Source organism: Thauera butanivorans NBRC 103042, from assembly GCF_001591165.1.
Lineage (GTDB): Bacteria > Pseudomonadota > Gammaproteobacteria > Burkholderiales > Rhodocyclaceae > Thauera > Thauera butanivorans.
Genome location: NZ_BCUG01000018.1, coordinates 53,998 through 108,883 on the forward strand (window position 1 = coordinate 53,998; position 54,886 = coordinate 108,883).

The 54,886-nt window shown below is 66.6% G+C and carries 54 protein-coding genes and 1 pseudogene (1 of these 55 cut by a window edge); 40 read left to right on the top strand and 15 right to left on the bottom strand.

Translation table 11 applies throughout. The annotated features are described in order from the left end of the window. Together TBU01S_RS08775 and TBU01S_RS08780 are read right to left on the bottom strand one after the other, a co-directional pair. Window positions 1-1,185: the 5' portion of a TonB-dependent receptor domain-containing protein gene (locus tag TBU01S_RS08775; RefSeq protein ID WP_068636264.1), read on the bottom strand. 951 nt of this gene lie to the left of the window's left edge; 1,185 of the gene's 2,136 nt are visible here — the first part of the coding sequence; it begins with the start codon at window positions 1,183-1,185; its stop codon lies beyond the left edge, outside the window. A 158-nt stretch (window positions 1,186-1,343) separates the two neighbouring features. Further along, window positions 1,344-1,685, bottom strand: coding sequence for a hypothetical protein (locus TBU01S_RS08780; protein WP_068636265.1), 342 nt, complete (start codon window positions 1,683-1,685; stop codon window positions 1,344-1,346). 241 nt (window positions 1,686-1,926) lie between these two features. Between TBU01S_RS08780 and argS the strand changes: the two genes are divergently transcribed. The 5 genes from argS to TBU01S_RS08805 all read left to right on the top strand — a co-directional run bounded on the left by argS (window position 1,927) and on the right by TBU01S_RS08805 (window position 6,368). Continuing rightward, a complete protein-coding gene (argS, locus tag TBU01S_RS08785; RefSeq protein ID WP_068636266.1) occupies window positions 1,927-3,690 on the top strand; it encodes an arginine--tRNA ligase in 1,764 nt (587 codons plus the stop codon). A 15-nt stretch (window positions 3,691-3,705) separates the two neighbouring features. Then, window positions 3,706-4,335 (top strand): SPOR domain-containing protein, encoded by a 630-nt coding sequence (locus tag TBU01S_RS08790; protein ID WP_068636267.1) that lies wholly within the window; start codon window positions 3,706-3,708, stop codon window positions 4,333-4,335. Window positions 4,336-4,417: 82 nt separating this feature from the next. Then, entirely contained in the window at window positions 4,418-5,053 is a 636-nt protein-coding gene (locus TBU01S_RS08795) for a thiol:disulfide interchange protein DsbA/DsbL (RefSeq protein ID WP_068636268.1), read from the top strand. Next, a complete protein-coding gene (locus TBU01S_RS08800; protein WP_068636269.1) occupies window positions 5,050-5,475 on the top strand; it encodes a hypothetical protein in 426 nt (141 codons plus the stop codon). The genes TBU01S_RS08795 and TBU01S_RS08800 overlap by 4 nt, the downstream gene beginning before the upstream one ends. A gap of 11 nt (window positions 5,476-5,486) precedes the next feature. Continuing rightward, entirely contained in the window at window positions 5,487-6,368 is an 882-nt protein-coding gene (locus TBU01S_RS08805; protein WP_083953524.1) for a helical backbone metal receptor, read from the top strand. Here TBU01S_RS08805 and TBU01S_RS08810 read toward each other — a convergent pair. The 3 genes from TBU01S_RS08810 to TBU01S_RS08820 all read right to left on the bottom strand — a co-directional run bounded on the left by TBU01S_RS08810 (window position 6,299) and on the right by TBU01S_RS08820 (window position 9,735). Continuing rightward, window positions 6,299-6,757 (bottom strand): putative toxin-antitoxin system toxin component, PIN family, encoded by a 459-nt coding sequence (locus TBU01S_RS08810; RefSeq protein ID WP_088178855.1) that lies wholly within the window; start codon window positions 6,755-6,757, stop codon window positions 6,299-6,301. The two genes, TBU01S_RS08805 and TBU01S_RS08810, sit on opposite strands and share 70 nt — an antisense overlap. Window positions 6,758-6,835: 78 nt before the next feature. Continuing rightward, window positions 6,836-8,662 carry a class I poly(R)-hydroxyalkanoic acid synthase gene (gene phaC / locus TBU01S_RS08815; protein ID WP_068636270.1) on the bottom strand — a complete coding sequence of 609 codons (1,827 nt, stop codon included), beginning with the start codon at window positions 8,660-8,662 and terminating at the stop codon, window positions 6,836-6,838. A 50-nt stretch (window positions 8,663-8,712) separates the two neighbouring features. Then, window positions 8,713-9,735 carry an MBL fold metallo-hydrolase gene (locus TBU01S_RS08820; protein ID WP_068636271.1) on the bottom strand — a complete coding sequence of 341 codons (1,023 nt, stop codon included), beginning with the start codon at window positions 9,733-9,735 and terminating at the stop codon, window positions 8,713-8,715. Window positions 9,736-9,909: 174 nt separating this feature from the next. On the opposite strand from TBU01S_RS08820, the gene TBU01S_RS08825 reads away from it, so the two are divergent. The 20 genes and pseudogenes from TBU01S_RS08825 to TBU01S_RS08915 all read left to right on the top strand — a co-directional run bounded on the left by TBU01S_RS08825 (window position 9,910) and on the right by TBU01S_RS08915 (window position 26,521). Next, window positions 9,910-10,368 carry a MerR family transcriptional regulator gene (locus TBU01S_RS08825; RefSeq protein WP_068636272.1) on the top strand — a complete coding sequence of 153 codons (459 nt, stop codon included), beginning with the start codon at window positions 9,910-9,912 and terminating at the stop codon, window positions 10,366-10,368. A 122-nt stretch (window positions 10,369-10,490) separates the two neighbouring features. Continuing rightward, window positions 10,491-10,958 carry a PaaI family thioesterase gene (locus tag TBU01S_RS08830; protein WP_068636273.1) on the top strand — a complete coding sequence of 156 codons (468 nt, stop codon included), beginning with the start codon at window positions 10,491-10,493 and terminating at the stop codon, window positions 10,956-10,958. 39 nt (window positions 10,959-10,997) lie between these two features. After that, a complete protein-coding gene (can, locus tag TBU01S_RS08835; protein WP_068636274.1) occupies window positions 10,998-12,140 on the top strand; it encodes a carbonate dehydratase in 1,143 nt (380 codons plus the stop codon). A 38-nt stretch (window positions 12,141-12,178) separates the two neighbouring features. Further along, window positions 12,179-13,390 carry an acetyl-CoA C-acetyltransferase gene (locus TBU01S_RS08840; RefSeq protein ID WP_068636275.1) on the top strand — a complete coding sequence of 404 codons (1,212 nt, stop codon included), beginning with the start codon at window positions 12,179-12,181 and terminating at the stop codon, window positions 13,388-13,390. A 223-nt stretch (window positions 13,391-13,613) separates the two neighbouring features. Continuing rightward, window positions 13,614-14,747 (top strand): acyl-CoA dehydrogenase, encoded by a 1,134-nt coding sequence (locus TBU01S_RS08845; protein WP_068636276.1) that lies wholly within the window; start codon window positions 13,614-13,616, stop codon window positions 14,745-14,747. Between the two features lie 375 nt (window positions 14,748-15,122). Further along, window positions 15,123-16,823, top strand: a complete 1,701-nt coding sequence (lldP, locus tag TBU01S_RS08850) for an L-lactate permease (protein ID WP_068636277.1) — start codon at window positions 15,123-15,125, stop codon at window positions 16,821-16,823. Between the two features lie 19 nt (window positions 16,824-16,842). Next, the gene (lldR, locus tag TBU01S_RS08855) at window positions 16,843-17,628 is read left to right on the top strand and encodes a transcriptional regulator LldR (protein ID WP_068636278.1); all 786 of its coding nucleotides are present in this window, start codon (window positions 16,843-16,845) and stop codon (window positions 17,626-17,628) included. Window positions 17,629-17,669: 41 nt separating this feature from the next. After that, window positions 17,670-18,809: an FMN-dependent L-lactate dehydrogenase LldD gene (lldD, locus tag TBU01S_RS08860; protein ID WP_068636279.1), complete on the top strand. Its 1,140-nt coding sequence runs from the start codon at window positions 17,670-17,672 to the stop codon at window positions 18,807-18,809. 244 nt (window positions 18,810-19,053) lie between these two features. Then, entirely contained in the window at window positions 19,054-19,341 is a 288-nt protein-coding gene (locus tag TBU01S_RS08865; protein WP_068636280.1) for a hypothetical protein, read from the top strand. A 47-nt stretch (window positions 19,342-19,388) separates the two neighbouring features. Further along, on the top strand, window positions 19,389-20,027 hold the full coding sequence (gene acuR, locus TBU01S_RS08870; RefSeq protein ID WP_174524522.1) for an acrylate utilization transcriptional regulator AcuR: 639 nt from the start codon (window positions 19,389-19,391) through the stop codon (window positions 20,025-20,027). Between the two features lie 47 nt (window positions 20,028-20,074). Then, window positions 20,075-21,058, top strand: coding sequence for an acrylyl-CoA reductase (NADPH) (gene acuI, locus TBU01S_RS08875; RefSeq protein ID WP_068636281.1), 984 nt, complete (start codon window positions 20,075-20,077; stop codon window positions 21,056-21,058). Between the two features lie 47 nt (window positions 21,059-21,105). Beyond that, on the top strand, window positions 21,106-21,684 hold the full coding sequence (locus TBU01S_RS08880) for a peroxidase-related enzyme (protein ID WP_068636282.1): 579 nt from the start codon (window positions 21,106-21,108) through the stop codon (window positions 21,682-21,684). 84 nt (window positions 21,685-21,768) lie between these two features. After that, window positions 21,769-22,680, top strand: coding sequence for an AEC family transporter (locus tag TBU01S_RS08885; RefSeq protein ID WP_068636327.1), 912 nt, complete (start codon window positions 21,769-21,771; stop codon window positions 22,678-22,680). A gap of 10 nt (window positions 22,681-22,690) precedes the next feature. Continuing rightward, window positions 22,691-23,149, top strand: coding sequence for a PaaI family thioesterase (locus TBU01S_RS08890; RefSeq protein WP_068636283.1), 459 nt, complete (start codon window positions 22,691-22,693; stop codon window positions 23,147-23,149). A gap of 136 nt (window positions 23,150-23,285) precedes the next feature. Further along, window positions 23,286-23,393, top strand: coding sequence for a BrnT family toxin (locus tag TBU01S_RS24470; RefSeq protein ID WP_217999585.1), 108 nt, complete (start codon window positions 23,286-23,288; stop codon window positions 23,391-23,393). A 15-nt stretch (window positions 23,394-23,408) separates the two neighbouring features. Next, window positions 23,409-23,555 (top strand): annotated as a pseudogene (locus tag TBU01S_RS25085) (BrnT family toxin); the annotation flags it as partial. A gap of 3 nt (window positions 23,556-23,558) precedes the next feature. Next, window positions 23,559-23,807, top strand: a complete 249-nt coding sequence (locus TBU01S_RS08900) for a BrnA antitoxin family protein (RefSeq protein WP_068636284.1) — start codon at window positions 23,559-23,561, stop codon at window positions 23,805-23,807. Window positions 23,808-23,935: 128 nt separating this feature from the next. Further along, window positions 23,936-24,796 (top strand): hypothetical protein, encoded by an 861-nt coding sequence (locus tag TBU01S_RS08905; RefSeq protein ID WP_157659115.1) that lies wholly within the window; start codon window positions 23,936-23,938, stop codon window positions 24,794-24,796. Between the two features lie 148 nt (window positions 24,797-24,944). Next, window positions 24,945-25,268, top strand: a complete 324-nt coding sequence (locus TBU01S_RS08910) for a thioesterase (protein ID WP_068636286.1) — start codon at window positions 24,945-24,947, stop codon at window positions 25,266-25,268. Beyond that, window positions 25,265-26,521: a YbfB/YjiJ family MFS transporter gene (locus TBU01S_RS08915; protein ID WP_068636287.1), complete on the top strand. Its 1,257-nt coding sequence runs from the start codon at window positions 25,265-25,267 to the stop codon at window positions 26,519-26,521. Before TBU01S_RS08910 ends, TBU01S_RS08915 begins: the two co-directional genes overlap by 4 nt. On the opposite strand, the gene TBU01S_RS08920 is transcribed toward TBU01S_RS08915, so the two are convergent. Continuing rightward, entirely contained in the window at window positions 26,470-27,207 is a 738-nt protein-coding gene (locus TBU01S_RS08920; RefSeq protein ID WP_068636288.1) for a sulfite exporter TauE/SafE family protein, read from the bottom strand. The genes TBU01S_RS08915 and TBU01S_RS08920 overlap by 52 nt on opposite strands. Before the next feature lie 83 nt (window positions 27,208-27,290). Here TBU01S_RS08920 and TBU01S_RS08925 point away from each other — a divergent pair, with 83 nt between their 5' ends. Continuing rightward, on the top strand, window positions 27,291-28,205 hold the full coding sequence (locus TBU01S_RS08925; protein ID WP_245650877.1) for a LysR family transcriptional regulator: 915 nt from the start codon (window positions 27,291-27,293) through the stop codon (window positions 28,203-28,205). A gap of 24 nt (window positions 28,206-28,229) precedes the next feature. Here TBU01S_RS08925 and TBU01S_RS08930 read toward each other — a convergent pair whose 3' ends face one another. Continuing rightward, complete coding sequence (locus TBU01S_RS08930) at window positions 28,230-28,856, bottom strand: DUF5610 domain-containing protein (RefSeq protein ID WP_068636290.1); 627 nt, start codon at window positions 28,854-28,856, stop codon at window positions 28,230-28,232. Between the two features lie 190 nt (window positions 28,857-29,046). On the opposite strand from TBU01S_RS08930, the gene TBU01S_RS08935 reads away from it, so the two are divergent. Genes TBU01S_RS08935 through TBU01S_RS08945 form a run of 3 tightly spaced genes read left to right on the top strand, consistent with a single transcriptional unit; the run spans window position 29,047 to window position 34,265 of the window. Beyond that, a complete protein-coding gene (locus tag TBU01S_RS08935; RefSeq protein ID WP_068636291.1) occupies window positions 29,047-30,162 on the top strand; it encodes a patatin-like phospholipase family protein in 1,116 nt (371 codons plus the stop codon). Window positions 30,163-30,172: 10 nt separating this feature from the next. Further along, window positions 30,173-33,142: a hypothetical protein gene (locus tag TBU01S_RS08940; protein WP_068636292.1), complete on the top strand. Its 2,970-nt coding sequence runs from the start codon at window positions 30,173-30,175 to the stop codon at window positions 33,140-33,142. A gap of 13 nt (window positions 33,143-33,155) precedes the next feature. Further along, the gene (locus TBU01S_RS08945) at window positions 33,156-34,265 is read left to right on the top strand and encodes a ComEC/Rec2 family competence protein (RefSeq protein ID WP_068636293.1); all 1,110 of its coding nucleotides are present in this window, start codon (window positions 33,156-33,158) and stop codon (window positions 34,263-34,265) included. Between the two features lie 129 nt (window positions 34,266-34,394). On the opposite strand, the gene TBU01S_RS08950 is transcribed toward TBU01S_RS08945, so the two are convergent. Next, window positions 34,395-35,456, bottom strand: a complete 1,062-nt coding sequence (locus TBU01S_RS08950) for an AraC family transcriptional regulator (RefSeq protein WP_068636294.1) — start codon at window positions 35,454-35,456, stop codon at window positions 34,395-34,397. Window positions 35,457-35,614: 158 nt separating this feature from the next. Here TBU01S_RS08950 and TBU01S_RS08955 point away from each other — a divergent pair, with 158 nt between their 5' ends. Together TBU01S_RS08955 and TBU01S_RS08960 are read left to right on the top strand one after the other, a co-directional pair. Continuing rightward, the gene (locus TBU01S_RS08955) at window positions 35,615-36,796 is read left to right on the top strand and encodes an isovaleryl-CoA dehydrogenase (RefSeq protein WP_068636295.1); all 1,182 of its coding nucleotides are present in this window, start codon (window positions 35,615-35,617) and stop codon (window positions 36,794-36,796) included. A 457-nt stretch (window positions 36,797-37,253) separates the two neighbouring features. After that, entirely contained in the window at window positions 37,254-37,856 is a 603-nt protein-coding gene (locus TBU01S_RS08960) for a 2-hydroxychromene-2-carboxylate isomerase (protein ID WP_068636296.1), read from the top strand. A gap of 3 nt (window positions 37,857-37,859) precedes the next feature. Here TBU01S_RS08960 and TBU01S_RS08965 read toward each other — a convergent pair whose 3' ends face one another. The 6 genes from TBU01S_RS08965 to TBU01S_RS08990 form a co-directional block, all read right to left on the bottom strand. Further along, window positions 37,860-38,636, bottom strand: coding sequence for an SDR family NAD(P)-dependent oxidoreductase (locus TBU01S_RS08965; RefSeq protein ID WP_068636328.1), 777 nt, complete (start codon window positions 38,634-38,636; stop codon window positions 37,860-37,862). Between the two features lie 19 nt (window positions 38,637-38,655). Then, window positions 38,656-39,972, bottom strand: coding sequence for a TRAP transporter large permease (locus TBU01S_RS08970; protein ID WP_068636297.1), 1,317 nt, complete (start codon window positions 39,970-39,972; stop codon window positions 38,656-38,658). A 79-nt stretch (window positions 39,973-40,051) separates the two neighbouring features. After that, on the bottom strand, window positions 40,052-40,576 hold the full coding sequence (locus TBU01S_RS08975; RefSeq protein ID WP_068636298.1) for a TRAP transporter small permease: 525 nt from the start codon (window positions 40,574-40,576) through the stop codon (window positions 40,052-40,054). 2 nt (window positions 40,577-40,578) lie between these two features. Further along, on the bottom strand, window positions 40,579-41,661 hold the full coding sequence (dctP, locus tag TBU01S_RS08980; protein ID WP_068636299.1) for a TRAP transporter substrate-binding protein DctP: 1,083 nt from the start codon (window positions 41,659-41,661) through the stop codon (window positions 40,579-40,581). Between the two features lie 48 nt (window positions 41,662-41,709). Then, on the bottom strand, window positions 41,710-43,215 hold the full coding sequence (locus TBU01S_RS08985; protein ID WP_068636300.1) for a class I adenylate-forming enzyme family protein: 1,506 nt from the start codon (window positions 43,213-43,215) through the stop codon (window positions 41,710-41,712). Between the two features lie 7 nt (window positions 43,216-43,222). After that, window positions 43,223-44,395: a thiolase domain-containing protein gene (locus TBU01S_RS08990; RefSeq protein WP_068636301.1), complete on the bottom strand. Its 1,173-nt coding sequence runs from the start codon at window positions 44,393-44,395 to the stop codon at window positions 43,223-43,225. Between the two features lie 107 nt (window positions 44,396-44,502). Between TBU01S_RS08990 and TBU01S_RS08995 the strand changes: the two genes are divergently transcribed. The 8 genes from TBU01S_RS08995 (at window position 44,503) to TBU01S_RS09030 (ending at window position 53,283) form a co-directional block, all read left to right on the top strand. Beyond that, window positions 44,503-45,069, top strand: a complete 567-nt coding sequence (locus TBU01S_RS08995; protein WP_068636302.1) for a LuxR C-terminal-related transcriptional regulator — start codon at window positions 44,503-44,505, stop codon at window positions 45,067-45,069. Window positions 45,070-45,331: 262 nt separating this feature from the next. After that, entirely contained in the window at window positions 45,332-46,939 is a 1,608-nt protein-coding gene (locus TBU01S_RS09000) for a carboxyl transferase domain-containing protein (RefSeq protein WP_068636303.1), read from the top strand. A 55-nt stretch (window positions 46,940-46,994) separates the two neighbouring features. Continuing rightward, on the top strand, window positions 46,995-47,366 hold the full coding sequence (locus tag TBU01S_RS09005) for a type II toxin-antitoxin system Phd/YefM family antitoxin (protein WP_068636304.1): 372 nt from the start codon (window positions 46,995-46,997) through the stop codon (window positions 47,364-47,366). After that, window positions 47,363-47,791, top strand: a complete 429-nt coding sequence (locus tag TBU01S_RS09010) for a PIN domain-containing protein (RefSeq protein WP_068636305.1) — start codon at window positions 47,363-47,365, stop codon at window positions 47,789-47,791. Before TBU01S_RS09005 ends, TBU01S_RS09010 begins: the two co-directional genes overlap by 4 nt. 39 nt (window positions 47,792-47,830) lie before the next feature. Beyond that, window positions 47,831-48,628 (top strand): enoyl-CoA hydratase/isomerase family protein, encoded by a 798-nt coding sequence (locus tag TBU01S_RS09015; RefSeq protein ID WP_068636306.1) that lies wholly within the window; start codon window positions 47,831-47,833, stop codon window positions 48,626-48,628. Window positions 48,629-48,649: 21 nt separating this feature from the next. Next, a complete protein-coding gene (locus TBU01S_RS09020; RefSeq protein WP_217999587.1) occupies window positions 48,650-49,315 on the top strand; it encodes a DUF4126 domain-containing protein in 666 nt (221 codons plus the stop codon). A 157-nt stretch (window positions 49,316-49,472) separates the two neighbouring features. Continuing rightward, entirely contained in the window at window positions 49,473-51,506 is a 2,034-nt protein-coding gene (locus TBU01S_RS09025; RefSeq protein WP_068636307.1) for an acetyl/propionyl/methylcrotonyl-CoA carboxylase subunit alpha, read from the top strand. An 82-nt stretch (window positions 51,507-51,588) separates the two neighbouring features. After that, window positions 51,589-53,283, top strand: a complete 1,695-nt coding sequence (locus TBU01S_RS09030; RefSeq protein ID WP_068636308.1) for an AMP-binding protein — start codon at window positions 51,589-51,591, stop codon at window positions 53,281-53,283. An 89-nt stretch (window positions 53,284-53,372) separates the two neighbouring features. Here the strand turns inward: TBU01S_RS09030 and TBU01S_RS09035 are convergent, their stop codons facing one another. Continuing rightward, window positions 53,373-53,759, bottom strand: a complete 387-nt coding sequence (locus TBU01S_RS09035; protein ID WP_068636309.1) for a hypothetical protein — start codon at window positions 53,757-53,759, stop codon at window positions 53,373-53,375. Between the two features lie 110 nt (window positions 53,760-53,869). Here TBU01S_RS09035 and TBU01S_RS09040 point away from each other — a divergent pair, with 110 nt between their 5' ends. After that, window positions 53,870-54,799: a hydroxymethylglutaryl-CoA lyase gene (locus TBU01S_RS09040; RefSeq protein ID WP_068636310.1), complete on the top strand. Its 930-nt coding sequence runs from the start codon at window positions 53,870-53,872 to the stop codon at window positions 54,797-54,799. Window positions 54,800-54,886: the final 87 nt, after the last annotated feature.

A 54,886-nucleotide genomic window follows, 5' to 3' on the forward strand; every position in this document is an offset into this window, starting at 1 on the left:
CCAGCCGGCGAGCGGGGCGTGCTCGAGCTCGAGGCGGCCGTCGTGGGCCTTGCTGCGGAAGCGGGTGGAGATGTGGCGCTCGCCGTCTTCCTTCTCGATCTCGTCATGCACGTAGTCGGTGTGCGCGGCGCGCAGGCGCAGCCGGGTGAAGCCGGGCAGCGGGTCGAGCAGTTCGCCGCGCAGGTCCCAGCGCTTGCTGTCGAGTTCGACGTAGGGAATGCCGTGCGCGTGCCCATGATCGTGATCGTGGTCATCGTGGTCATCGTGATCGCCGTGTCCATGGCCGTGATCGTCGTGGCCGCCGCAGTGCAGGTGGTCGCCGTGCGGGTGGCAGTCCTCGTATTCGTGGCTGTGGCCGGGCAGGCCGTATTCGTTGCGCTGGCGGCTCCAGGCGACGCCGAGGTAGCCGCGCTCGCCGACCCAGGACAGGCCCAGGCTGCCGCTGTCGGTGGTGTTGTAGCTGCCGTCGACGCGGCGGCCGTCGTGCCAGCCGTCGCCGACGCGGTATTCGTTGGCATCGCGCTTCAGGCCCTCGGCGTGGACGGCGACGTTGCCCGATCCGGCGGTGATCGCGAAGGCGCCGGCGCCCTCGCGGGCAGCGCTGCCGGCACGCAGCTCGATGCTGCCTTCGACGCCTTTTTCCGGCACCGCGGTCGGCACCCGGTCGTCGAGCACATTGACCACGCCGCCGATGGCGCCACCGCCGTAGGCGAGCGCCGACGGGCCGCGCAGCACCTCGATCTGGCGGCTCAGCATCGGCTCCAGCGCGACGGCATGATCGGGGCTGATGCTGGAGGCATCCATGATCTCGGCGCCGTCGGACAGCATCTTGACGCGCGGGCCGTCCATGCCGCGGATGATCGGCCGGCTGGCGCCGGCGCCGAAGTGGCTGGCGGCGATGCCGGGTTCGCTGGCCAGGGTGTCGCCCAGCGTGGCGCCGCGGCGCAGGATGAGTGCGTCGCCTTCGAGCACGCTGGCCGGCGTGCTCATGGCATCGGTGCCGAGCGTGAGCGCGCTGGCGGACACGGTGATCGGTGCGAGCGTGGTGCCGCCGTCGCTCGCCTCGTCGGCGAAGGCCGGTGCCTGGGCGAAGGCGAGCAGCAGGCCGGCGGCGAGAGGGCGGCGGGCGAGCGGGTGCAGAGCGGGGAAGGCGGAGCGAGGCTTGGGATGAAGCATGGTGGACATCGGAGTTCCCTTGTTGCTTTCAGTCCGGATGGGGTGTGCGCAGGTGCCGGACGAGTCCGGCGGGCCGCAGCAAGCCCCACCGGCCGGCGGTGCCGGCAATGGAAATGCCGCGGCCAGGCGAAGTGCGGGCGCGGCGGGCGTTCAAGCGGAGTGGCGGTTCAAGCCAGCAGGACGGACAGGGAAGGCAGGGGCGGGGCGCGGCAGCGCGGCCGGAGCGGGGGCGCGTCAGGGGCGGGAAGAGTCGCGGCCGCCGGTGGCCGCGGCAAGGTCGCGTGATGGGTGCGGGCGGGAGAAAGGCCGCCCAGCGGCAAGTCGACGCCGGTCAGCGCCAGGCATTCGAGGCAGGCGCCGGCAAGGTGCTCGCCATCGCCTTCGGCCCGGTCGGTAGCGCTCCCGCCTTGCAGCAGCTCCCCGGCATGGCCGACGAGGTGGGTCCTGGCCTCGCCCTGCACCGCAAGCAGGGCCAGCGCCAATGCCAGTGCCCACATCAGCCGGGCCATGGTCGTGCCCGCGCGGGCACGCGAAGCGGTACGGCGGAGCTGTGTGGCGGCGCGGCGGGGGTGGGATGGTGTGGCCGGGGCGGAAGGCATGACCGGATTCTATGGGGCTTGTTCTTTATTCGCAACATTGTTGCGATAGAGGGGCTGCTTTCGGCGCGCTGTAATTCGCGCTCACATGCCAGCCGCGGAGCGTGGAAGGCGATCCGCTATAATCCGACGTTTAGATTTCCAGCCGAGTGCCATGAGCGCCGACCCCAAAGCCCTGCTGACCGACCTGCTGAAAACCGCGCTGAAGAGCGTGGCACCGGATCATGCCGATACCCCCGTCCTGCTCGAGCGCCCGAAACAGGCGAGCCACGGCGACTTCGCCACCAATCTCGCGCTGCAGCTCGCCAAGCCGCTGAAGCGCAACCCGCGCGAGCTGGCGGCGATGCTGCTGGCCGAACTGCCGGCGTCGAAGCTGGTGGCCAAGGCCGAAGTGGCGGGCGCGGGCTTCATCAACTTCGCGCTGGCCGCCGATGCCAAGACCGCGATCGTCGCCGACGTGCTGGCGAGGGGCGCGGACTTCGGCCGCGGCGCGGCCAAGGGCGTGAAGGTGCTGGTGGAATTCGTCTCCGCCAACCCGACCGGGCCGCTGCACGTCGGCCACGGCCGCGGCGCGGCCTACGGCGCTTCGCTGTCGGACGTGCTGGCCTTCGCCGGCTTCGACGTCACGCGCGAGTACTACGTCAATGACGCCGGCCGCCAGATGGACATCCTGGCGCTGTCGACCTGGCTGCGCTACCTGGCGCAGTTCGGCATCGAGATCGCCTTCCCGCCCAATGCCTACCAGGGCGACTACGTCACCGAAATGGGCCGCGACATGCGCGATGCCCATCAGGACCGCTTCGCCCGCGTCACTGCCGGGCAGGTGCTGGCCGGCACGCCGGGCCTGCCGCCCGCCGAGCGCAACGACGACGAAGCCAGGCAGCAGCGCGAGGAGCACCTCGACGCGCTGATCGCCAACACCAAGCGCCTGCTCGGCGACGACTACGCCTGGGTGCATGGTTTCGCGCTGAACGAACAGCTCGGCGACGGCCGCGACGACCTCGGCGAGTTCGGCGTGCGCTTCGACAAGTGGTTCTCCGAGCAGAGCCTGTTCGACACCGGCCTGGTCGAGCGCGCAGTCAAGCAGCTCGAGAAGCAGGGCCACATCTACGTCCAGGACGGCGCCAAGTGGTTCCGCTCCAGCGCCTTCGGCGACGAGAAGGACCGCGTCGTGCAGCGCGAGAACGGGCTGTACACCTATTTCGCCTCCGACATCGCCTACCACCTGAACAAGTACGAGCGTGGCTTCGACCGTATCATCGACATCTGGGGCGCCGACCATCACGGCTACATCCCGCGCGTGAAGGGCGCCATCGCCGCGCTCGGCCTGCCGCCGGAAAGGCTGGAAGTCGCACTGGTGCAGTTCGCGGTGCTGTACCGCAACGGCCAGAAGACCTCGATGTCGACCCGCTCGGGCGAGTTCGTCACGCTGCGCGAGCTGCGCCAGGAAGTCGGCAACGACGCCTGCCGCTTCTTCTACGTGCTGCGCAAGTCGGACCAGCATCTGGACTTCGATCTCGACCTGGCCAAGAGCCAGAGCAACGAGAATCCGGTCTATTACGTGCAGTACGCCCACGCCCGCGTGTGCTCGGTGCTGAACCAATGGGGCGGCGAAGCGTCCGAGCTGGCAGGTGCCGACCTCGGCCTGCTGCAGCACGAACGCGAGCTGGCGCTGTGCGCGCGGCTGGCGGCTTTCCCCGAGCTGGTGCAGAACGCCGCCGCCGACCATGCGCCGCATCAGGTGGCTTTCTATCTGAAGGATCTCGCTGCCGATTTCCACGGCTGGTACAACGCCGAGCGGATGCTGGTCGAGGACGAGGCGCTCAAGCTCGCCCGCCTGGCGCTTGCCGGGGCGGTGCGCCAGGTGCTGGCCAGCGGCCTCGCGCTGCTCGGCGTGTCGGCGCCGGAATCGATGTGAGTTTCGGAGAGTTTCGTGAGTCGTGATCGCAAATCTGCCCGCAAGCCTGCGCGCGCGCCGTCGCGCAGCGGCGGCAGTACCCTGATCGGCATCTTCATCGGCCTGGTGTTCGGTGCGCTGATCGCCGCCGGCGCAGCCTGGTACTTCACCCGCGCCAATCCCTTCCAGTCGGCGCCGACGGCTTCGCGCATGCCGCCCAGCGAGCGCCAGGCGCCGGCCGCGCTGCCCGGCAAGCCGGGCGACCGCCCGGTGGCGAAGCAGGATTTCGAGTTCTACAAGATCCTGCCCGACGGCGACAACGTGCCTGCGCCGGCCGAGCCGCCGGCGCGCCCGCAGCGGCCGCCAGTGGTGAACGTGCCTGCGCAGCAGGCGCCGGCGCCGGTGCAGGAAGTGTCGGTGAAGCCGGCCGAGCGCCTGTACCTGCAGGTGGGGGCGTTCGAGAATCCGGGCGAGGCCGACAACCTGAAGGCGCGCCTGGCGCTGGCCGGCATCGAGGCCAGCGCCCAGCGGGCGCAACTGGCCGACGGCCGGGTCGTGCATCGGGTGCGCATCGGCCCGTTCTCGCGGCCGGAGGACATGAACCCGACCCGCGCGCGGCTGGCCGAAGCCGGCTTCAATGCTTCGGTGAGCCGCAGCGCACCGTGATGCCCGATACTTTCCGGATGGCCGGGAACGCGAAGGCGTTGCCGGCGTCTGAAGGCCGTTATCGAACCTGGAGTGAGCCTGAATGAACCGTCGTGATGCCCTGAAGCAGCTTGCCGCCGTATCCGCAGCCCTGCCGCTCGCCAATCTCGCCTGGGCCAAGGATCCGTTCGTGGTCCTGAATCCGGCCCAGCCGACCGACGATCCGTCGAAGATCGAGATCATCGAGTTCTTCCACTACGGCTGCCCGCACTGCCGCGACTTCGACCCGCTGGTCGCGGCCTGGAGCAGGAAGCTGCCGGCGGACGTCAGCTTCCGCCACGTTCCGGCGATCTGGAACAACCCGCAGCTCGCCGCGCTGGCGCGGCTGTTCTACGCCGCCGAAGCCTCGGGCGACCTGAAGACGCTGCATGAAAAGGCGTTCGTCGCCGTGCAGGATGAACGCCGGCCGCTGCATACCGAGGAAGGCGTGCGCGAGTGGATCGACGGCAAGGTGGCCGATCCGGCCAAGTTCATGGATGCCTACAAGTCCTTCGGCGTCAATTCCAAGCTGCAGCGGGCCGATCAGCTCGCGCGCGCGATGAAGATCCAGGGCGTGCCGACGGTGGCGGTGGATGGCCGCTTCCTGACTTCGGCGTCGATGGCGGGCAGCCACGATGGCGCGCTGCAGGTCGTCGACCAGCTGGTCGAGCGGATCCGCAAGGAGCGCGGCGGGAAATGAGCGGAACGCGCGCCGCGCCAGTGCCGCCCGAAGCATCGGTCGAGCGCCGGGGTTGCCAGCGCTTCGTCGCCCGGCGCAGGGGTGAGCCCTGCTTCTGGGTGGTGATGGACGGCGCACGCATCCCGCTCAACGATCTTTCCGCCGACGGCTTCTCGTATCCGTTGGCGACACCGCCCGCCAGCGGCCAGGCCTTCGACTTCGTGCTGCAACGCGATGGCGTGCCGGACGAGATCCACGGCCGCGCCGTGGTCGTGAATTTCCTCGCGGGGTCGGCGCAGGCGGGTTGTTCTTTCGTCAGCCTCGACGGCGATGGTGCCGAGCGCCTGCGTGACTGGCTGATCGCCCACGTGCTGATGACCGCGACGGTCCGCATCACCGAAAAGGACGCGGCCGCGATCGTGTCGGGGCCGTCGCTGATCTAGGCGGGGCAGGGATGAGCAATCGCCGGACCAACGTCGATGCCCTCGGCCATGCGCACGCGCCGGCGGGACCCGGGGCCCGCATCGTCTCGCTGGTGCCGTCGCTGACGGAGCTGATCTTCGACCTGGGCCTGGGCGAGCGGCTGGTGGGCCGCACCGGCTTCTGCATCCATCCCCGCGACGCCCTGCGCGCAGTGCCCAAGGTCGGCGGCACCAAGGACGTGAAGGTCGATGTGCTGAAGGCGCTCGCGCCGACGCACCTGATCGTGAATATCGACGAGAACCGCAAGGAAACGGTCGATGAGCTGGCGGCATTCGTGCCGCATGTGATCGTCACGCATCCGTGCACGCCGGCCGACAACCTCCAGTTGTATCGTTTGTTCGGCAGCGTGTTCGATTGCGAAGCCGCAGCGGAAAGGTTGTGCACCGCGCTGCAGTCCGCGCTGGACGATGCCGCCGCGCTGCGTGCGGGCCTGGCCGACGAAGCGGTGCTGTATCTGATCTGGCGGCAACCGTGGATGACGGTGGCGCGCGGCACCTATATTGCGGCGATGCTCGAAACCGTCGGCTGGCGTACCTTGCCGGAGGAGGCGCAGACGCGCTATCCGGTGTTCGAGTGGCCGCTGGCGGAACAGGCCGGGCGGGTGTTCCTGTCGTCCGAACCCTATCGTTTCAAGGAAAGCCATCTGGCGGAAGTCGAGGCGCTGGGCAAGCGCCCCGCGACGCTGATCGACGGCGAGATGGTGTCGTGGTATGGCAGCCGGGCGGTCGCCGGGCTGCGCTACCTGATCGCGCTGCGCCGCCGCCTGGCCGGCCTGGTGGCCGATCAGCGTTCCGGCGCCGCTGCCGGAGCGAGTGTTTCGGCGCTGAAGCGCTCGGGCGTCATCACCCGATAGCGGCCGCGCAGCAGGCGGTGCCGGCCGGCCCGCAGCAGCAGCTTGTCGCGCGTCAGCAGGTGGCTGGCGCCGGCGTCGAAGGCGATCTCGAGGAATTTCTGGTCGTCGCCGTCGCGGCAGACGGGGAGCGCGCGCGTTTCGCCTTCGGCCATTTCCGGCAGGACCTCGACCTGGTTGCGATAGTCCGCCAGCAGCGCATGCTGCGCATCCTCGCCGAGCCCGAACCGGGAGTAGGCGAGCACGTGCCGCAACTCGGTCAGCGCGTCCTCGCGCGACGCGAGCGTGCAGGCACCGCCCTCGATCCAGCCGCGCAGCAGCGCGAGGCGGGGGTCGCGGAACATCCACAGTGCGAGAATGGTGTTGGTGTCGAGGACGAGCCGGGGGCGCATGGAGGGCATGGCAGGCGGCGGCAACGAAAAACGGGGAGGGTCGCCCCTCCCCGCTCGCTTCCGGCCGCTTCGCCGCGATCAGGCCGCTTGCGTGGCGTCGATGCGCATCTTGACGAAGGAGCCCGGGGCGTCTTCCAGCACCTTCAGCTTGCCCTTGGCGGGGTCGCGCGGCTCGGCCTGCTCGCTGTCCATGGCGGTCAGCCACGCCTGCCAGTCGGTCCACCACGAACCCGGGTGCTGCTGCGCGCCGGCCAGCCAGTCGTCGGGGCTGCCGGGCAGCTTGGCGGCCGGGTTGATCCAGTAGCCGTACTTGTTGGCCGCCGGTGGGTTGACGATGCCGGCGATGTGGCCCGAGCCGCCCAGCACGAAGCGCACCGGGCCGCCGAAGTTGCGCGCACCCAGGTAGGTGCTCTTCCACGGCGCGATGTGGTCTTCGATGGTCGAGATGAAGTAGCACGGCGTCTTGATCTTGCCGAGGTCGATCGGCACGCCGTCGACGCTGATGCCGCCCGGTTCGACGAGGCGGTTTTCCATGTACAGCTTGCGCAGGTAGAAGCTGTGCATCTTGGCCGGCATGCGGGTGGAGTCCGAGTTCCAGTACAGCAGGTCGAACGGGAACGGATCCTTGCCCAGCAGGTAGTTATTGACCACGAAGGACCAGATCAGGTCGTTGGCGCGCAGCATGTTGAAGGTGCCGGCCATTTCCGAGCCTTCCAGGTAGCCGCGCTCGAACATCTTCTTTTCGAGGCTGGAGACCTGGCCTTCGTCGATGAACACGCCGAGTTCGCCCGGATCGGAGAAGTCGGTCATGGTGGTGAAGAAGGTCGCGGCCGAAATCCGGCCGGACTGCTTCTTGGCGGCCAGGTAGGCCAGCGTGGTGGCGAGCAGGGTGCCGCCCAGGCAGTAGCCGGCGGCGTTGACCGACTTCTCGCCGGTCTGCCGTTCGATGGCGTCGAGTGCGGCGATCGTGCCTTCCAGCAGGTAGGAGTCGAACAGCTTGTCCGTATGGCGCTCGTCCGGGTTCACCCACGAGATGACGAACACGGTGTGGCCCTGGTCGACACACCACTTGATGTACGAATTCTTCTCGCGCAGATCGAGGATGTAGAACTTGTTGATCCAGGGCGGCACGATCAGCAGCGGCTTCTTCAGCACCTTGTCGGTGCTCGGCGTGTACTGGATCAGCTGCATCATGTCGGTCTGGAACACGACCTTGCCCGGCGTCGTGGCGACGTTCTTGCCCAGTTCGAAGGCAGTGGTGTCGGTCATCTTGACGCGCAGCTGGCCACCGCCGTCCTCGACGTCGCGCAGCAGGTTGTTCAGGCCCTTCAGCAGGTTCTGGCCGCCGCTCTTGACGGTCTCGCGGAAGACCTCGGGGTTGGTGACGGCGAAGTTCGACGGCGACAGCGCGTCGATGTACTGGCGGGTATAGAAGTTGACCTTCTTCTGGGTCTGTTCGTCCAGGCCGTCGACGCAGCACACGGTGTCATGGATGTGGCGGGCGGCGATCAGGTAGGACTGCTTGATGAAGTCGAACAGGAAGTGCTGTTCCCATTCTTCGTCCTTGAAGCGCTTGTCGGTCTTCTCGGGGGCGGCGATCGGCGAGGCGTTGAGGCCGGCGAAGCGCATCATCGAGTGCTGCCACAGCGAGAAGTAGTCCCACACCAGGTTCATCTGGGCCTGGGCGAGCTTGTACGGGTTTGACAGCAGCTTGGCCATCATGTCCATGAAGGCCTGGGCGATGCCCAGTTCGTCGGCGGGGGCGGTGATGCCCTTCTTCAACTGGCGGTTCACGTGATCGCTGATCAGGTGCGAGGCACGGCGGGCAACGTCGGCGTAGGTCTTGGCGACCTCCTGCGGATCGGGCAATTCGGGGCGAGGGGTTTCGGTGGAAGGTGCAGCCATCTTGTTTGAACTCCTGGTTGGCGACCGGAATGTCTCTCCGGCAGGTTTTTTCATTGTTTGCTATCGATGAAACGGATCAGGCCATCCGTGCCGATTTCCCGGCGGAGCTCTCCCCGCTCCTCCAGGTAGTTGAGGTGGGCAATGGCCTCCCCCATGGCAAACATGACCTGATGGGTGTCCAGCTCGCGCGGAAACAGTGTCGCCAGCACTTCGCCTGCCGTTCGTGCGCTGCGGCACTCGGCCTGCAGTGCGGCGCAGCGCTCGCTGTGGTGGGTGACGAGCTGCGCCACTCTCGACCGGATACCCGTGAAAGGTCTGCCGTGCGATGGTAGCACGAGCGTGTCATCGGGCAAGTTGCAAAGTTCCTGGATCGAGTCGAGAAAGTAGCCGAGGGCATCGTCATGCGGTGTTGCAGCATGGACGCTGACGTTGGTCGAGATGCGCGGCAGCAGCATGTCGCCGGAGATGAGCACGCCGAGCTCGGCGCAGTACAGGCTGGCGTGCTCGGGAGCGTGGCCGTAGCCGACGATGACGCGCCATTCCCGGCCGTCGATCGGCACGATGCTGCCGTGGCGCAGGCGCTCGTAGCGCGAAGGCAGCTCGGGGATGCCGCGGCGGTAGGCGTTGCCGCGCGTTGCCAGGGCCGTCGCCGGGGCGTCGTCGAGTCCGTGGGCGCGGAACTGGGCCACCATGTCCTGCACGTTGTATCCCGGCAGTTGGTGCCAGATGGCGTGGCCGAGGAGATATTCCCCCAGCGTCATGTGTATGCTGGCGCCATTGCGCGCGGCCAGCCAGGCCGCCAGGCCGACGTGGTCCGGATGGTGGTGGGTGACGACGATGCGCGTGACCGGGCGCGGATCGGCATCGAGCACGCTGGCCCAGGCCTGGCGGGTGTCGTCCGAACCATAGCCGCAGTCGACGATCACGCGTTCGTCGCCGTCGTCCAGCAGCCACAGGTTGATGTGGTCGAGCGCGAAGGGCAGGGGCATCCGCAGCCAATGCACGCCGGGCGCGACTTCGGCGGCCTGGGCCGTGGCGGGGAGGTCGGGAAAGGGGTAGTGCAGTGGGGGCATCGGTCTGTCTTCCTCGTGGGGCTGTGCGGGAGCGGGCTTGTGGCGGCCTGGCGTTGCTCAAACCGCCGAAATCTGCTTAACTCTCGCTGTTTTGTTTAATTTTTGGCTTATAAAACAATATCTTGCTGTTTGTGCCGCGCCTCATGCGGTGTCAGCGGCCATCCCGGACCACTCATGGGCGACGAACAAACCTACACCATCACCGAGCTCGCACGCGAATTCGACATCACGCCCCGTGCGATTCGTTTCTACGAAGACCAGGGCTTGCTGACCCCGGCCCGCGCCGGGCGTGCCCGCATCTACACCAAGGCCGACCGCACCCGCCTCAAGCTCACGCTGCGGGGCAAGCGCCTGGGCCTGTCGCTCGCCGAGATCCGCGAGCTGCTCGACATGTACGGCGGTGTGCGCAATTCCGCTTCACAGCTCGAACTCTTCCTCGACGTGCTGAAGGAGCGCCGTGCGGCGCTGGAACAGCAGCGGCTCGACATCGAGGCGGTGCTGCTCGAGATCGACATGCTCGAACAGCAATGCCATGCTCTGCTCGGCCACAATGCCGCAGGCGCTGCGGCGGCGAGGGCGAAGCTGGTCAGGCATATCGACGGCGTCGGTGCCGGCCGGGCCGACACCGACTGAGCGGTGCGCCGCGATTCCGTCTCCGTTGAATCCAATATTACGTTGACGTAAACGTAAAAACAAAGAAAATACGCCCCGGAACACGAGAACACCGCCAGACCACGCCCGCCCAGGAGACCGCCATGCGCCCGGAAATGCCGCAGTTTCAGCCCAGGGACCCCGGTTATGCCGCGCGTGTGCGGGCGAGCTTCGAGCTCCAGCAGGCCATGGCGCTGATCGGTGCGCAGCTGGCCGTGATCGAGCCGGGCTATACCGAGATCCACCTGCCCAACAAGCCCGAGATCACCCAGCAGCACGGCTACATCCACGGCGGTGTGGTCGGGATGATCGCGGATTCCGCCGCCGGCTATGCCGCCAACACGCTCACGCCGGCCGACACCAGCGTGCTGACGGTGGAATACAAGCTCAATCTCGTCGCCCCTGCCAACGGCCAGCGCCTGGTGGCGCGCGGCGAAGTCATCAAGCCCGGCCGCACGCTGATCATCACCAAGGCCGAAGTGTTTGCGATCCGCGACGAGCGCTGGACGCTGTGCGCGATCATGCAGCAGACCATCATGGCCATGCAGGGCAAGAACGAGCGCCAGGGCTGAGGGTCGAAGACTGACGCCACCACCATCCGAGGAGCTTGCATGTCCCTGAGCCTGCGTGCATTGACGCCGTCCGATACGGCCGAGCTGGAGCAGGTGCGCCAGTTCTTCCGCAACTACGCTGCCTGGCTGGGCGTCGATCTCAGCTACCAGGGCTTCGCCGACGAGGTCGCGAACCTGCCGGGCGCCTATGGCGAGGCCGACGGACGCCTGTTCTTCGCCGAACTGGACGGCCGCCCGGCCGGCTGTGTCGGCGTGCGGCGCTTTTCCGACGGTGTCTGCGAGATGAAGCGGCTCTACGTCGACCCCGAGGCGCGCGGCCACGGGGTGGGCCGCAAGCTGGCGCTGGCGGCGATCAAGGCGGCGCAGGCACTGGGCTACCGCCGCATCCTGCTCGACACCCTGCCGGCGATGCGCATCGCGATGAAGCTGTACCGCGAGCTGGGTTTCACCGAGGCGCCGGCCTACTACCCGAGCCCGATCGAAGGCACGATCTTCCTCACCCTCGACCTCGCGCAGTGGTCCGAGGAGCAGGCGAACAATGAAAGCCTGCTGCACCTGTTCGACTACAACCAGGCCTGGTCGCGCCAGATGCAGCAGCTCGACCCCGCCTTCTTCGAGAAGCTGTCCCACCTGCAGAGCCCGGAATACCTGTGGATCGGCTGTTCCGATTCGCGCGTGCCGGCCAACCAGATCGTCGGCCTGCTGCCGGGCGAAGTCTTCGTCCACCGCAATGTCGCCAACGTCGTCGTACACACCGACCTGAACTGCCTGGCAGTGATCCAGTACGCGGTGGATGTGCTGAAGGTGAAACACATCATGGTGGTCGGCCACTATGGCTGCGGCGGCGTCAAGGCTGCGCTCGACCGCGCCCGCGTCGGCCTCGTCGACCTGTGGCTGCGCCATGTGCAGGACGTGCATGTGCGCCACCTGCAGGCGGTCGATACGCTGCCGCCCGAATTGCGCCATGACCGCCTGTGCGAACTGAATGTGCTCGAGCAGGTGGTCAACGTCGCCCAGACCGTGGTCGTGCAGGACGCCTGGCGGCGCGGTCAGCGCCTCACCGTGCATGGCTGGATCTACGGCCTCAAGAACGGCTTGATCCGTGACCTGGGGCTCAATGTGGGCCGTCCGCAGGATCTCATGCCGCGCTATGTCGCGGCGCTCGAAGCGCTCGGTCAATGAGCGCGGTTCGCAACAAGGTATCAAAACAGGAGAATGGAATGTCCGATCCCGTCGTCATCGTTTCCGTCGCCCGCACCCCGCTGGGCGGCTTCCAGGGTGAGCTGTCCAGCCTGGGCACGCCGCAGCTCGGCGCCGCCGCCATCAAGTCGGCGGTCGAGCGCGCCGGCCTGGCGCCCGAGCAGGTGCAGGAAGTGATCATGGGCTGCGTGCTGCCCGCCGGTCTTGGCCAGGCGCCTGCCCGCCAGGCCGCGCTCGGCGCCGGCCTGCCGCTGTCGGCCGGCTGCACCACGATCAACAAGGTGTGCGGTTCGGGCATGAAGGCCACGATGCTGGCGCACGACCTGATCCTGGCCGGCACCAACGAGGTGATGGTCGCGGGCGGCATGGAGTCGATGTCCAACGCCCCCTACCTGCTGCCCAAGGCGCGCGCCGGCTACCGCCTCGGCCATGGCCAGACGCTGGACCACATGTTCCTCGACGGCCTGGAAGACAGCTACTCGAAGGAGAACAAGGGCCGCCTGATGGGTACTTTCGCCGAGGACTGCGCCGGCCACTTCGGCTTCAGCCGCCAGGCGCAGGATGAATTCGCCATCGCTTCGACCACCCGCGCCCAGGCCGCGATCAACAACGGCGATTTCAGTTGGGAAGTCGCGCCGGTGACGGTGTCCGGGCGCAAGGGCGATGTCGTCGTCGACAAGGACGAGCAGCCGCTGAAGGCGCAGATCGACAAGATCCCGGCGCTGAAGCCGGCTTTCCGCAAGGACGGCACGGTGACGCCGGCCAACTCCAGCTCGATCTCGGACGGCGCCGCGGCGCTGGTGCTGATGCGCAGGTCCTCCGCCGACAGGCTCGGGCTGAAGCCGGTCGCCACCATCGTCGGCCACGCCACCCATGCGCAGGAGCCGGCCTGGTTCACCACCGCGCCGGTGGGGGCGATGCAGAAGGTGCTGGACAAGGCCGGCTGGCGCACCGAGGACGTCGATCTGTGGGAGATCAACGAAGCTTTCGCCGTGGTGACGATGGCGGCGATGCACGAGATGAAGCTGCCGCACGACAAGGTCAACGTCAATGGCGGCGCCTGCGCGCTGGGCCACCCGATCGGCGCTTCCGGCGCCCGCATCCTGGTGACGCTGATCGGCGCGCTGCGCAAGCGCGGGCTGAAGCGCGGCGTCGCCAGCCTGTGCATCGGCGGCGGCGAGGCGACGGCGATGGCGATCGAGGTCGACGCCGCGGTCGGCTGCGGCGGCTGAACCGGGCCGAGGCTGTCCGCTGCGGCGTCCGTGCGGTTCTGGCGATTCGTGCCCTGAACCGCCGGCCACGCCGGGGATTTGCTCCGCAGTCTGCGGAACTCGCTCCCTGCGGTCGCTCGGACAGTCCCCGACTGCTCCACAAACTCCCGACACGGCCGATTCGGCAGTGTCGCAGATCCGATAGGCAATGGGACGGCTGAGGCCGTTCCGGAAGAGGTTTGACATGATTCTTACCCAGGAACAGGAACTCGTCCGCGACTCGATGCGCGCTTTCGCCCAGGAGCGCCTGGCGCCGTTCGCGGCCGAATGGGACCGCAACCACACCTTTCCGCGCGAAGCGCTGAAAGAACTGGCCGAACTCGGCGCGCTCGGCATGGTGGTGCCGGAGGAATGGGGCGGCGCCGGCATGGACTACATGAGCCTGGTGCTGACGCTGGAGGAAGTCGCCGCCGGCGATGGCGCGACCTCGACCATCCTCAGCGTGCAGAACTCGCTGCCCTGCGGCATCATCAACCGCTTCGGCACCGAGGCGCAGAAGGAAGCCTGGCTCAGGCCGCTGGCCCGGGGCGAGAAGCTGGGCTGCTTCTGCCTCACCGAGCCCCACGTCGGTTCCGACGCCGCCGCCATCCGCACCACGGCGATGCGCGAGGGCGGCGAATGGGTGCTGAACGGCGTCAAGCAGTTCATCACCACCGGCAAGCATGCCGACGTCGCCATCGTCTTCGCCGTCACCGACAAGGCGGCGGGCAAGAAAGGCATCACCTGCTTCCTGGTGCCGGCGGATGCGCCCGGCTACCAGGTGGGGCGCATCGAGGAGAAGATGGGCCAGAAGGCTTCCGACACCACGCAGATCCTGTTCGAGAATTGCCGCATTCCGGCGGATTCGGTGATCGGCGCGGAGGGCGAGGGCTACAGGATCGCGCTGTCCAATCTGGAAGCCGGCCGCATCGGCATCGCCGCGCAGTGCCTCGGCATGGCGCGTGCCGCGCTGGAAGCGGCGGTCAAGTATGCGCAGGAGCGCGAGAGTTTCGGCAAGCCGATCTTCGAGCACCAGGCGGTCAACTTCCGCCTCGCCGACATGGCGACGCAACTGGAAGCGGCGCGCCAGCTCGTGTGGCATGCCGCCAGCCTGAAGGACGCCGGCCGGCCCTGCCTCAAGGAGGCGTCGATGGCCAAGCTGTTCGCGTCGGAAATGGCCGAGCGCGTGTGCTCCGACGCCATCCAGGTGCATGGCGGCTACGGCTACGTCACCGACTTCCCGGTCGAACGCATCTACCGCGACGTGCGGGTATGCCAGATCTATGAAGGCGCCAGCGACATCCAGCGCCTGGTGATCGGACGCGCGCTGGCGGGCTGAGCGCTCGCTCCCTGCTTCACCGTCAGCCTGACCGCCAAGGCCGGCCCCTCGATTCGAGGGAGCCGGCCTTGGCGTTTTTGGGTCTTCTGTGTGATGAGAAAGCGAATCTATCGCCTTTTTGGTAATACCAATTCGATAATAATTGCTAATGGGTGCCAATAGCTGTGTTTTTCAGCCTTGTCGACATGCCTGCTCCAGGGCTGGATCCATATAATCGCGCAGCGCGGCAGGCGTGTTTTGGTATGACCAATATGATCGGCGCGGGAGCGGGTTCTGCCCAATGCGGCGAACTGCCCTCGGCAACTGGCGCGCAGAAGGGGCCAAGCTGGAGAGCGATAACTTCAGAGGCCGTGTTCATCGACCAAGGAAGGCAAAATGGAACACATCTGGCAACAAAACTACGATCCCGCCGGGAACGTATGGATTTCGGCGCTGGTTGCGCTGATACCGATCATCTTCTTCTTTCTGGCACTGACGAAGCTGCGACTGAAGGGCTACGTGGCCGGCACCATCACCGTGGTGCTGGCGCTGGCCGTGGCGCTGATCTTCTACCGGATGCCGGTCTCGGCGGCGCTGGCCTCGGCGGTATACGGCTTCTTCTACGGCCTGTGGCCGATCGCGTGGATCATCGTTGCCGCGGTGTTCCTGTACAAGGTCTCGATCGCGACCGGACAGTTCGACATCGTCCGCTCGTCGATCCTGTCGGTCACCCCTGACCAGCGCCTGCAGATGATCCTGGTCGGTTTCTGCTTCGGCGCCTTCCTGGAAGGCGCGGCCGGTTTCGGCGCGCCGGTGGCGATCACCGCCGCGCTGCTGGTCGGCCTGGGCTTCAAGCCGCTGTACGCCGCCGGCCTGTGCCTGATCGGCAACACCGCGCCGGTGGCCTTCGGCGCGATGGGCATTCCGATCATCGTCGCCGGCCAGGTGTCGGGCGTGGATGCGTTCGCGATCGGCCAGATGGCCGGCCGCCAGTTGCCGTTCATGACCATCATCGTGCTGTTCTGGCTGATGGCCATCATGGACGGCTGGCGCGGCATCAAGGAAACTTGGCCTGCCGTGCTGGTCGGCGGCGGCTCGTTCGCGATCGTGCAGTTCCTGACCGCCAACTACATCGGCCCCGAACTGCCGGACATCACCTCGGCGATCGTGTCGCTGGTGGCGCTGACCGCCTTCCTCAAGGTGTGGCAACCCAAGCGCATCTTCCGCTTCGAGCTCGAGGACGGCACGCCGCCCCCGAGCGCGGCAGGCGCTGCAGCCGGGCTGGACAAGCCGCCGGTGGACTTGACCGTCGGCACGGTGCTCAAGGCATGGTCACCGTTCATCATCCTGACCGCGATGGTGACGCTGTGGAGCCTGAAGCCCTTCAAGGCCTTGTTCGCCGCCAATGGTGCGCTGTCCGACTGGGTCATCAACATCCCGGTGCCGCTGCTGCACAACCTGGTCGAGAAGATGCCGCCGGTGGTCGCTGCGGCCGCGCCGTATGGCGCGGTGTACTCGTTCAACTGGTTCTCCGCGACCGGTACCGCGATCATGATCGGCGCGCTGCTGACCATCGTCTTCCTGCGCCTCAAGCCGGCCAAGGCGATCGAGACTTTCGCCGATACGCTGAAGAGCCTGGCGTGGCCGATCTACTCCATCGGCATGGTGCTGGCGTTCGCCTTCATCGCCAACTACTCCGGCCTGTCCGCCACGCTGGCGCTGGCGCTGGCGCACACCGGCGATGCCTTCGTGTTCTTCTCGCCCTTCCTGGGCTGGATCGGCGTCTTCCTGACCGGCTCCGACACCTCCGCCAACGCCCTGTTCGGCGCGCTGCAGGCCACCACGGCGCAGCAGCTGGGCCTGCCCGAAGTGCTGACGGTGGCGGCCAACACCACGGGCGGCGTGACCGGTAAGATGATCTCGCCGCAATCCATCGCAATCGCGTGCGCGGCAGTGGGCCTGGCCGGCAAGGAGTCCGACCTGTTCCGCTTCACGGTGAAGCACAGTCTGATCTTCGCCGCCATCATCGGCGCGATGACGACGCTGCAGGCTTACGTTTTCCCGTGGATGATCCCGGTCGTCCATGCGGCACACTGAGTAGGATAGGAGGCACGCAATGCGCCTGGCTGATCAGATCGCCGAGCAACTGCATACCCTCGTCCGGCAAGGCAAATGGCAGCCGGGCGAGCGCTTGCCGGCCGAAAGGCTGCTCGCCGAGCAACTGGGGGTGTCCCGGCCTTCCCTGCGGGAAGCCATCCAGAAGCTGGTCAGCCAGGGCGTGCTCCACAGCCGGCGGGGCGCGGGCACCTACGTTCAGGAGCGCAACCGGGGTTTTCTGCTGTCGGGCACCTTCGAGCCTCTGGCCAACCTGCTCACTGCGGACCCCGAATACCGCTACGACGTGCTGGAAGCCCGCCATGCGCTCGAAAGCAGCACTGCCTGGCATGCCGCGCTGCGCGCGACGCAGGCCGACAAGGACCGCATCCGGCGCTGCTACGACGTCATGGTGCGCCACCAGCAGAGCGGCCACGCCGAGCTGTCCGCGCGCGCCGATGCGCAGTTCCACCTCGCCATCGCCGAAGCCTCGCACAACGTGGTCCTGCTGCGCGTGATGCACAGCCTGTTCGAGCTGGTGTTCTCCAACGTCATGCACAGCCGGCGTACCATGTTCACGCTGAGCTCGCCGGAAACCATCAACGAACTCACCGACCAGCACCGCACACTGATGCAGGCCATCCTCGACGGAGATGCGCCGCAGGCGCGCGCACTGATCGAAAACCACCTCGATTTCGTGCGCGACACCGTTCGCCGCTTCGACGACGACGACGCCAGGCGCGCCCGCTACGGCCGCCTGCCCGAGGAAGCGCGCGTGCCCACCTTGATTCCCGATGAACCGGGCTGACGCTTCGCCAGCCCGCTCCAGATACCCAGGAAGACAAATCCATGATCATTTCCTCTGCCAGTGACTACCGGGCTGCCGCGCAAAAGCGCCTGCCGCCCTTCCTGTTCCACTACATCGATGGCGGCGCCTACGCCGAAAAGACCCTGCGCCGCAACGTCGACGACCTCGCCGAAGTCGCGCTGCGCCAGCGCGTGCTCAAGGACATGAGCCAGCTCGACACCAGCATCGAACTGTTCGGCGAAAAGCTCTCCATCCCGGTGGCGCTGGCGCCGGTCGGCCTCACCGGCATGTATGCGCGCCGCGGCGAAGTGCAGGCCGCGGTGGCGGCCGACAAGAAGGGCATCCCCTTCACGATGTCCACCGTGTCGGTGTGTCCGATCGAGGAAGTCGCGCCCAAGCTCAGCCGCCCGATGTGGTTCCAGCTCTACGTGCTCAAGGACCGCGGCTTCATGCAGAACGCGCTCGAGCGCGCCCAGGCCGCCGGCTGCTCGACGCTGGTGTTCACCGTCGATATGCCGGTGCCCGGCGCCCGCTACCGCGACGCCCACTCCGGCATGAGCGGCCCCAACGCCGCCCTGCGCCGCTACATCCAGGCCGCGCTGCACCCGCACTGGGCCATCGACGTCGGCCTCAAGGGCAAGCCGCACACGCTGGGCAACATCTCCACCTACATGGGCAAGGACATCAACCTGGAAGACTACATGGGCTATCTGGGGGCCAACTTCGACCCCTCGATCTCGTGGAAGGACCTGGAATGGATCCGTGAGTTCTGGAAAGGGCCGATGGTGATCAAGGGCATCCTCGACCCCGAAGACGCCAAGGACGCGGTGCGCTTCGGCGCCGACGGCATCATCGTCTCCAACCACGGCGGCCGCCAGCTCGACGGCGTGCTGTCGTCGGCCCGCGCGATGCCTGCCATCGCCGACGCGGTGAAGGGCCAGATCAAGATCCTGGTCGACTCCGGCATCCGCAATGGCCTGGACGTGGTGCGCATGCTCGCCCTCGGTGCCGACTGCACCATGATCGGCCGCGCCTTCATCTACGCGCTGGCTGCTCAGGGGCAGGCGGGCGTGACCAACCTGCTCGATCTGCTGGAAAAGGAAATGCGTGTGGCGATGACGCTGACCAGCGTCAAGAACGTTGCCGAAATCACCGGGGATTTGCTGGTGCAGGGAGGCTGAAAGCGGCGCCGGGTTCGGCGCGGATTTGAGGTTTCGGCGAACGGCCGGTACTGCTCAGAGAGGGTAGTGCCGGCCGTTTGTTTGTGGCGTACGTTACGTGTGTTGTGTGTGGCGATGTTGTTTTCTGCAATTTCCATCGTCGAGCACTCGAACTGCCGGATGGCATATGCATGATGGAGTGCGATCTGGCCGGTGTTAGACTCCATGCGTTAACCACGGGGTCTGATTCAGTCCTGGTAATCACATGAACAAGACACAAGCAGACGCCGCCGCCCGTGCGGTGCTGGAGCCGGGCATCCGCGCCCAGCAGGAAGCCCGCCGCAAACGCCACGAGCAGGAGTTCATCGAGGCAAGGCGGCGCCAGGTCAGCCGGTTTGCCTTTGCCGGTTTTGGCATTGGCGCGGCGCTTGCCTGTTTCCACTTCAGGGACGAATATCCTCTGGTCGTTGGTAGTGCGCTGATGGGCAGCCTTGCCGGCACCGTTCTCGGCTGGATCGTGGCCTGGTGGCGTGGCAGGTCGCGTGCGGGCTGACGGTCTTTCTGCTTGATTTTACGAGACGATCGGTTTAATGTCGCTGCATGGACGTCGAACAACAAGCCCCTCGTCGCCGCGGCAGGCCGCCCAGGCAGCGTGAGAACCTGATCGAGACACGCGAGCTGTTGCTGCGCGCGGGTCTGGAAGTGCTCACCGAGAAGGGCTTTTCCGCCACCGGCATCGAGGAAGTCCTCGGCCGCGTCGGCGTGCCGAAAGGCTCCTTCTATCACTACTTCAGCAGCAAGGAGGCTTTCGGTCTCGACCTGATCGAGCGCTACGGAGTGTTTTTCGCCCGCAAGCTGGATCGCCATCTCGGCAATTCGTCGCTTGCGCCGCTGGACCGCCTGCGTTCTTTCGTGGCCGATGCGACGGATGGCATGGTTCGGTACGAATTCCGCCGCGGCTGCCTGATCGGCAATCTCGGCCAGGAGATGGGTGCGCTGCCGGAGAGTTTCCGCGACCGGCTCAAGGAGACCTTCGAGGATTGGCAGGTGCGTCTGGCGGCCTGCCTCCGCGAAGCGCAGAAGGCCGGGGAAATCGCCCCGGATGCCGACACCGAACAGCTTGCCGCCGTGTTCTGGATCGGCTGGGAGGGCGCGGTGCTGCGTGCCAAGCTCGAGCGCAGCGCGAAGCCGCTCGAGGTGTTTGCAGGGTTTTTCTTTGTCGGCCTGGCAGCAGGCTGATTTTTTTGATCGTAACTAGACGGTCGGTCTAAATGAAGGAGGGTGAGATGTTCAAGGGCATTCTGATCGAGAAGGACGAAGCGGGTTACCGCGCCGGGGTAAAGGACATCGACGAAGCGCAACTGCCCGAGGGCAACGTCACGGTCCGCGTCAGCCACTCGACGATCAACTACAAGGACGGCCTGGCGATCACCGGCAAGGGGCCGGTGGTGCGGAAGTTCCCGATGGTGCCGGGCATCGACCTGGCGGGCGTGGTCGAGGAAAGCTCGCATCCGGAATACAAGGCCGGCGATGCGGTGCTGCTCAACGGCTGGGGCGTCGGCGAAACGCACTGGGGCGGCTTGGCGCAGAAGGCGCGGCTGAACGGCGACTGGCTGGTGCCGCTGCCCGCGGCATTCTCGCCGCAGCAGGCGATGGCGATCGGCACCGCGGGCTATACCGCGATGCTGTGCGTGCTGGCCCTGGAACGGCACGGCGTGAAGCCGGCGGACGGCGAGATCCTCGTCACCGGCGCGGCGGGCGGAGTGGGCAGCGTCGCCGTCGCGGTGCTGGCGAAACTGGGCTATACGGTGGTGGCAATGACCGGCCGGCCCAAGGATGCCGATTACCTGAAGGCGCTCGGCGCGAAGGAAGTGGTGGACCGCGCCGACTTCTCGTCCCCCGGCAAGCCGCTGGGCAGGGAGCGCTGGGCAGGCGCGGTCGATGTCGCCGGCAGCCACGTGCTCGCCAACGTCTGCGCGACGACGAAATACCGCGGCGTGGTGACGGCCTGCGGCCTGGCGGCGGGCATGGATCTGCCGGCGAGCGTCGCGCCCTTCATCCTGCGCGGCGTCACCCTGGCGGGCGTCGACAGCGTGATGTGCCCGCGCGCCGACCGCCTGGTGGCGTGGCAGCGCCTGGGCAGCGACCTGGACGTCGCCAAGCTCGGCCGGATCAGCCGTGAAGTCGGCCTTGCTGAAGCGATCCCGCTGGCCGAAAGCATTCTGAAGGGCGAAGTGCGCGGCCGCGTCGTCGTGGACGTCAATCGATAAAAACCTGCAGATCCCGAAATCTGCTTCATCACTCGAAGGAGAAGTACATGACTCAAGCACAACAGGCCGCAGTGAGCCGTTTCCCGGTCCCCGCACTCGAGGACATGCCCGAGGACATCCGCGAGCGGATCGTCGCCGTCCAGGAAAAAGCCGGCTTCGTTCCCAACGTGTTCCTGACCCTGGCCCACCGTCCGGACGAGTTCCGCGCCTTCTTCGCCTACCACGACGCCTTGATGGAAAAGCCCGGCAACCTGAGCAAGGCCGAGCGGGAGATGATCGTGGTGGCGACCAGCGCGGTGAACCAGTGCCAGTACTGCGTGATCGCGCACGGCGCCATCCTGCGCGTCCGCGCCAAGAATCCGCTGATCGCCGACCAGGTCGCCACCAACTACCGCAAGGCCGACATCACCGAACGCCAGAAGGCGATGCTCGATTTCGGCATGAAGGTGTCGCAGGCGGCCCATCTGGTTGGCGATGCTGATTTCGAGGCGCTGAAGGCGCACGGCTTCACTGATGATGACATTTGGGACATCGCCGGTATCTCGGCCTTCTTCGGCATGTCCAACCGCATTGCCAACGTGACGAGCATGCGGCCCAATGCGGAGTTCTATTCGATGGGCCGCTGAGTTTCCGGCAGCGGTTCGTTCAAACCCGGCCGGCCTCGAAAACATGCAGGCCGCGCCGGCAGGTGCGCGATGAATGGCATTCCGATGAGCCACATACTCGTTTCGCTTTGGCCGCTCTTCGTCCTGATCGTGGCCGGCCATGCCATGCAGCGCTCCGGTTTCCCCGGGGCCGGGTTCTGGCCGGGTGCGGAGCGTTTCAACTATTTCGTGCTGTTTCCGGCGCTGCTCTTCAGCAGCCTCAGCGCCGCGCCGCTGAACAACCCGGCGCTGCCGCGCCTGCTCGCTGCCCTGGTGATCGTGCTGGGCGTGGTCACGGCCGGCCTGCTCGCAGCGCGCCGGATCAAGGGGTGGCCGGCAGCCCGCTTCGGTGTTCTGCTGCAGGGCCTGCTGCGTTTCAATACCTATCTCGGCCTTGCTGCCGTCAGCGGCCTGTATGGCAAGGAAGGCATGGTTTTCGCCGCGGTGATTCTCGCGGTGCTGGTGCCGGCCGTGAACGTGCTGTCGGTGCTGGCGCTGTCGGCCGACAGGAACAGGAGCGTCATGGCGCTGATCGTGCCGGTGGCAAAAAATCCGCTGATCCTGGCCTGCCTGGCGGGCGCACTCTTCAATCTTGCTGGGTTCGAGTTGAAATGGGGTGCGGACAAGCTGCTGAGCTTGCTGGCGAATACCAGCCTGCCGCTGGGTTTGCTGAGTGTGGGCGCTGCGCTGAAGCTCGATGAACTGAGAGGGCAGGGCGGCACGCTGGTCGGGAACAGCTTGATGCGCTTGATTCTGGTGCCGATGCTCGCGTTCCTGAGCGCCCGGATTCTGGCCCTGCCCACGATCGAAACTGCCGTCCTCGTGCTGTTCTTCGCCCTGCCGACCGCCCCGACGGCTTACGTTCTCACGCGGCAACTGGGGGGCGATGGGCATCTGATGGCCGGCATCATCACTTTTCAGACCTTGCTGTCCGCAATCAGCCTTCCGCTGGTGATGGCGGCGCTTGCGCAAATTTAGGGGAAATGAAATGGAGCTTGCATTCCAGGATTTCTACGCCGAGAAATTCAGCCATTGCCATGGCTGCGGCAGGAACAACCCGGCAGGACACCACCTGAAGAGTCATTGGGATGGTGACGAAACAATTGCCAGGTTTCTGCCGAAGCCCGAATACAGCGGCGGCGTGCCGAATCACGTCTATGGCGGCCTGATTGCCTCCCTGCTGGATTGCCACGGCGCGGCGTCGGCGTCGGCGTTTGCCCATCGAGCCCAGAACCGTGAGATGGGGTCGGAAGGCGAGCCCATCCGCTACGTCACCGCATCCCTGAAGGTCGACTTCCGCCGGCCCACGCCGATGGGCATCGAGCTCGTCATCAAGGGGACGCTGCGCAGCATGGAAGGCCGAAAAGTGTGGGTGGATCTGACGCTGTCGGCAGATGGCGAGGTGTGCGCAACGGGGGAAATGCTGGCGGTCCGGTACCAGCAATGAAATGTGTTTGTGAGCAACCTGGCTGTCTCGCCGGTGCGAACCCAAGCACAACCGCTGCCTGGCGATGCAGGGGGAGTTTCAAGGTTTATCCAGGGGCACGGCTTGATTATATGTATTAAATGCATACAATAAATCCATGAAGATCACCTTCGATCCGACCAAGAATCGAACCAACATCAGGAAGCACCGCGTCGACCTCGCCGATGTCGAAGCCGTCTTCCATGACCCTGCGGCCCTGACATGAGAAGACCGGGACCATCACGAAGAGCGGTTCGTCACGCTCGGCATGGACGGTTTCGGCAGGTTGGTGGTGGTGGCCTACACTTACCGGGGCGAGGACGAAATCAGGGTATTTTCAGCCCGCCAGGCAGAACCGCACGAACGACGCGCCTACGAAGAGGGATAGACAATGAAAGCGAGTTACGACTTCACCGCCGCTAAGCGTGGCCCGGTGCTTAAACCCACAGGCAAGACCCGTATCACCATTTTCCTCGACGACGATGTGCTGGCCGCATTCCGCGAGCGCGCCGCAGCAGAAGGCAAAGGCTACCAGACACTGATCAACGAAGCCCTGCGCAGCGCTGCCGCCCCAGAGTCGGCGCCGGTAACGGTTGAAGCACTGCGCCGGGTGCTGCGCGAAGAACTTCAGGTGGCTTGAAGGAAAAGGCCAGGCTCAATTCTTCCTCCAATCAGCACGTGGCATGCAGCAGGTAAGCAGTCTTCTGCAGCAACCGTCAAATCGAGCTAGTTCTATTTGTGGAGTCTGGAGCGGTGGAGGAGGGAGTTGTGAAGCACAAGCTTGCAAATTGGGTTTCGCTGGCCGCCCTGGCTGTGACGCTATTCTACTGGTGGCGTGAGTTCATTGCGTACGGGATTTTTGTCCTGATCGTATTCTTGATCGCCTTGGCTAAGGCTTGGTACGATATTTCGTACCTTGAGAAGAAGAAATACGATCTCGATCGTCAATTGGCGTCCGGAATTGTTCTCCGACCCTATGCGCTCCTGCTGAAGTCGGGTGGGGCGGTTAACGCCCTGCATGGAGATCTTCCAAATCCGAACTATAAATACTCAGTACGGATACTGGAGCCTGCTGTATTGCCGGGATTCTTTCGTCGGGTCGACAAGCTTCTTGCGCCCACGGCGGTTAAGCTCGTCAACGATCCAACCGACAAGCTGGCTGATTTCGCCCAGTTTGACTATTCCAAGGCGTGGCAGAGCGAGATCATCAAGGATTTCGCAGATTCCATCTTGATTCTTGTTGTTCCCATCGCGATGTCCGAAGGGGTGCGGTGGGAACTCGATTATCTTCTGCAGAATCGACTCTTGTGGAAAGTGATTTTCGTGATGCCGGCACAGGTTGATGGCGGGAGCAGTATCGAATGGAGGAGGGCGGCTCGTGAGTTGAGAAGGAGAGATATCCTGTTGCCGGTTTACCGGCCCTCGGGCGGATTAGCGTGTCAAACCGCCGATCGGCAGTTCGGTGCCCTCGTGCCCTGGGATGCGGCCAGCGATGAGTTGCTCATTGCTGTATCACGATTGCGCAGACTTGGGCAGGGTCATGCCGCCTTGTCGGACTATCCGATTCCCATCGTTCCCGCTTGGGGGCAGGCGTCGGAGGCTCCTGGAGCAGCTTTTCGGGACTCATGAACCCCGCAGGAAGTAAAAGCAAGCCGTGCCGGAAGGGAAGTGATGAGTGATATTTTGAAAAATCACATACTCGTTTCGCTCCGCTGGTGATAGCGATGCTTGTGAAAATTTAATGTGATCCGATGGGTCTTATGCCAGAGAAGACGAAATGAGCATTGCATTCCAGGATTTCTATGCCGAGAAGGTCAGCCATTGCCATGGCTGCGGCAGGAACAACCCGGCAGGACATCATCTGAAGAGTTATTGGGCTGGTGACGAAACAATTGCCAAGTTTCTGCCGAAGCCCGAATACAGCGACGGCGTTCCGCATCACGTCCATGGCGGCCTGATAGCCTCCTTGCTGGATTACCACGGCATCAAGGGGACGCTGCGCAGCATGGAAGGCCGAAAGGTGTGGGTGGATCTGACGCTGTCGGCAGATGGCGAGGTGTGCGCAACGGGGGAAATGCTGGCGGTCCGGTATCAGCAATGAAGCCTTCCTTCGGCAGCTCCATCACGGCTGGACTGCCTTCGTCGGCGCCGTCGCCGCAGGTGATCATCCTTATCGGCCTGGTCGCGCTGGCGATCGCGATGGGCGTCGGCCGGTTTGCGTTCACGCCGATGATGCCGCTGATGCTGCGCGACGGCAGCCTCGATGCGGTGACGGGCACGGAGTGGGCCACGGCCAATTACTTCGGCTACCTGCTCGGCGCGCTGAGTGCGTCGTGGTTCGCGGGCAGCCCGCGGCGAGGGCTTCAGATCGGGCTGGTCGGGGTGGCCGTGACGACGCTCGGGATGGTCTGGGGCGATGCCGGGCTGCCGTGGCTCGGCATGGCGCTTCGGGCCAGCGCGGGCATCTTTAGCGCCTGGGTGCTGGTCTGCGCCAGTGGCTGGTGCCTGCCCGAACTGAGCCGCCGGCATGCGACCTCGCTCGGCGGATGGATGTATACCGGAGTCGGCCTGGGTATCGCGGGAACGGGTGTCCTGACCTGGCTGGGCGGCGGGCAGAGCGCCGTACTGCTTTGGGCGGAACTCGGGCTGCTCGCCGTCCTCGGTGCCGCGTATGTCCTGCGGAAGCTTCCGGCGCCGTCCGCCGCTGCGGCGCCATCGGGTGCCTCCGCTCCGCCAAAGCCGGCGTCGTCGACCGCCGGGCGCGGTAACCTCGGCGTGGTGCTGTGCTACAGCGCGTTCGGCTTCGGCTACATCATCCCCGCGACTTTCCTGCCGACGATGGCGCGGCAACTGGTGGCCGACCCGCTCGTCTTCGGGCTCACCTGGCCGATTTTCGGCACGGCGGCGGCGCTGTCGGTCGCCTTTGCCTCGCGCTGGCTGCATGGCTGGTCGCGCCGGAAGGTCTGGGCGATTGCCCAGGGCGTGATGGCCGTGGGCACCTTTCTGCCCTTGCTGCAACAGTCGCTGTGGGTGCTGGCGGGGTCGGCGGTGCTGGTTGGCGGCACCTTCATGGTCACGACCATGGCGGGCCTTCAACTGGCGCGCGAGCGCATGCCCGACAATCCGACGGCTCTTCTCGCGCGCATGACCGCCGGTTTCGCGGCAGGCCAGATCGCCGGCCCGCTGCTGGTGCGGCTCATCGGCGACGCCCGGATCGCCGGCTGGGATGCCCTGAGCTGGGCCAGTGCCATTGCAACCGTGCTGCTGGCGGGCACGGCGCTATGGCTGTGGCTTGGCAGCCGTCACAGCGACCGTCCGGCCATCACGAGCCCCAGCAGCAGGAAGACGCCATAGAGCACGCGCTGGAACTGCATCGGCTCCAGGCGCCCTCGTAGCCGCGCCCCTGCCCACAGCCCCGCAAAGGCGGCGATGAATGCCGTCGCGCATGCCGGACCGTTGGCGGCCCAGTCGGCCAGGTTTGTGCTCCCCAGCCGCAGCATCAAGGCCACGGTCGCCAGCATGAAGCTGATGCCCATCGCCTGGATGAAGGCGTCCCTGGGCAGCTTCAGTGCTTGCAGATAGGGCACCATGGGGATCACGAAAACGCCGGTCGCGGCGGTCACCAGGCCCGTCGCCGAGCCGGCGATGCCGCCGGCGAGCCGGGCGTGGCGCCCGAACTCGGGAAGCGCAGGCCGGGCGAGCCCCCAGATGCCGTAGATCGTCAGCACCAGCCCGAGGACCAGCGAGGCGCGCGCGCCGGGGATGTCGATCGCCGAGATCGGGCTGAACAGGGCCGCCAGCAGCAGGCCGGCCCACATCGGCCACAACTGCCGCGCAAGCATCACCCAATGCGGGCCTGCGCACTGGGCGACGTTCGTCGCCAGCGAAGGCAGCACCATCAGCATCGCCGCCTCGGCCGGCGGCATCAGCAGGCCGAGCAGCGCCATCGAGACCGTGGGCAGCCCCATGCCGGACACGCCCTTGACCGCGCCGGCCGCCAGGAACACCGCGGCAACAATGAAGAGAAATGTCGCATCCATGGGACGATGATCGGGGGCGGGAGGCCGGATGTCGATCATTCATCGGCGATGATATTCTTCGCCGAAACGGAAGGATGAGGTCGATGGCATCAAGGAACAGCGTGACTCCCTATCGCATTTCCACGTTTGATCTGCATCTGTTCGCCGCCATCGTCGAAGCGGGATCGATCACGCGCGGCGCCGGGGCCATGCACCTTTCGCTGGCGGCAGCCAGCACGCGCCTGCAGAAGCTGGAGCATGCCCTGGGCACGGCCTTGCTGCACCGTTCCAAGCTCGGCATCCGGATGACCGATGCGGGGCGTGCCCTGCTGCGGCATGCCGGCCGTGTCGAGCGCGAACTGGAGATACTGCATGCGGAGATGGCGGCCTACGCGCACGGCATCCGCAGCACGATACGGCTGGTCTGCAATACCGCGGCGATGACCGAGCATCTGCCGCCGCTCATCGGGCGCTTTCTCGCCGGGCGCGCGGATGTGGACATCGACCTGCGCGAGCTGGGCAGCCAGGATGTCCTGCTGGCGATGCGGCAGGAACAGGCCGACATCGGTATCGTCGCCGATTACGTCGGCACCGAAGGGCTGCACACCCGCCTGTTCGCGGAGGACGATCTGGTCGCGGTCTTCCCGCTGGCCGCGTTCCGGCCGGCGGGCGCCGGCGTGGCCTTCGTCGATCTGCTCGAACACCCTTTCGTCGGCCTGCCGGCCGAGAGCGGCTTGAGCCGCTTCCTGCAGGGGCGGACGATGCAGTACGGCCGGGGGCTCCATTACCGGGTCCGCGTGCGCAGTTTCGATGCCGTCATCAGCCTGGTGGCCGATGGCGTCGGCATTGCCATCGTGCCGGCGGCCGCAGCCAGGCGCCTGGCCCACGCCGGCATCGGCGTGTCGCGGATCGCGGACGCCTGGGCGGCCAGAAGGCTGCTGCTATGTACTGCCGGCGATGCCAGGCCCGAAGGGCGGGCGGCGGAATTGTTCGACTTCCTCGCCCGGCACGGCGCCTGACTGCCGCCCGGCCTCAGCGCGGGCTCAAGCCTTCGTCGCCGGCTTCCCGCCTTCGCCCGCCTGCTGCGGCGCTTCGCTCTCGGCAGCCGGTTTCAGCTTGGCGGCGAGGAAATCGTCGAAGCCCTTGGAGACCAGTTCATAGGTCTTCATGATGCCGCTTTCGATGTCGCTGCCGCCCAGCACGCCCAGCCCCTGCAGGATGTCGCGCGCTTCGTTGAAGCCTTTCTCGAAGCCGCCCCGCACCAGCTCGGTGAAGTCGCGCGCCAGTGTTTCGGTGTCCTTGCCGGGGTGCTGCGCCGCGTAGGCGTCGAAGAAGCCGGTGGCGAAGCTCAGGATGCGTTCGGCAGTGGCTTCGGGCGAGTTGTCCTGCTCCATGGCCTTGCCGATGACGTCCACGTTCTGCCCCGGTGCCAGCACTTCGTTCAGGTGGTCGATGGCCGAACGGTAGAGCAGGGCGAGCGAGTCGTTGCCGGCCTTGATCGACACCTGCAGCGACGCGGTGATGATCGCGGCGTTCTGTTCGTGGCGCACCGTTTCCGCGCTTGCCATGCGGCTGCTGCCTTCGCTGCGTTGTGCGCCTTTCGCCGCCTGAGGGGCCTGCGTTGCGCTGCTTGCCGCTGCCGGGTTGATGCCGCTGCCTGTCGTTGCCATGGTGCTCTCCTTCGTCCGCTTCGGGCGTGACTTCAGCCGTCGTCACAGTAAGGGATTAACGGCCGGCTGCAGGGAAACTTGATGCCGCGAAGGCCTGGCTTGCGATTACCCGGCAGCTTGCGTGCGTTGTGCCTATATTGTGAATACATGTCCGTGAAACTGCATTTGCAATCCAACCGGGAGCGCAGGCATGAATGCGGAAAATGCACTGAAGATCGGTCTGGCGCTGTCCGGCGGCGGATTCCGGGCAACGCTCTTCGGGCTCGGCAGCCTGTGGCGCTTGAACGAGGCCGGCTTGCTCGGGGGGCTGGCGCGGGTCACCAGTGTGTCGGGCGGCTCGATTCTGGCGGGAGTCCTGGCGCACGGATGGCGTCGGCTCGATTTCAGTGCTGGCCGCGCCGGCAACTTCGAGGCGGTCGTGGCGCAGCCCGTTCGCCGGTTCTGCAGCCGGTCGATCGACATCAAGACCGCCTTGCTCGGCCATCTCGTGCCGTTCAAGACATCCGGCGAGTTTCTCGCCGACCGTTACGCCGACGACCTGTTCGGCGAGACGCTGCTGCGGTCGCTGCCGGATCCGGACCAGGAGCCGGCGCCGCGCTTCATCTTCTACGCCACCAACATGCAGACCGGGCGCAGTTTCCGCTTCCGCCGGGACTATGTCGCCGATTATTACCTCGGCATGTCCCGCGGCGCGGATGTCAGGCTGGCGGATGCGGTGGCGGCGTCGAGCGCTTTTCCGCCGATCTTTTCTCCGGTGGTTCTGAAGACCGACCCCGATTCCTGGGAGATGCCGCAACACGAGCTGCCCAATCTGGAAAAGCTGCGCCGGCGCATCGTGCTTGCCGATGGCGGGATCTACGACAACATGGGTCTGGAGGCCTTGCTCAAGGGCCTGGACATCATCCTGGTCAGCGATGCCGGGGCGCCATTCGAGATCGATGAGTCGCCCTTCGAGGATGATCTGCTGCAACTGGGCAGGGTGCGCGACATCCTGATCGACCAGACCCGCGCGCTGCGCAAGCGTTGGCTGGTCGATGACTTCCAGGCCGGGCGGCGGCGAGGCGCTTACTGGGGAATCGGTACCCGGATCGAGGCTTACGGCGATCCGGGCGCGATCACGGCCGACAACACAATCACCGCCGCTCTCGAAAACATCCCGACGCGGCTGAAGAAGTTCGAGGCGCGCGAACAGGGCCGCCTGATCAACTGGGGCTATGCGCTTGCCGACGCCGCCTTGCGCAGGCGTGCAAGACTGGACATCGCGGCGGCGAAGGGCTGGCCGGTGCCCGAGTGGCCGCTGAACTGAGGCCGCCGCGATGACCAACCGCCACGGCCTCGCCGCCTGGAGCCTGGAAGTCGACGATGAGCGCTTCGCGCAGGCCTGTGCGGCGCTCGGCATCTTGAATGCTGCTGCCCGCCGCCAGCGCCGCCGCCGCATCGACCTGCTGGAGCAACTTGCCGCCAGACGGACGGAGGTGCATCGAATCGCGGACATCGCAGCCATGTTCGGCAGCATGCGCGACGGCGACAAGGCCATGGACTGGGAGATGCCTGCGCTGGCGGGGCTGGCGCGATTTCCATCCGCAAGCGTGCTGGCCGCAGCCTGGCAGAAATATATCGACGACGCGCCCTGGGGCACGCGCATCGCGGTGAAGAGCCGGGGCCGCCGCTGGAGCAGGCTGCTGCCCATGCTGCACACCTTGCAGCAGGCGCCGGTGGGCGCCGGCAGCGTGTTCGTCGCCGATGCCTTCGCCTGGGACGGACAGGTCGACTGGCAGTTGCCATTCAGTTTCGCCGCCTTGCCGGACGATCCGCTGGCCGATGCTTTCTCGGACTTCCGCACCTACTGGCGGGAGCCGTGGCCGTACCGTTTCTGCGTGGTCGACCGTTCGCAAGCGCGGGTGGAGATGCTCGTGTTCAGCGGACCGCTGCGGCATGTGGCGGGCCGGCTGCTGGCGAAGGGAGCGAGGTGCCGGGCGGCGCTCGTATTGCTGCTGGGCGGCATCGAAGATGATGCCGACGTCGAGGACGTCGCGCGCATCGTTGCCCGCGAAGTGTCGGCAGAGGGCGTGGTGTGCGTCACGCCACCAGCCGAAGCGGAACCTGATTGGGAGATGCAGGCGCTGGTGCGCCTGGGTGATGAACTGACTCATGACCGCCCGCTCGACGTGGCGCTGTCGATGGTTTTCGGGGAGAGCGTGACTGCCTTCCTGAGCCGTGACCTCGTGCAGCTGAGCCATCTCTCGAACTCGGTGGAGCGGATCGCGGGGCGGCTGAAGGCCTTGCCGGCCGATGCGTCGCTGGTGGTGAGCGAGCGCTCGCTGGATGATCTGATCCATGTTCCCGACCTCGTCGAGACTTTGGAAACTGCGGTGCCGAGAGGAAGAGGGGGAGGGCTGGCAGGCGCCGGCCCTCCGGAAGAGGGAGGCGCGCCGGCCATGGCGGACTCCCTGCGCAAGGTCTCGCCAAAAATACTGGCCCGGAATATCCGCGGGTCGCGGGGAGCCTACGGCTACTACCGCGAGTCCGACGAGGCCTCCTCGCTGACGGAAGTGACCAACGAGGTGAGGAAGCACGAGGCTGCCCGAGCCGCCGAGCAGCCCGAGACGCGTTACGTGCAGCACAGCTTCTGGCGCACGGAGGCAGGCGAACTGGTCGAGGAGCGTCAGCGCCTGATCGTGGGCACCACGGTGATGCTGCGCGTGCGCATCGGTCCGCCGGACGAACGCTGGCAGGCAGCGCCAGAACCCTTCCCGGCACATGAGCTGCCGCGCAACCGGCGCCGCCACCGCCTGCAGATCGTGTTCCACGAGCCCACCCAGCTCGACGCGCCGATGATGGAAGATCTCTGGCTGCCCGGTTCGGGGCCGAGCAGCGTGGCCGAGTTCGTGTTCACGCCCCGCGAGCCTGCGGCGTTCCAGGCCCGGATCACCGTGCTGCACCGGGGGCGCGTGCTGCAGACGGTATTGATCCATGCCCGTGTCGTGCCGCAGGGTGTGCAGGCGGGCGCTGGGGAGGGCATCGCGCAGCAGATCGAGGCGCGGGTGCGCGAGCACTGGAGTGACCTGGGCGCCCGGCGCCGGTTCGACGCATCCTTCGTGCTCAACCAGACGAATGCCGAGCGGCCGCTGCTGACCGGCGTTGCCGGCAAGCGCGCCTGGGCCACCGACCTCGATGGCATCAGGGAGCCTGTCGCGACCATCAACCAGCTGCTGTCGGAGGTCGCCTACAGCGTGGCCGACTACAGCGGAGGCCTGACCCGGGGCGACAACCTGAAGCTGTTCTACAAACTGGCCCGGGTGGGGAGCGACCTCTATTCGGTGCTGGTGGCCGACCATCTGCAGCAACTGCGCAGCGGTGGAATGGATGTGGAGGAAGCCACCCATATCCAGATCATCAGCACCCGCGCCGACGAAGTGGTGCCTTTCGAATTCATCTACCAGTACCCGCCGCCGGACGACGAGGACGACGTCCGTTTTTGCCCCAGCGCGCTCGAAGCATTGAGGGCGGGCGCCTGTCCCGGCCATTGCGACGGGCAGCAGGAGCCGGAACGGCATGTGTGCCCGATGGGCTTCTGGGGCTTGCGCAAGGTCATCGAGCGGCACATCTACAGTCCGAGGATCGGCAAGCCCGACGGCGCGGAGCTGATCGTCCAGGCGGAGCCCGCCGGCGACCGGGTGCGCCTGCAACTCGATCAGCCTGCCCTGGTGGCTTACAGCCAGGAGGTGGAGCACGACGAAGTGAGCCCCGTCATCGCAATCCTGGCGGCGCGCCTGAACGGGCGCGTGCAGGAAGTGAAGGACTGGGACGAATGGAAGGCCACCGTCAGCGGCAGCCGCCCGACGCTGCTGGTGGCGTTTCCGCACAACACCGGCGACAAGCAGGACATCGCGCTGGAGATCGGCGGCAAGACCTTCAAGACGCTGCGCCTGCCGCGCGAATATGTGCACGTCGACGGCCCGTATCCGCTGGTGATGCTGCTCGGCTGCGATGTCGCCAGCACCGCCCAGCAGTATGCGAACCATATCCGCTATTTCCGCCAGGCCGGCGCGGCGGTGGTCATCTCGACCATCGCGACCGTGTTCGGGCCGCATGCGGTAAAGGTGGGCGAAAAAATGATCGAGGGCCTGCTGTCGATCAGCGGGCAAGCGGGCGACGCACCTGGCGCGGATGCCGAAACATGTCTTGGCGAAGCCCTGCGGGCGGCCAAGCGCCAGGCCCTGCTCGACAGCCTGCCGATGGCGCTCTGCGTGGTCGCCTTCGGCGATGCCGATTGGCGGCTTTGAAAGGGAGCCATCCATGGCGGAACAGGACTTTTTCCGCATCGAACTGCTGCCCGCCCTGCATGGCGACTGCCTGCTGGTGGAGTACGGAAACGCCTCGCGCACGCGGCGCATGCTGATCGACGGCGGCCCGATCGGCGGCTACAAGCATCTCGATGCGCGCCTGAACGTGCTTCCTGCGGGCGACCGCCGGTTCGAGCTGGTGGTGATGAGCCATGTGGATACCGACCACATCGAGGGCATCGTGCGGCTGTTCGCCAACCTTCCCGTTCCCATCCGCGTGATCGACATCTGGTTCAATGGCTGGGGCCATCTGCAGCCGGGCAGGCAGGTGCTGGGCGGCAAGCAGGGCGAGTTCCTGAGCGCGCTGATCGTCCGCCGCTTCCGGCTGGACCAGTGGAACCACGCGTTCGGCGGCAAGGCCGTGGTGGTGCCGGACGATGGGTCCTTGCCGGAGCGCACGCTCGCCGACGGCATGAAACTGACCCTGCTGTCGCCGACGAACGCGAGGCTGGACAGGATGCGGACGAAGTGGAAGAAGGATCTCGGCCCGGAAGTGGTGCCCGGCGACCTGGATGCTGCGTGGGCAAGGCTGGCCGAACGCAGGGTCTATTTGCCCGGACAGGGGCTGCTCGGCAGCACACCCGAGCTGGACAAGCTGCTCGAACGCCAGCTCAAGATCGACGGTGCCGCCCCCAACGGCAGCTCCATCGCTTTCCTGGCCGAATACGGGGGCAAGTCATGCCTGTTCCTGGCCGATGCCCATCACGAGGTGATCGCAGCCTCGATCAGGCGCCTGTTGGAACAACGCGGCCAGAAAACGCTTCATGTCGACGCGGTGAAGGTGGCGCACCATGGCAGCGCGGGCAACATCAGCGACAAACTGCTCGCCCTGATCGACAGCCCGCGCTTCCTGATCAGCACCAACGGCGCCCAGTTCGGCCACCCCGACGCCGAGGCCGTGCAGCGCATCATCGCCCGTTCGGTGCATCAGCCGCCCACGCTGTGCTTCAACTATGACTGCGACACCACCCGCCCCTGGGCGTCGCCGGAAAAGCAGGCCGAACTCGGCTATGTCGCCGAATACAACCCGGTGCCGGACAAGCCTTATGTGATCGAGCTGTGACCGGGCAGGCGCAGCGCCGGATTTCGTTATTCGCCGGTGGCCGGAGGACGAGATTCCGGCTGGCTTCGGCGATGTGTTCGCGGTGCCGGGAACGGTGAAAGAACCCGGAGTTCGTGACCTCGTCCATCCTCATCTGCGTTCCCGTTGGGCCGGCTCCATGGGGTCTTGCCGCATTTCGCTCGGCGCTGCCCCCGTCCAGCTCCGGAATGCCCGCGCAAAGCTCTTTTCGCTGCCGAAGCCGACCGCGGCGGCGATCTGCTTGATGGGCCTCTTCGTCTGCAGCAGCAGGCGGATGGCGTGTTCGCGGCGGGCTTCGTTCTTCAGCCGCTGCAGCGACACGCCTTCGTCCTTCAGTTGCCGGTGCAGGGTGCGCACCGACAGGTTGAGCCGGGCGGCGAGGTCTTCGGCGGTGTGGGCGGCGCCGGGCGCGGCGTTCAGCAATTGCGCGACGCTGTGCACCAGCAGGCGGTCGCGCCGGTATTGCAGAACGGTGAGCGGCAGCGCGCGCTGCAGCATCGCCTGCAAGGCGCGTTCGTCGCGGCGCACCGGCAGCGACAGGTAGCGGGAGTCGAAGCCGAAGCCGGCGGCGTCGGCGTCGAAGCGCAGCGGACCGGGGAACAGGTAGGGGTAGGCATCGGCGTGGCGCGGAGCGGGGAAGGGAAAGCGGGTTTCCGCCAGCGCGATGCGCGAATCGATCAGCCAGCTCGTGTAGCCCAGCAGGTAGCGCAGCGTGGTGACGAGGCAGAATTCGCGCAGCTCGCCGAGCGCCGCGTGCTCGGTGACGCGGACCGTCGCCGTGCCGCGCTGCTGGTCGAATTCGAACACGATGTCCTCGGTCAGCAGGCGGTGGTGGCGGCACCAGCGCTTGAGCGCCACTTCCAGCGTGGGCGAGGTGAGCGAGGCGCGGCACAGCATGCCGTAGCTGCCCCACGGCAGGCGGCGCGAGAACCAGCCCAGCGCTTCGTCGTCCAGCGCCTGCATGGCGATGCCGGAGATCGCCTCCATCTGCGCGGCGGTGACGCGCGCATCGGGGTCGTCGAGCAGGCTGGCGGGGATCTGCGCCTGGCGCAGCGCGCTGGCCGGATCCATCCCCCGGCGGCGGTACGCGGTGACGATCGCGCGGATGAAGGCGATCGGTGTGGCGGCGCGGCCCAGCGTGAGCTCGGCGGGCGAGGGGGTGAGGATCTTCATGGCTGGAAATACTAGTCGACGTGGCACGATCTGCAACCCCGATGGCAGTTGTCGGGCGCCGCGCGGGGCTAATCTCGCTTCATCTCCGGGCGTGTGCCGTCCATCATTGGAGCGTGCGGCCTGCCTGGCGCCAGAAAAAATCGACAAGGAGACACCCCATGAACGTGCCCAGCCTGAACTTCAACCTCGGCGAGACCATCGACGCGCTGCGCGACACGCTGCAGGCTTTCTGTGCCGCCGAGATCGCGCCGCGCGCGGCCGAGATCGACCGCGTCAATGAGTTTCCCGCCGACCTGTGGAAGAAGCTCGGCGACCTCGGCGTGCATGGCATGACGGTCAGCGAGGAATACGGCGGCACCGACATGGGCTATCTCGCCCACATCGTGGCGATGGAGGAAATCTCGCGCGCATCGGCCTCGGTGGGCCTGTCCTACGGCGCACATTCCAACCTGTGCATCAACCAGATCCGCCGCAACGGCACCGAGGCGCAGAAGCACAAGTACCTGCCCGGGCTGATTTCCGGCGAGTACGTCGGCGCGCTGGCGATGTCCGAGCCCAACGCCGGTTCCGACGTGGTGTCGATGAAGCTGCGCGCCGAGCGCAAGGGCGACCGCTTCATCCTCAACGGCAGCAAGATGTGGATCACCAACGGCGGCGACGCCGACACCCTGGTGGTGTATGCCAAGACCGACATCGACGCCGGCGCGAAGGGCATCACCGCCTTCATCATCGAGAAGGGCATGAAGGGCTTCTCGCACGGCACCCACCTCGACAAGCTCGGCATGCGCGGCTCCAACACCTTCCCGCTGTTCTTCGACGACGTCGAGGTGCCGGTCGACAACGTGCTCGGCGGCGAGGCCAACATCGGCCGCGGCGTGCAGGTGCTGATGTCCGGCCTCGACTACGAGCGCGCGGTGCTGTCGGGCGGCCCGCTCGGCATCATGGCGGCATGCATGGACGCGGTCGTGCCCTACCTGCACGAACGCAAGCAGTTCGACACGCCCATCGGCGAATTCCAGCTCATGCAGGGCAAGGTCGCCGACATGTACTCCACCTGGTCCGCCTGCCGCGCCTACGCCTACGCCGTCGGCCAGGCCTGCGACCGCGCCGACCATGCCCGCACGCTGCGCAAGGACGCCGCCGGCGTCATCCTCTACACCGCCGAAAAAGCCACCTGGATGGCGGGCGAGGCCATCCAGGCCCTGGGCGGCGTCGGCTACACCAACGAATACGCGGTCGGCCGCCTGTGGCGCGACGCCAAGCTGTACGAGATCGGCGCCGGCACCAGCGAAATCCGCCGCATGCTGATCGGCCGCGAACTGTTCGCCGAGACGCGCTGAAGCACGGAGGGGGAGGGCGGCGGCTACTCGCCCCTCCCCTCCCGCAGTTGTTCCAGCAGGCGTACGGCTTCGCCCATGCTGTCACGGGTGTCGAGCCTGCCCGAAAAGGCTTCGAGCGGCCCGATGGGGGGAGGATCGAGGGCGAACACTCCGGGCTTGTCCGGGATGGGTTCGAGTCGTGCTCGGCGCTCAGGAGAAAGATCTGATTTGCGCATCGCATGCTTTGACAGGATTCGATTTTATTGAATCTTACTCCGTAAACTTTAATAAGAGTCGTGCTTGTCAAAGGATGTCAGCGAAACCCTGTCTTTGGGTGATCGAGTGCCCGGCCTTGCTTTCCTGAAGGAGAGCGTCACCGCTCGCCTGGGTGGCCGCTGCCCTCGCCGGAAATCATGAGACACTTGGCCGATGCCCTGGCGGAGGCGCCGTGGGGACGGAACTGACGGAGTGACGAAAAATGACCGAGCCGATCGATTTCTACTTCGACTTCTCCTCGCCTTACGGCTATTTCATGGCCGAGAAGATCGATGCGCTGGCGGCCGCCCATGGCCGCAGCGTGTGCTGGCGCCCCATCCTGCTGGGGGCGGTGTACAAGGTCACGGGCGACGTGCCCTTGCCCCTGAAGCCGCTCAAGGGCGATTACTCGAAGCGTGACTTCGAGCGCTCGGCCCGCTTCCTCGGCCTGTCCTGCCGCATTCCCGATGTTTTCCCGATCGGCACCCAGGTTGCCGCGCGCGCCTTCTACTGGCTGGACGACCACGATCCCGTCGAGGCCCGCCGCTTCGCGCTGGCCGCCTTGCGCGCCTACTTCGTCGACGGACGCGACATCTCGCAGGAGAGTGCGGTGCTGGACATCGCGGCGGCCCAGGGCGCCGACCGCGCCGCGCTGGCCGAAGCGCTGGCCGGCGACGCGGTGCGGAATCGCCTCAAGGACGAATGCGCGCAGGCCATTGCCCGTGGCGTGTTCGGTTCGCCCTTCGTCATCATCGACGGCGAGCCCTTTTGGGGCGTGGACCGTATTCCGCAGCTCGAGCGCTGGCTGGAAACCGGCGGGTTCTGAGTTTCAGACGCGCAGCCTCCCGGTCTGCGTCATACCCGCCGCCATGTAGCCGCCGTCGACGACCAGGGTTTCGCCGTTTACATACGAGGCTGCGGGCGAGGCCAGGTAGGCGATGGCGTCGGCAATGTCTTGCGGCGTGCCGCGGCGGCGCGCGGGCACCATTGCAAGGATGTTGTCCCAGGTTTCGTCGGAATAGGTGCCGAGCGTCATCGGCGTCTCGATCGCGCCGGGGGCGATCGCGTTCGCGGTCACGCCAAGCGGCCCGAGTTCGAGTGCGAGCTGCCGGGTCAGGCCGATGATGGCGGCCTTGGAGCTGCCGTAGGCGGCACGCCCGACACCGGCGCGCAAGCCGGAAACCGAGGTGATGTTGATGATCCGACCATAGCCGCGTTCAGCCATGCCCCGTGCGGCACGCTGGCTGGCAAGAAAGGTGCCGGTGACATTGACGCGCATGACCCTGTCCCAGCTCTCCGGAGAAAAATCCAGCAGCGGCTCGACCAGCATCAGCCCCGCGCTATTGACCAGCACGTCGGTTCCGCCGAACGCGGCCTCGGCGTGGTCGAAGCCGGTGGCAATCGAGCTTGCGTCGCCGACATCCATCGCAACACTCGTCGCCTTGCCGCCGGCCGCGGCGATTTCCTGTGCAACCGTGCTGGCGCTGCGGGCGTCCCGGTCGGTCACGACGACCTGGGCACCGCGCCGGGCGAGCGTCAGCGCGGCAGCCCGCCCGATGCCCGATCCGCCTCCGGTCACGAGAGCCGTGCCGTAATCTTCGCGCATGTTTTCCATCCTCCCTGTCTCAGCGTCCCATCATCGTGTCGGGCAGCCAGGTCGTGATCACGGGGAATGCGAACAGGATGGCCACGGTGAACAGTTCCATGATGACGAACCACTGCGCGCCACGGAAGATGTCGGTCAGCGAGGTGCTGCGGTCGATGCCGGCGATGACGAAGCAGTTCAGGCCCACCGGCGGCGTCATCAGCCCGATCTCGCACATCTTCACGCACAGGATGCCGAACCAGATCGGATCGAAGCCGAGACCGGCAACCGTCGGGAAGACGATCGGCAGCGTGATGACCATCATCGAAAAGGCATCGAGGAACATGCCGAGCGGTATATAGACCAGCAGCAGGACCGCGACGATCAGCGTGGGCGAAATACCGCTTTGCACGATCGCTTCCGAGATTGCCTGCGGGATCTGCACCAGCGTCAGGAAGTAGCTGAAGATGCCGGCGCCGATCATGGTGAACAGAATCATCACCGTGGTCGTCGCGGTGCTGCGGAAGCTGTCGAGCAGCCGCGTGCCCAGCGTCGCACGGGCCACGCGCGAAAAGACCAGCATCAGCAGCGCAGCGAATGCCCCGACAGCCCCCGCCTCGGTCGGCGTGATGAGGCCAAGATAGATGCCGCCGAGCACGAGCAGAAAAAGAACGAGCACTTGCCAGGCTTGCCCGGTCGACCGGATCCGTTCCCCCCATGGCGAACGTGGGCTGCGTGCTTCCCTGTTCATGCCGCGGCGGCCGATGATCGCGACGCCGGCCATGAAGACGAGCGTGGTCAGGATTCCGGGCACGAAGCCGGCGATCAGCATCTTGCCGGCCGAAACTTCGGTCAGCGCGGCGTAGAAGATCAGCAGCACCGACGGTGGAATCAACACGCCGAGCACGCCGCCTGCAGCGACGGAGCCTGCCGAGAGGCGCGGATCGTAGCCCGCCTTCTTCATTTCGGGGATGGCGACCGCGCCGACGGTGGCCGCGGTGGCGACCGATGATCCCGAAGTGGCGGCAAAGCCTGCCGAGGTGAGGATGCTGGCCATGGCGAGACCGCCTGGCAGGTGGCCGACCCATTTGCGTGCAACGTCGAAGAGCCGTTTGCCGACCTGGGCGTGGTGGGCGAAAGCGCCCATCAGGATGAAGAGGGGGATGACGGTCAGCGTGTAGCTTGCCGTGGTCGAAAAGGGCAGGGATTTCATCCGATTGAGAAGGAAGTCGAGATTTTCGACCATGACGATGCCGAACGCGCCCGACAGCGCGAGAGCGGCAAATACCGGCGTGCCGAGCGCCATGAGCAGAAGGATCAGCCCGACGGCGATAGTGGTGATGAGGGTGACGTCCATGACGGTTCCTGGGGTGCTTGATGCCACCGGGATGTGGTGCGGCGGGTGCGCGGGACCCTTGGGATCCCGCGCCCGCCGTTCAGTGGGTGACGGAGGTGGCGCTCACGCGGCGCTGCGGGGGCAGGCGGTCGAGCGCGATGAGGGCGGCGTGGATGAGCGCCTGCAGCGCGGCGAACCAGAGTCCGACGGCGACGATGACCTTGGCCCACCAGATGGGCATCTGTACCGCGCCCCAGCGGAACTCGAAGATCGAAACCGAATAGGCGGCTTCTTTCGTCGCAGGCCACGCGAGCAGGGCAAAGGTCAGTCCCGCAAAGACCCAGCCGAGCGCAGTGAATTGACGGCCGAGCGGCTTCGGCAGCCGGTCGGTCAGCAGGGTCACGCGGATATGCCCATCGTCGAGCAGGGTCGCGCCCAGCCCCATGAAGACGACCAGCGCCATCGACAGCTCCGAGAGTTCGAAGAGGCCCGGAACCGCGCGCCCGCTCAGGGCGCGGGCAAGGACATCGATGGTGATGGCCAGCATCATGAAGGCGAGGGAGGCGAGCGCCACCCAGCTCATCGCGTGAGCGACGCGCGTCAGCAGGCGGTCGAGGACGGACATGATTACAGGCCCGTCGCGATTTCGATCGGCCGCTTGAGCTTGCCCGAGGGCGCATGCCTGGCGATCGCCTGCTCGATCACGTCCTGCATGGCCTTGCCGTCGATGCGATTGGGTTTGGCAACCTCGTCGATCCACTTGTCGACCTGGGCAGGCTGGACGATGGCGCGCGCGCGCTCTTTCTCGGCACCGGGAAGCGAAGTGAACTTCACCCCTTCGGCCAGTGCCTTCTTCACGTAGTCGGTCAGCACGTTTTCGTAGATCTCGGCGAATTTGCCGGCATACAGCTCGTTGGCGAGATCGGTGCAGATCTGCTGATTGGCCGGGGACAGCTTCTCCCATGTCCGCTTGTTCATCACCGTGAGCGCGGGGGCATGTGCGCCGTCGCCGATGTCGTAGAAGTTGGGCGCGATCTCGTGCAGCTTGTAGGCGACGGCCGTGACGAAGTCGAAACCGTAAACGCCGTCGAGCACGCCGCGTTCGAGCGACTGGTAGACCTCGCCTGCCACCATCGGCACCGCGATGCCGCCGAGCCGCTCGATGACGTCGGTGGCAACGCCGTAGGCGCGGATCTTCTTGCCCTTCAGGTCGGCCAGCGACGAGATCGGCCTGCGCATCACCAGGGGGGCGTAGTTCCAGTTGGTCCAGTACAGCACCTTGCACCTGTGGCGCTGTTCCCACTCCTGCCGCAGCGGTTCGAAGTTGTCGTAGGTGTCGCGGCAAACCTGTTGCAGGGTGTCGGCGCGATCGACGCGGAAATACCATTCGAGGCCGCGCGTCACCGGCATCTCGGCCTGGTAGTAGCCCGGCGAGATGATGGTGATCTCCGAGGTGCCGTCGCGGACTGCCCCGAGATGCTCGCCGGCCTTGTTGAGGCTGCCGGCCCAGTAATACCTCACCGCGACGTCGCCGTTGGAGCGCTTCTGGAGCTCGTCGAGGAACCAGCGGTCGATCCACGAAGGCCCCGCGCTCTCGGTGACGTAGCTGTCGAACTTCATCGAGGTACGGGCCTGGGCCAGGCCCGGCAGGCCCAGCATGCCGGCGCCGGCAAGCGCGCCGCCGGTCTTCAGAAAATCACGTCTTTTCATGGTCTCCTCCTTGGTTGTTGGTGCGGGGGTCTTTCCCGTCGGTCGTTGTCAACGTGTGCTTCGAAGGGCTGCGTGCCGTAATTCGGTCTTCAGGATCTTGCCGTAGCTGTTCTTGGGCAGTTCCGTGGCGAAGACGTAGCGCTTCGGCCGCTTGAACGAGGCGATCTGCTGCCGGCACCAGCTGTCCAGCTCCGCTTCGGTCACGTTCTGGCCCGGCTGCGGCACGATGTGGGCGACCACCTGTTCGCCCCATTCCGGCTCCGGTTCGCCGATCACGGCTACCTCGAAGACGGCCGGATGGCGCAGGAGCGCTTCTTCCACCTCGCGCGGATAGATGTTGGTGCCGCCGGAGATGATCAGGTCCTTGGAACGGTCGGTCAGGTACAGGAAGCCGTCTTCGTCGAAATGGCCGAGGTCGCCGGTGTGCAGCCAGCCGCCGTGCAGGGTCTCCGCGCTCGCTTCGGGGTTCTGCCAGTAGCCGAGCATCACCGTCGGCCCCTGCACGCAGATCTCGCCGGTATGGCCCGCAGGCAGTTCGGCGCCGTCCGGGCCGAGGATCGCGAGCCGCACGCAGCCCGCGGCATGGCCCACGGAGTTCCGGCGGGCGCGCCAGCGCGAATGGCTCTGGTCCGCGACCAGCTTGCGCGGCAGGACCGAGATCGTCATCGGGCTTTCGCCCTGGCCATAGATCTGCACGAAACGCGGCCCGAACACCTCCAGCGCCTCGTCGATGTCATTGGCGTACATCGGGCCGCCGCCGTAGGTGATCGTGCGGATGCCGGAGCCGTCGTAACCCGTCGCCCGGGCCGCGGCGATGAGGCGCTTGATCATGGTGGGCGCGGCGAAGAACACCAGATTGCCCTTGCTCTGGGCGAGCTGGATGATCTCGGCGCAGTCGAAGCCCCGCGATGCGGGCACCAGATGGGCGCCGGCCGCGCGGATCTGCGCGAACATGTAGAGCCCCGCGCCGTGCGACATCGGCGCGGCATAGAGCATGTGGTCTCCGGCGGCGGGCGTATCGACGTCCAGGCTGTAGCACAAGGTCATGTTCCGCAGGTTCTCATGGCTGAGCATGACGCCCTTGGGCTTGCCGGTCGTGCCCGAGGTGTAGAACAGCCAGGCGATGTCCTTGTCGCCGGCCGGGCGTGGCGCCGTCACCGGCGCGCCCTTGGCGACGGGGGCCGAGAGCGCCTCCTCGACGAAACCGGAGTGGCCGGAAAAGGCATCGCCCTGGTCGGTGAGGACGAGGCGTGCGCCCGAGTTGGAGATGATCCATTCCGCCTCGGCCGGATGCAGCTTGTAGTTGACCGGCACCACGACCGCGCCGATCCACCAGCAGGCGTGCAGCACCTCGATGTATTCCGGCGCGTTCTGGCTGAAGAGCGCGACCCTGTCTCCGGGGCCGATCCCGTGCCGGTCGGCAAGATGGCGTGCGCGGTCGCACACCGCCTTGAGCAGCCCCGCGTAGTTGTGGGCCAGGCGGACGCCGTCGAAGATCGCGGGGTTGTGCGGCCAGGCGAGCGCCGCCTGATGAAGCCAGTTGGCGATGTTCATGCGAGCCTCAGGCGCGATCGGCATTCAGCAGCGAGGCGTAGTTCGCCACCGCCGTGCCGCCCATGTTGAAGGCCAGGCCCCATTGCGCGCCCTTGCGCTGCATGGCGCCGGCCTGCCCGGTGAGCTGGCGGAAGGCAAGGGCGTGCATCGAGACCCCCGTGGCGCCCACCGGATGCCCCTTGGCCTTGAGCCCTCCCGACAGGTTCACCGGGGTGCGGCCGTCGGCGAACACCGTGCCCTCTTCGAGCACCCGTGCGCCCTGGCCTTGCGGCGCGAGTCCCATGGCCTCGTACGTCAGCAGCTCGGCAGGGGTGAAGCAGTCGTGCACTTCGGCGAAATCGAGATCGCCCACGCCGATTCCCGCTGCCGCGTAGGCTTGTGCGATCGCGCGCCGGGGGCCTTCGAAGGCGAGGAAGTCGCGCCGCGACATCGGCAGGAAGTCCGAGACGTGCTCGGCGGCGGCGATGCGCACGCGGCGCTTCGCGCTGGCCGCCGCATCGGCCGAAGACAGCACGATCGCCGCCGCGCCGTCCGAGATCAGCGAGCAGTCGGACAGCCGCAGGGGCGGTGCGATGAGCGGGTTCTTGTCGCTCACTTCGCGGCAGAACTCGTAGGACACGGCCTTGCGCATCTGCGCAAGGGGATTGTTCAGCGCGTTGGCGTGGTTCTTTGCCGAGATGCGCGCCATGGCATCGAGCGGATCGCAGTAGCGCTCGGCGTAGGCTTTCGCGGCGATGGCGAAAACCTGCGGAAAGCTCAGCGCCGCTTCCGCGGGATCGTTCTGGTAGCCGGCGCCGGCCAGCGCCGTGGTGACGTCGCCGGTCGACCGGTGGGTCATCTTCTCCGCGCCGACGACGAGCACCTGCCGCGCCCGGCCGGCGCGGATCATGTGCAGCGCGGCGTGGATTGCCGCCGAGCCCGAGGCGCAGGCGTTCTCGCAGCGCATCGCGGGGGTGAAGCGCAGCGCGGGATCGGCCTGGTGGATCAGCGATGAGGCGAAGCCGTCGGGCACCAGCGCCGAGTTGAAGTGTCCCAGGAAAACCGCATCGATTTCCGATGCGGCGATCGCGGCCTCCGACAGGGCCTCCCGCGCGGCCTCGACGATCAGTTCTTCCAGCGTCTGTTCCAGCCGGCCGAAACGGGTATGGCCCGAGCCTGTGATGTAGATGTCAGGTGTCATGTCTCTCCTCCTGCCAAACAGTTTGGCTTTTGCGGGGGGCTGGCGGCTATGCGTCAAACTACGTAGATTCATACGTAGAAATTACTTAGATGCGCCCAGGACGCGGCATGAGCTACAACAATCTTCCGGACGAGACCCTGAATCTGACCGGCTTCATGGATGCGCCGGTCGGCATCATGGTGACGTCCAACCGGACCATCCTGAGGGTGAACACCGAGATCGAACTGCTGTTCGGCTGGAACCGGGTGGATCTCGAAGGGCAATCGACCCGCCTGCTGTACCCCTCGAACATCGACTTCGAGAAGATCGGCTCACGCTGGAGCCGCTGGCTCCTCAATTGCCCGCGCTACGAAGACGAACGCTTCATGCAGCGCAAGAACGGCGAGATCATCTGGGTTCGTGCGCGCGGCCGTACGCTGGTGGCGGCAGAGCCCTTCCTGCTGATGGTGTGGACCTTCGAGCACCTGAAGGACCGGACACCGAGTTCTTCGGCCTTGACGCCGAAGGAGCGCGAGGTCGCGCGCCATATCGTCAATGGCCATACGAGCAAGGAGATCGGACTGGCGATGGGGATATCTCCGCGGACGGTCGAGGTGCACCGCGCGGCGATCATGCGCAAGCTGGGGGTTCATAATGCTGCCGAGCTCGTGACGCGGATGATCATCGCCCGCTAGGCAGGTCCCTGGCCGGATCGATTCCCCGCGCGGCTCGCCTGCCGGCGGTCGGATTCATGTGCGCAGGCATGGCGGTGCATAGGCTGCGAGCGGAGCGGGTGGCGCTGGCTGCCGGATTTCCGCAATGCATCGCTCCGCCCGGTGATGGCATGAATTGCGACCTTCTTGGCACTCGCGGCACGGCCTGCGGCGCTAGTCTTGCGCAGTGTGCTGGCTGCGGCGCCTCATAGACAAGATGGACAAGACACGAGGACGAGGGGACATGAGTACGATCAAATCTGCCATCAACGTGCGCAGTGAAGAATTCCAGGCCAATGCGGCCAGCCTGCGCGGCCTGGTCGACGACCTGCGCGCCAAGGCGGCGCAGATCAGCCTGGGTGGCGGCGAGGCGGCGCGCACGAAGCACACCGCGCGCGGCAAGCTGCTGCCGCGCGACCGCGTCGGCCACCTGCTCGACCCCGGCACGCCCTTCCTCGAAGTCGGCCAGATGGCGGCTTTCGGCATGTATGGCGACGAGGCGCCCAGCGCCGGCGTCATCACCGGCATCGGCCGGGTGCAGGGCGTCGAGTGCATGATCGTCGCCAACGATGCCACCGTGAAGGGCGGCACCTACTACCCGATGACAGTCAAGAAGCACCTGCGCGCGCAGGAAATCGCCGAGCAGAACCACCTGCCCTGCATCTACCTGGTCGACTCGGGCGGCGCCTTCCTGCCCAAGCAGGATGAAGTCTTCCCCGACCGCGACCACTTCGGCCGCATCTTCTACAACCAGGCCAACATGTCGGCCCAGGGCATCCCGCAGATCGCGGTGGTGATGGGTTCCTGCACCGCGGGCGGCGCCTACGTGCCGGCGATGAGCGACGAGACCGTCATTGTCAGGAACCAGGGCACGATCTTCCTCGGCGGCCCGCCGCTGGTGAAGGCCGCCACCGGCGAGGTCGTCAGCGCCGAGGACCTCGGCGGCGGCGACGTGCACACCCGGCTGTCCGGCGTGGCCGACCACCTGGCCGAGAACGATGCCCACGCGCTCTACCTCGCGCGCCGCATCGTCTCCAACCTCAACCGGACCAAGCCGATCGGGCTGGCGCTGGGCCAGGGCGAAGAGCCGCTGTACGACCCGGAAGAAATCTACGGCATCATCCCCACCGACACCCGCAAGCCCTTCGACGTGCGCGAGATCATCGCCCGCGTGGTCGACGGCTCGCGCTTCGACGAATTCAAGGCCCGCTACGGCAGCACGCTGGTGTGCGGCTTCGCCCAGCTCTACGGCTATCCGGTCGGCATCGTCGCCAACAACGGCATCCTGTTCGGCGAGTCGGCGCAGAAGGGCGCGCACTTCATCGAGCTGTGCGGCCAGCGCGGCATTCCGCTGTTGTTCCTGCAGAACATCACCGGCTTCATGGTCGGCCGCAAGTACGAGAATGGCGGCATCGCCAAGGACGGCGCCAAGATGGTCACCGCGGTCGCCACCGTGCAGGTGCCCAAGATCACCGCGCTGATCGGCGGCAGTTTCGGCGCCGGCAACTACGGCATGTGCGGCCGCGCCTACAGCCCGCGCTTCCTGTGGATGTGGCCCAACGCGCGCATCAGCGTGATGGGCGGCGAGCAGGCCGCCAGCGTGCTGTCCACCGTGCGCCGCGACGGCATCGAGGCCAAGGGCGGCAGCTGGAGCGCCGCGGAAGAGGAAGCCTTCAAGGCGCCGATCCGCGACCAGTACGAAGCCCAGGGCCATCCCTACTACGCCACCGCGCGCATGTGGGACGACGGCGTGGTCGACCCGGCGCAGACCCGCCGCGTGCTCGGCCTGTCGCTGTCGGCGGCGCTCAACGCGCCGATCCAGCCGACCCGGTTCGGCGTGTTCCGGATGTGATGCGCGAGAGCGTGGACTAAGATAGCCATGTCAATGGCTATTTTCGAGGTGCGCGATGATTTCGATTGCCGATGCAAGGAACCGCCTGCCCGCGCTGGTCCATCAGGCCGAGGCGGGCGAGGCGGTGACGATCACCCGCCGCGGCAAGCCGGTGGCGGTGGTGATCTCGTTCGAGGAATACGAGCGCGTGCGCGGGGCGGCAAGTTCCTGGATGAGCCGGCTCGACATCTGGCGCACAGGCTTGCCGGATGGGATCGAAGGCCTCACCGATGCCGAGCTGGACGCGGTGCGCGATCGCGCGCCTTACGTGCCGCGGGTGGATTTCGGCGCGGCCGAGTACGCCGATCTCGAGGCCGCGCAGGGCCTGCATGCCGCGGAAGCGGAATCCGCAAGCGGGTTCGGCCGGAAGCAGGGACGCAAGCGGTGAAGTATCTGCTCGATGCCAACGTGTTGTCCGAACTGGTGCGGCCGAGGCCGGACGCTGTCCTGGCGGCTGCCGCGCGGACGCACGAGGCCGCATGCGCGACCTCCAGCGTCGTCTATCTGGAGCTGTGGTCGGGCGTGGCCTTGCTCGGCGACACCGCGCGCGGCCGCTATCTGCGGGACGGTTACGGGCAGATGTTCAAGGGCGGCGGTCTGCCGGTGCTGCCCTTCGACGCGGAGGCGGCGTACTGGCTGGCTTGCGAGCGTGCGCGCCTGGCCGCCATCGGGCGTCCGCCGCCCTTGCTCGACGCGCAGATCGCGGCGACGGCCGCCACCCGCAAGCTGACCCTGGTCACGCGCAACACCCGCGACTTCGAATGCTTCCGGGGTTTGCAACTGGAAAACTGGTTCGAAGCGGAAAAGAGCTGAAACCGAAAAGGGGCCGAAACGCCCGCGAGGCAAGGAGACATGATGTACGAAACGCTCGAAATCCAACGCGACGGCGGCGTGGCGACGATCTGGATGAACCGTCCGGATGTGCACAACGCCTTCAACGCGCAGCTCATCGCCGATCTCACCGCAGCCTGCCAGGCGCTGGATGCCGACGACGCGGTGCGCGTGGTGGTGCTGGCGGGGCGCGGCAAGAGCTTTTCCGCCGGCGCCGATCTCAACTGGATGAAGGCCGCCGGCGAGGCGAGCGAAGCGGACAACTTCGCCGACGCGATGAAGCTGGCCGGCATGCTGCGCACGCTGGCGGGCATGGCCAGGCCGACCATCGCCCGCGTGCATGGCGCGGCGCTGGGTGGCGGCATGGGGCTGGCGAGCGCCTGCGACATCTGCATCGCCGGCGACAAGGCGGTGTTCGCCACGTCCGAAGTCCGCTTCGGCATCATCCCCTCGGCAATCAGCCCCTACGTCATCCGCGCCATCGGCGAGCGCCAGGCCTATCGCTACTTCCAGACCGCCGAGCGCATCGACGCCCGGCGCGCGGCCGAGCTGGGGCTGGCGCACGAGGCGGTGGGCGGCGACGAACTCGACGCCCGCGTGCGGGCCGTCGTCGAGGCCTTGCTGCAGGGCGGGCCGAAGTCGCAGGCCGCGGGCAAGGAGCTGATCCGCGCGGTGGCGAACAGGCCGGTGGACGATGCGCTGGTGCAGGACACCGCGCGCCGCATCGCCAGCCTGCGCGCCACGCCCGAGGCCCGCGAAGGCCTGGACGCCTTCCTGTCCAAGCGCCCGGCGGCCTGGGTGCCGCGGCAGCAGGGTTGAGCGGCGCCGGAGGCGACGCAGGTGGACACCCTATCCGGATGGTTCGCCGGGCTGGGCAGCCTGACGCCGCTGCTGGACTGGAGCGGGTTGCCGCTGGACGTGGCCTCGCTGGCGGTGCTGGCGGCCGGATTGGGCTGGGCAAGCGGCCTGCGGCTGTATGCGCTGGTGTTCGTGCTCGGCGCGCTGGGCCGCTGGGGCGGTGTGCATCTGCCGGGCGGGCTGGAGGCGCTGACCCATCCCTGGGTGCTCGGCCTGTCCGGCCTGATGCTGTTTACCGAGTTCTTCGCCGACAAGCTGCCCTGGCTCGATTCGCTGTGGGACGCGCTGCACACCTTCATCCGCATCCCGGCCGGCGCGGCGCTGGCCGCCGGCGTGATGGGCGACCAGGGCACCGCGCTGCAGCTTGCCGGCGCGCTGCTGGGCGGCTCGCTGGCGGCCAGCAGCCATTTCGCCAAGGCCGGCGCGCGGGCCGCGCTCAACACCTCGCCGGAGCCGGTGAGCAACCTGATGGCCTCGTTCGGCGAGGACGGGATCTTCATCGGCGGGCTGTGGCTGATGTTCAACCACCCGCTGTGGTTCGCCTTCGGCCTGGTGGTGTTCGTGCTGTGCGCCATCGTGCTCATCGTTTTGCTGTGGCGTTTCCTCAAACGCATTTTCCGGCCAAGGCCCCGGCCTGCCGCAATGTGACCGACCGCGACATGAAGACTCAAACCTGGGGGAGACAAGATGTTCGACAAGATATTGATTGCCAATAGAGGCGGCCAGCCGCGCAGCGGCGCAGCGACGAAGTCAAATCGCCTTGCATGCGCAGCATGCCCGGGCGGTTGCACCGTGGAGAGCACACATGTTTGACAAGATCCTTATTGCCAACCGTGGCGAGATAGCGTGCCGGGTGATCAAGACCGCCCGCCGCATGGGCATCAAGACCGTCGCGGTCTATTCCGAGGCCGACGCCAAGGCCCGCCACGTGCGCCTGGCCGACGAGGCGGTGCTGATCGGCCCGGCGGCGGCGCGCGAGAGCTACCTCGTCATCGACAGGATCATCGCCGCGGCGAAGCAGACCGGCGCCCAGGCCATCCACCCCGGCTACGGCTTCCTGTCCGAGAACGAGGACTTCTGCGAGGCCTGCGAGCGCGAAGGCATCGTCTTCATCGGCCCGCCGGTGTCGGCGATCCGTGCCATGGGCTCCAAGTCCGAAGCCAAGAAGCTGATGGAAGCGGCCGGCGTGCCGCTGACGCCCGGCTACCACGGCGACGACCAGACGTCAGAACTGCTGCATCGGCAGGCCGACGCCATCGGCTACCCGGTGCTGATCAAGGCCGCGGCCGGCGGCGGCGGCAAGGGCATGCGCCTGGTCGAGAAGGCGGAAGACTTCATCGACCTGCTGGCCTCCTGCAAGCGCGAGGCGGCCTCCAGCTTCGGCGACGACCACGTGCTGGTGGAGAAATACATCACCAGGCCGCGCCACATCGAGATCCAGGTTTTCGGCGACAGCCACGGCAACGTGGTCTACCTGTTCGAGCGCGACTGCTCGGTGCAGCGCCGCCACCAGAAGGTGCTGGAAGAAGCGCCCGCGCCCGGCATGACGCCCGAGCGCCGCGCGGCGATGGGCAAGGCGGCGGTCGACGCCGCCAGGGCGGTGGGCTACGTCGGTGCCGGCACGGTGGAGTTCATCGCCAACCAGGACGGCTCCTTCTACTTCATGGAGATGAACACCCGGCTGCAGGTCGAGCATCCCGTCACCGAGATGATCACCGGGCTGGACCTGGTCGAATGGCAGTTGCGCGTCGCTGCCGGCGAGCCGCTGCCGCTGGCGCAGGAGCAGCTGCAGATCCGCGGCCATGCGCTGGAAGCGCGCATCTACGCCGAAGATCCGGCCAAGGGCTTCCTGCCTTCCACCGGCAGGCTGATCCATCTGGCGCCGCCGGCCGAAGGCCTGCACGTGCGCGTCGATACCGGCGTGGAAGAGGGCGACGAGATCAGCCCGCACTACGACCCGATGATCGCCAAGCTCATCGTCTGGGACGAGGGCGGCGAATCGAGCCGCAGCCGCGCGCTGGCGCGCATGCTGCAGGCGCTGGCCGACTACCGCGTGGCGGGCGTGGCCAACAACATCGACTTCCTGTCGCGGCTGGTGGCCTGCCCGGCGTTTGCCGGCGCCGATCTCGACACCGGCCTGATCGAGCGCGAAAAGAGCTACCTCTTCCCTGAAGACCTGGCGCTGCCCGACGAGGTGCTGCAGATCGCCGCGCTGGCCGAACTGCTGCGCGAGGCGGCGCTGGCCGGCAAGCGCGCGCAGCGCAGCGCCGACGCGCATTCGCCCTGGCATGCGCGCGACGGCTGGCGCATGAACGCCACCGCGCACCGCACGCTGCTGTTCCGCCACGGCGAGGCCGAGCACGCGGTCGAAGTCGCCTACCTGCCCGGCGCCTGGCGGCTTGCGCTCGGTGGCGAAGGAGGCGAACGGCGGGTGGTCGAGGCGCGCGGCGAGCTGAATCCGCGTGGCCTGCTGCGCGTCGAGCTCGACGGCACGCGCATGGATGCCACCGTGATCGCCGCCGCCGGCCGCCGCCACGTCTTTGTCCGCGGCCGTGCCTGGCAGCTTGCCGCGGTCGACCCGCTGCACCACAGCGGCGAGGGCGGCGGCGCCGAAGGCGGTCTGCTGGCGCCGATGCCGGGCAAGGTCATCGCGCTGGTCGCGGCCGAAGGCGCCCGGGTGGAGAAGGGCGCGCCGCTGCTGATCCTGGAGGCGATGAAGATGGAGCACACCATCACCGCGCCCGCCGCCGGCACGGTCAAGGCCTTCCGCTTCGCCGTCGGCGACCAGGTGGGCGACGGCGCCGAACTGGTCGAGTTCGAGGCGGCCGCGGCCGCCTGAGGATTCCGGACCGGGGGAGTATCGAGCGCTGCCAGCCGGCCTCCAAGAGCCGGCGCAGCCATGAGGATCAAAGGAGACGAAGATGACGAGCAACATCCCGAGTTACGTGCACGGTTCGACCGGCAAGGAACTGATCGGCCAGACTCTCGGCCGCCATTTCGACGAAGCCTGCGCCCGCCACGCCGAGCGCGAGGCGCTGGTGGTGCGCCACCAGAATCTGCGCCTGACCTACGCGCAGCTGCGCAGCCGCGTCGATGCGCTGGCCTGCGGCCTGATGCGGCTGGGCCTGAAGCCGGGCGAGCGCATCGGCATCTGGTCGCAGAACAATGCCGAATGGGCGCTGACCCAGTTCGCCACCGCCAAGGCCGGCCTGACGCTGGTCAACATCAACCCTGCCTACCGCCGCACCGAGCTGGAATACGCGCTGAACAAGGTCGGCTGCCGCGCGCTGGTGCTGTCGCCGGCCTTCAAGAGCAGCGACTACCTGGAGATGATCACCGACCTCGCGCCCGAACTGGGCCATTGCGAGCCGGGCCTGCTGCGCAGCCACCGCCTGCCGACGCTGGAGATGGTGATCCGGATGGGCGCCGGGAAGTCCGCCGGCATGATCAGTTTCGACGACCTGCTGGCGCCGCCGGCCAAGGATGAACTGGCCGAACTGGAGCGGCTGGGCGAGCGGCTGCAGTTCGACGACCCGATCAACATCCAGTTCACCTCGGGTACCACCGGCCATCCCAAGGGCGCCACGCTGTCGCACCACAACATCCTCAACAACGGCTTCTTCGTCGGCGAGGCGATCAAGCTCGTGCCGGGCGACCGCCTCTGCATCCCGGTGCCGCTGTACCACTGCTTCGGCATGGTGATGGGCAACCTCGGCTGCCTGACGCACGGCGCCACCATGGTGTATCCGTCCGAGGCCTTCGAGCCGCTGGCGGTGCTGGAGGCGGTCGCGGCGGAGAAATGCACCGCCCTGTACGGCGTGCCGACGATGTTCATCGCCATGCTCGACCATCCGCGCTTCGCCGAATTCGATCTCTCCAGCCTGCGCACCGGCATCATGGCCGGCAGCTCCTGCCCGATCGAGGTCATGAAGCGCGTCATCGACAAGATGAACATGGCCGAAGTGACCATCGCCTACGGCATGACCGAGACTTCGCCGGTCAGCTTCCAGAGCGGCACCGACGACCCCATCGACCGCCGCGTGTCCACCGTCGGCCGCATCATGCCGCACCTGGAGGTGAAGATCGTCGATGGCGAAGGCCGCATCGTGCCGCGCGGCATGCGGGGCGAACTATGCACCCGCGGCTACTCGGTGATGCTCGGCTACTGGGGCGACGAGGCCCGGACCCGGGAAGCCATCGACGCTGCCGGCTGGATGCATACCGGCGACCTCGCGGTGATCGACGACGAGGGTTTCTGCAACATCGTCGGCCGCATCAAGGACCTGGTGATCCGCGGCGGCGAGAACATCTACCCGCGCGAGATCGAGGAGTTCCTGTACGCCCATCCGCAGATCCTCGACGTGCAGGTGGTCGGCGTGCCCGACCAGAAATACGGCGAGGAACTGTGCGCCTGGATCATCCTGCGCGAGGAAGGCTCGATCAGCGAGGACGACGTGCGCGCCTTCTGCCAGGGCCAGATCGCGCACTACAAGATCCCGCGCTACATCCAGTTCGTCGACAGCTTCCCGATGACGGTGACGGGCAAGATCCAGAAGTTCCTGATCCGCCAGAAGATGAAGGAAACGCTCGGGCTCGAAGAAGTGAAGACCGCCTGAGGGGGGGCTTTGCCCGTCGTCGGACGCTTCGTCTGCGCGTTCCGGACTGCCGCTGTGGATGGACGATGAAGCGGAGCCGAAGAGGAGGCTCAGTCGCTGAAGAGCTCGCCGCAGTCGTCGCAGGCAAAGTGCCATTCATTCGGGCCGCAGCGAATGAAACCGGTTGCTGCTGCGGTGATGCGCCAGTCGCAGCGTTCTCCGTCCGCGCGCAGGGTGCCCTCCACGAAACACGGGGCGACCGGGTAGTTGTCGGCAATTTGCCGTGAGCTCAGTACGCGGGCGCGGCTGAAGAAGGTCGCGGCTTCCGTGTGGGTGAGAGCAACGTCGGCCGTGGTGCAGTCGAGCGGAGCGATGGAACGGAAATCCTTGACGAAAACCTCGTCGAGATACCGAGGGGGATTCGAATGGGTCGGAAGCCCGGCGCAGCCAAGGAGCGATGTCACGAGCAGGGTACTGAGAGCGAACTGGATCACCATTGCTTGCGCGGCCTCATCGGGAAGCGGCTGAGGATAGGATGTGTGAATAGCCTTTGCAATGTTGCGAGAGCACTTGCCCATATGAAAACGTGTTGCTTGGATGGGATGAAATGAAACAGCTTCCAGGGAAAGTCCGCATCGTCGAGATGGGGCCGCGCGACGGGCTGCAGAACGAAAAGCGGCTGGTGTCCGCCGATACCAAGGTCGAGCTCGTCCGCCGCCTGGAGGCGGCAGGCCTGAAGGCGATCGAGACGACCTCCTTCGTGTCGCCCAAGTGGGTGCCGCAGATGGGCGACAACACCGAAGTGCTGAGCCGCGTGCTGGCTGCCGCCGCGCCGGGCGTCGCCTATCCGGTGCTGACGCCCAACCTGAAGGGCTTCGAGGCTGCGCTGGCCGCCGGTGCGACCGAAGTGGCGGTGTTCGGCGCGGCTTCCGAATCCTTCAGCCGCAAGAACATCAACTGCTCGATCGCCGAATCGCTCGAACGCTTCCGCCCCGTCACCGAGGCGGCGCGGGCGGCGGGCGTCAGGGTGCGCGGCTACGTGTCCTGCGTGGCCGGCTGTCCCTATGAAGGCGAAGTGGCGCCGCAGGCGGTGGCCGAGGTGGCGGCGACGCTGAGCGAGATGGGCTGCTACGAGATATCGCTCGGCGACACCATCGGCACCGGCAATCCGGCCAGCATCGCGCGCATGCTCGACGCGGTGATGCGCCGGGTACCGGCCGAGCGGCTGGCGGGCCACTACCACGACACCTACGGCATGGCGGTGGCCAACATCCACGCCTCGCTGCAGATGGGCGTGGCGGTGTTCGATGCCTCGGTCGGCGGCCTGGGCGGCTGCCCGTATGCGGCAGGCGCGTCGGGGAACGTCGCCACCGAGGACGTGGTCTGGCTGTTGAACGGGCTGGGCATCGATACCGGCATCGACCTCGACGCGCTGGTCGACGTGGCGGCCTGGATCAGCGCGCAGCTGGAACGCGAGCCGGCGTCGCGGGTGGCGCGCGCGGTGCTGGCCAAGCGGGCGAAGGCGGGCTGCATGTAGCACCGGATGCCCCCGCCCTTTGTGGAAGAGGACACCCGGTTAGGAGCAATGCCGTTCACTTGGGAGATTTCGCTCGTCGTGTAGGAG

What these genes read in the sequence shown, in the direction of transcription:
- TBU01S_RS08780 (WP_068636265.1), bottom strand. Translation starts at nt 1,685, where the DNA reads ATGGCCCGGCTGATGTGGGCACTGGCATTGGCGCTGGCCCTGCTTGCG.
- argS (WP_068636266.1), top strand. Translation starts at nt 1,927, where the DNA reads ATGAGCGCCGACCCCAAAGCCCTGCTGACCGACCTGCTGAAAACCGCG.
- TBU01S_RS08795 (WP_068636268.1), top strand. Translation starts at nt 4,418, where the DNA reads ATGAACCGTCGTGATGCCCTGAAGCAGCTTGCCGCCGTATCCGCAGCC.
- TBU01S_RS08800 (WP_068636269.1), top strand. Translation starts at nt 5,050, where the DNA reads ATGAGCGGAACGCGCGCCGCGCCAGTGCCGCCCGAAGCATCGGTCGAG.
- TBU01S_RS08805 (WP_083953524.1), top strand. Translation starts at nt 5,487, where the DNA reads ATGAGCAATCGCCGGACCAACGTCGATGCCCTCGGCCATGCGCACGCG.
- TBU01S_RS08810 (WP_088178855.1), bottom strand. Translation starts at nt 6,757, where the DNA reads ATGCGCCCCCGGCTCGTCCTCGACACCAACACCATTCTCGCACTGTGG.
- phaC (WP_068636270.1), bottom strand. Translation starts at nt 8,662, where the DNA reads ATGGCTGCACCTTCCACCGAAACCCCTCGCCCCGAATTGCCCGATCCG.
- TBU01S_RS08820 (WP_068636271.1), bottom strand. Translation starts at nt 9,735, where the DNA reads ATGCCCCCACTGCACTACCCCTTTCCCGACCTCCCCGCCACGGCCCAG.
- TBU01S_RS08825 (WP_068636272.1), top strand. Translation starts at nt 9,910, where the DNA reads ATGGGCGACGAACAAACCTACACCATCACCGAGCTCGCACGCGAATTC.
- TBU01S_RS08830 (WP_068636273.1), top strand. Translation starts at nt 10,491, where the DNA reads ATGCGCCCGGAAATGCCGCAGTTTCAGCCCAGGGACCCCGGTTATGCC.
- can (WP_068636274.1), top strand. Translation starts at nt 10,998, where the DNA reads ATGTCCCTGAGCCTGCGTGCATTGACGCCGTCCGATACGGCCGAGCTG.
- TBU01S_RS08840 (WP_068636275.1), top strand. Translation starts at nt 12,179, where the DNA reads ATGTCCGATCCCGTCGTCATCGTTTCCGTCGCCCGCACCCCGCTGGGC.
- TBU01S_RS08845 (WP_068636276.1), top strand. Translation starts at nt 13,614, where the DNA reads ATGATTCTTACCCAGGAACAGGAACTCGTCCGCGACTCGATGCGCGCT.
- lldP (WP_068636277.1), top strand. Translation starts at nt 15,123, where the DNA reads ATGGAACACATCTGGCAACAAAACTACGATCCCGCCGGGAACGTATGG.
- lldR (WP_068636278.1), top strand. Translation starts at nt 16,843, where the DNA reads ATGCGCCTGGCTGATCAGATCGCCGAGCAACTGCATACCCTCGTCCGG.
- lldD (WP_068636279.1), top strand. Translation starts at nt 17,670, where the DNA reads ATGATCATTTCCTCTGCCAGTGACTACCGGGCTGCCGCGCAAAAGCGC.
- TBU01S_RS08865 (WP_068636280.1), top strand. Translation starts at nt 19,054, where the DNA reads ATGAACAAGACACAAGCAGACGCCGCCGCCCGTGCGGTGCTGGAGCCG.
- acuR (WP_174524522.1), top strand. Translation starts at nt 19,389, where the DNA reads ATGGACGTCGAACAACAAGCCCCTCGTCGCCGCGGCAGGCCGCCCAGG.
- acuI (WP_068636281.1), top strand. Translation starts at nt 20,075, where the DNA reads ATGTTCAAGGGCATTCTGATCGAGAAGGACGAAGCGGGTTACCGCGCC.
- TBU01S_RS08880 (WP_068636282.1), top strand. Translation starts at nt 21,106, where the DNA reads ATGACTCAAGCACAACAGGCCGCAGTGAGCCGTTTCCCGGTCCCCGCA.
- TBU01S_RS08885 (WP_068636327.1), top strand. Translation starts at nt 21,769, where the DNA reads ATGAGCCACATACTCGTTTCGCTTTGGCCGCTCTTCGTCCTGATCGTG.
- TBU01S_RS08890 (WP_068636283.1), top strand. Translation starts at nt 22,691, where the DNA reads ATGGAGCTTGCATTCCAGGATTTCTACGCCGAGAAATTCAGCCATTGC.
- TBU01S_RS24470 (WP_217999585.1), top strand. Translation starts at nt 23,286, where the DNA reads ATGAAGATCACCTTCGATCCGACCAAGAATCGAACCAACATCAGGAAG.
- TBU01S_RS08900 (WP_068636284.1), top strand. Translation starts at nt 23,559, where the DNA reads ATGAAAGCGAGTTACGACTTCACCGCCGCTAAGCGTGGCCCGGTGCTT.
- TBU01S_RS08910 (WP_068636286.1), top strand. Translation starts at nt 24,945, where the DNA reads ATGAGCATTGCATTCCAGGATTTCTATGCCGAGAAGGTCAGCCATTGC.
- TBU01S_RS08915 (WP_068636287.1), top strand. Translation starts at nt 25,265, where the DNA reads ATGAAGCCTTCCTTCGGCAGCTCCATCACGGCTGGACTGCCTTCGTCG.
- TBU01S_RS08920 (WP_068636288.1), bottom strand. Translation starts at nt 27,207, where the DNA reads ATGGATGCGACATTTCTCTTCATTGTTGCCGCGGTGTTCCTGGCGGCC.
- TBU01S_RS08925 (WP_245650877.1), top strand. Translation starts at nt 27,291, where the DNA reads ATGGCATCAAGGAACAGCGTGACTCCCTATCGCATTTCCACGTTTGAT.
- TBU01S_RS08930 (WP_068636290.1), bottom strand. Translation starts at nt 28,856, where the DNA reads ATGGCAACGACAGGCAGCGGCATCAACCCGGCAGCGGCAAGCAGCGCA.
- TBU01S_RS08935 (WP_068636291.1), top strand. Translation starts at nt 29,047, where the DNA reads ATGAATGCGGAAAATGCACTGAAGATCGGTCTGGCGCTGTCCGGCGGC.
- TBU01S_RS08940 (WP_068636292.1), top strand. Translation starts at nt 30,173, where the DNA reads ATGACCAACCGCCACGGCCTCGCCGCCTGGAGCCTGGAAGTCGACGAT.
- TBU01S_RS08945 (WP_068636293.1), top strand. Translation starts at nt 33,156, where the DNA reads ATGGCGGAACAGGACTTTTTCCGCATCGAACTGCTGCCCGCCCTGCAT.
- TBU01S_RS08950 (WP_068636294.1), bottom strand. Translation starts at nt 35,456, where the DNA reads ATGAAGATCCTCACCCCCTCGCCCGCCGAGCTCACGCTGGGCCGCGCC.
- TBU01S_RS08955 (WP_068636295.1), top strand. Translation starts at nt 35,615, where the DNA reads ATGAACGTGCCCAGCCTGAACTTCAACCTCGGCGAGACCATCGACGCG.
- TBU01S_RS08960 (WP_068636296.1), top strand. Translation starts at nt 37,254, where the DNA reads ATGACCGAGCCGATCGATTTCTACTTCGACTTCTCCTCGCCTTACGGC.
- TBU01S_RS08965 (WP_068636328.1), bottom strand. Translation starts at nt 38,636, where the DNA reads ATGCGCGAAGATTACGGCACGGCTCTCGTGACCGGAGGCGGATCGGGC.
- TBU01S_RS08970 (WP_068636297.1), bottom strand. Translation starts at nt 39,972, where the DNA reads ATGGACGTCACCCTCATCACCACTATCGCCGTCGGGCTGATCCTTCTG.
- TBU01S_RS08975 (WP_068636298.1), bottom strand. Translation starts at nt 40,576, where the DNA reads ATGTCCGTCCTCGACCGCCTGCTGACGCGCGTCGCTCACGCGATGAGC.
- dctP (WP_068636299.1), bottom strand. Translation starts at nt 41,661, where the DNA reads ATGAAAAGACGTGATTTTCTGAAGACCGGCGGCGCGCTTGCCGGCGCC.
- TBU01S_RS08985 (WP_068636300.1), bottom strand. Translation starts at nt 43,215, where the DNA reads ATGAACATCGCCAACTGGCTTCATCAGGCGGCGCTCGCCTGGCCGCAC.
- TBU01S_RS08990 (WP_068636301.1), bottom strand. Translation starts at nt 44,395, where the DNA reads ATGACACCTGACATCTACATCACAGGCTCGGGCCATACCCGTTTCGGC.
- TBU01S_RS08995 (WP_068636302.1), top strand. Translation starts at nt 44,503, where the DNA reads ATGAGCTACAACAATCTTCCGGACGAGACCCTGAATCTGACCGGCTTC.
- TBU01S_RS09000 (WP_068636303.1), top strand. Translation starts at nt 45,332, where the DNA reads ATGAGTACGATCAAATCTGCCATCAACGTGCGCAGTGAAGAATTCCAG.
- TBU01S_RS09005 (WP_068636304.1), top strand. Translation starts at nt 46,995, where the DNA reads ATGATTTCGATTGCCGATGCAAGGAACCGCCTGCCCGCGCTGGTCCAT.
- TBU01S_RS09015 (WP_068636306.1), top strand. Translation starts at nt 47,831, where the DNA reads ATGATGTACGAAACGCTCGAAATCCAACGCGACGGCGGCGTGGCGACG.
- TBU01S_RS09025 (WP_068636307.1), top strand. Translation starts at nt 49,473, where the DNA reads ATGTTTGACAAGATCCTTATTGCCAACCGTGGCGAGATAGCGTGCCGG.
- TBU01S_RS09030 (WP_068636308.1), top strand. Translation starts at nt 51,589, where the DNA reads ATGACGAGCAACATCCCGAGTTACGTGCACGGTTCGACCGGCAAGGAA.
- TBU01S_RS09035 (WP_068636309.1), bottom strand. Translation starts at nt 53,759, where the DNA reads ATGGTGATCCAGTTCGCTCTCAGTACCCTGCTCGTGACATCGCTCCTT.
- TBU01S_RS09040 (WP_068636310.1), top strand. Translation starts at nt 53,870, where the DNA reads ATGAAACAGCTTCCAGGGAAAGTCCGCATCGTCGAGATGGGGCCGCGC.